Here is a 56,347-nt window from a genome sequence, read left to right as displayed (position 1 = left end):
GTGTATGGCGCTGACCTTTGATGATCCTTATGAACAGCAGCGCTGGTATTCCGTTGATGATGGCGTCATGGGCGGCGTGTCTCAGGGTGGCTTTAGCGTCACAGGAGGCGAAGGGCGTTTCCATGGTGAGGTGTCGCTGGAAAACGGTGGTGGTTTTGCGTCGGTTCGTCGTGAGCCTGACACTTTTGAAGCAACGCTTGCGGATGCACAAGGCATAACGTTAACCGGACGGGGTGATGGCCGCACCTATCAACCTGCGCCTAAAAAGTACCTCCCTTAGCGATGCTTCAGCTTACCGAGTGAGATTTACCCCTGCGCAAAATAGCTGGGAGACATTGCATTTTCCCTGGAGCGCTTTTGAGGCCGTGCGCCGGGGAACGGTGCTGAGCGATGCCCCAGGGATAACGCCAAGTGAAATCTACCAGATCGGATTCTTAATCGCTGATCGGACCGCCGGCCCATTCTGCCTGCAGATCAAACGTATGGATCTCGCGAGTTAAAACTCCATGGGTTCCCCACCAAGGTCGTCTCGTATGTAGTTTCCAGTTGCACGAAGCTGTTGGAAATCATCTGGAGTTTGGCCTGTGAAACACTCCCCTGGGTACCGCTTAGCGACGACGATTCTGCATGGTTTTGATGAGTACCGCGCGCGTTTTAAAGAAATCACTGCCGATGCCAGTCGTCGCTTTCGTGATGCGGCCTGGCGTGACGCCCAGCAGGCATCTGCCGAGCGAATCAATCTCTACCAGCAAAAAATCGATGTCACCCTGGGGCGCTTAAAGCGCACCTTTGACCCCGGCGTGGTTGCACACTGCGAGAGCTGGCGCGAAGCGCGTAGCCACTACGCTGAGCTGATCAGCCATCGACTCGACTTTGAACTGGCGGAAACCTTCTTTAACTCACTGTTCTGCGCCATTTTCCACCACCGCCATATCCGCAACGACTGGATGTTTGTGTATAGCTCCCGGGAGGATGCTGCCCACCGCTCGGGGATTGAGCTGTGCCGTAGACATAGAGTCAACGGCGACTGGCAGGCAGCGCTCAAGTGGGCGCTGATGGATGCGCCATTGGAGAATCGCTTTGCGGATATCAGCCACGATACCCAGCTAGGCGCTACGTTTTTACAGCAGCACTTACCAGCGACTATTTTGAATGCCGATGACACTGAAATCGAGCTGCTCAATAGCGTCTTCTACCGCAATAAAGGTGCTTACCTAGTCGGGCGCATCCTGGGCGGCGGCGAGCAGGTGCCGCTAGTGCTACCGGTACTCCATGGCGAAGGGTTTGGCGACCAGCAAGGGGGCGACCCTTGTCTGCATCTGGATACCGTGCTGATCGAAACCGATGAAGTCTCGATTATCTTCTCCTTCACCCGCGCCTACTTTCAGGTCGAGGTGGCAGTACCTAGAGAGTTTGTTGACTACCTACAGCAGCTAATGCCGCATAAGCCGGAAGGCGAGCTCTACGCCTCAATCGGCTTTTTCAAGCATGGTAAAACCGCGTTTTTTCGGGCGCTTAATCATCAGGTAGCCAAGCGTGAAGATCACTTCATTATCGCCCCTGGCGTGCGTGGCATGGTGATGGCGGTGTTTGTGCTGCCCAGTTTCCGCACCGTCTTTAAAATCATTAAAGATAAGTTCGATCCAGCCAAAGAGGTGACCCACGCGGTGGTGCGCGAAAAATACCGCCTGGTAAAGCGCCATGACCGGGTTGGGCGTATGGCCGATACTCAGGAATTCTCTAATTTTATTGTTCGTCAGGATCATTTTGCGCCGGATTGCCTGGAGCACTTATTGGCAGTGGCGCCCTCAACCGTGGTGTTGAAAGACGACAAGGTGATTATTAAACACTGCTATACCGAGCGGATGATGATCCCGCTAAATATCTATCTGGAGCAGTGTAGCGACGCAGAGACGGTCATGGTGCTTAAGGATTACGGTAATGCCATTAAGCAGATGGCTGCAGCGAATATTTTTCCTGGCGACATGTTGTTAAAAAACTTTGGCGTGACGCGTCATGGCCGGGTGATTTTTTACGATTACGATGAAGTCTGCTATCTCACCGAATGTCGTTTTCGTCACATTCCCAAGTCCTACGGCAATGATTTCCAGGGGGGCGATACGTTATCCATTGGGCCAAACGATATCTTTCCCGAGGAGTTCGGGCCCTTTATGTTTGCCAATAAAACACTGCGCGATATATTCATGCATCAGCACCCAGAGCTCTTCGACCCGGATTACTGGCTTGAACTGCAGCAGGCGATCATCGATGGCCGCGTCATCGACGTTTACCCTTACCGCAATAAGCAGCGTTTTGCGGGTAGCATCGGCCAGTTGGTATATTAGGGGTCTATTTAGCGTGCAATGAAGCATCGATAACGAGGTAATCATGGCAGCAAGCCCGCATTTGGTGGTGTTTACCGGCTCGGGGATTAGCGCCGAGAGCGGGATTAAAACCTTTCGTGCCAGCGACGGTCTGTGGGAAAACCATCCGGTTGAGGACGTTGCGACCCCCCAGGCATGGCAGCGTAATCCACAGCAGGTGTTGGATTTCTATAATCAGCGCCGCGAGCAGATCCGTAAAGCCAAACCCAATGCCGCTCATAAAGCGCTGGCAGCGCTTGAGCAAGAAGGCTTTCACGTCAGTATCATTACCCAGAACATTGATGACCTGCATGAGCGTGCAGGGTCGCGGAGTGTATTGCATTTACACGGTGAAATCTTAAAAGCGCGTTCATCAGTCGATGAGCGCATGCGCTATCCGCTGCTTAAAGGCGGCATCGAATTGGGTAGTGTATGCGACAAGGGCAGCCAGCTGCGTCCTGATGTGGTGTGGTTTGGTGAGGCGGTACCGCTGTTTGAAGACGCCTGCGAGCTTGTCAGTCAGGCTGATTTTCTGCTGGTGGTGGGCACTTCCCTGGCGGTCATGCCCGCCGCATCGCTGTTGTCTTACATTGACTACGATACGCCCTGTGCGCTGGTCGACCCGGACGCGGATATGCTTAGCCCAGCGGGTGTGCTGGCGATCAACACCACTGCTGGTGAGGGCGTGCCAGCCCTGGTGAATCGCTGGAAGCAGCAGGGTAATCTGCTGCTGCCCTAAGCTTTTTACTGTTCCAGAAACCACGCCTTCATGACGTCGGTAACCTTGGTCATTTCCGCTTCCGTGGTGATGTAGGCAGGCATGGTATACAGCCAGCGACCAATGGGTCGCAGCCATACGCCACGCTGGCGGGCGAAGTTACCCACGCCTTTTAGCGCCTCAGCAGAGTGGGCTTCAATGACCGCCGTAGCACCGAGGACGCGGACATCGGCTACCTTGCTGTGCGTGCGTAGCTGCTCGTCGTCAACTAACTCCCGACGCAGCAAGTGATTTAACTGATCAATCTTGCCGAGATAGCTCTCTTCCTCAAAGACCCGCAGGCTTTCCAGCGCGACACGGCAGGCCAGCGGGTTCCCCATAAAAGTAGGTCCGTGCATAAAGGCGTGATGGGGGCTATCGCCGATAAAGGCGTCGTAAACACGATCCGTGGCAAGTGTCGCGGCGTGGCCCAGGTATCCGCCGGTCAAGCCTTTGGAGAGCACCATAATGTCGGGTGTGACGCCAGCGTGGTCGGCGGCAAACAGTTTGCCGGTGCGGCCAAAGCCGGTAGCCACCTCGTCAAAAATCAGCAGTACGCCAAACTCATCGCACAGTTCGCGTGCGCCGGTTAGATAGGCGGGCGAGGTCATATTGAGTCCACCGGCGGCCTGTAGCAGCGGCTCCATCAGCAGTGCGGCTATCTCGTGGTGGTGGCGTTCCAGTACCTCACGCAGGCCAGCCAAATCCTGGGCAACCTGCTCAGGCGTAGCGTCATAAGGGGCGGTGGGCGCCGGAGCGAAGTGATGTTTAGGCAGCAGGCTGGCGAACAGACTATGCATCCCCTCTTCCGGGTCGCAAACCGCCATACAGCCGGTAGTGTCACCGTGGTAGGCCTTCATCAATGAGAGCATGCGGCTTTTTTCAGGGTGGCCGGTAAGCACCTGGTACTGCAGCGCCATTTTCATAGCGACTTCCATGCCCACTGAGCCACTGTCGGAGTAGAACACGTGATTCAGTCCGGCGGGGGTGATGCGCACCAATTCGCGGGCTAATTGATCGGCGGGTTCGTGGGTTAAGCCACCCAGCATGACATGGCACAGTTCCCCTGCCTGTTCGCGAATGGCCGCCACCAAGCGCGGGTGCCCATAGCCATGAATCATGCACCACCAGGAACAGGTGGCATCCAGCAGCCGTTCGCCGCTCTCAAGCACAAAGTGAACACCGTCACCGCCGACGACCTTGGGTGCAGGCGTATGGGTTTTTAAGTGGGCATAAGGATGCCAAACGTGGCGTTGCCCAACCGATGTGCTCATAACGACTCCAGTGATAAGTAGCGGTGCGCCGTGGCGGCGTCAGGGTGGGCAAGGTGGGGAATAATGCCCAAGCAAGGGGCCGCAAGTTTGGCGTTTAAATGAGCAATATTGGCATCAAAGCGAGCTGGATCCGCCGCAAAAAGCGGATCAACCACGCTGCCCGCCCAGCCGGCAAGCAGTAAGCCATCGGCACGAATGGCCTCCGCCGTTAAGCGGGCGTGATTTAAGCAGCCCAGTTTTAAACCAACCACCAAAATAACCGGCAGCTCAAGGGCGATGGCCACGTCACAAAAATCGTCCTGGTCGTTTAAGGGGACTCGCCAGCCGCCTGCACCCTCTATCAAGGTAAAGTCGCGTGGGGATTGGCGAAGCGTTTCACTCAGGAAGTGAGCAATGGCGCTGGCTTTTAGCGGTTGGCCTACCTCTAACGCGGCTAAGTGGGGCGCAATAGCGGGTTCGAAGGTGAGGGGGTTAACCCGTTCGTAGGCGACCGGCGGAACGCTTTGCTGCTGAAGGGCGAGGGCATCGCGATTGCGCAGGTGGCCATTGATTCGCTCGCTGCCAGAGGCTACCGGCTTAAGGCCAAGCGTGCTCAACTGCTGTTGGCGGGCGGTATAGAGTAACCCGCTGGTGACTAGCGTTTTACCGACATCGGTGTCGGTGCCAGTAATGAAAAATGCACTCATTGGGGTTTTTCCAGCGTTAACGTTAGGCAGTGGTAACTCACTGGCAAGCCTTCCGGTTGGCGTAACTGCTCATAGCGCGCCTTGGCAGCGGCGATATCTCGCCGGGTAATATGAGCTTGCGGTCTGGCGAGCTGGGCACCGACGCCTTTGATAGATGCCATTACCGCGTTCAAGTCGGGGTAGTAGTAGCGCTCAACGTTGGCGGTTTGCCGGTTGATGGTTAAGCCGCTTTCAGCGATCGCCACTGCAACGCTTATTTGATTGGGCGTTTGCAGTAGCGCTTCGGGGCGCTGCCAGGCGAAGGCAATCTCTGCCAGAGTGCCCGACAGTAAGGTAGTAATATGCGCGTGGCCGCCTGGCTCAAGCACGCGGTAAATCGCCTTCATCACAGCGCCAATATCGCGACACCACTGCACTGCCAAGTTGGAAAATACAAGATCAACGCTGCATTCACTAAACGGCAGCGCTGCCGCATCGCCCTGTTGCCAGTGGATACCTTCGCCGTAGCGCTGGCGGGCCTGTTCCAGCATGCCAGGGGCGATATCCAGGCCGGCCAGTTGAGCCGCGGGGTAGCGTTCGGCCAGGCGCTGGGTCCAGTAGCCGGTGCCGCATCCCATATCAACAATGCGGGTGGCAGATGCTGGCAGTGTGTTCCATAGCCCTTCACCTATCTGGCGCTGTGCGGTGGCTAGCGCATCGTAGCGGGGGGCGGCTCTGGAAAAGGCGTGGGCCACACGTGCCTGCCAGTTATCTTCGCAAATCTCTTTGTTAAGCCCTTCGCCAGGCCCTTCGCCAACATCTTCGGCAAGGTGTTGGGTAAGCGCTGTTTGCTCGGTCACAACACCTCCGCGCTGGCGTTAGTCAGCTTAGTGGAATGGTGGGTAATCGCAGCGGTTAACGCTTGGGGCTGCGATAACATAGGGCAGTGTCCAACATCGCTTAACCGTTCCCCTGCCCTGCGTTGGCCAGGGCTTATCAGTGGATCCTGCTCACCAATCAGCGTAATGATCGGGCAGGCAGCCGTGACGAAGTGCTGACGATTATCGAGCTCTGCCAGCCACTCAAGGCCCCGGGTAAGCGTTGCAGGGTCAGCACTGGGTGAATCGCCCAGCAGTTCATTAAGGCGCTGATAGGCCTGCCGTGCATTGGGTTCCCCCTGGGCCTGCCAGCGCAAAAAGTGTCGCCAGGTAGCGTTCGGGTTACGGCGAAAGGCGCGCTGGAAGCTGCCAAGCTCGCGCTGGGAGACGCCGTCTTCAGCGCAGAATGTCGCGCCAGCCCCAAGCAGAATAAGCCCTTTAGGGGCGGGTAGATGGTTGAGCAAAGCAGTGGCCAGTAACCCCCCCAAGGACCAGCCTACCCAGATGGCATCGCTGGGGAGGGCGTCGGCCATGGATGCCGCCAACTGCGCTAGGGTGGCATTAGCGGGTAGCGCGGGAGTATCCCCATAGCCTGGCCAGTCGATAGGCTGAGCCTCAATGGCGCTTGGCCAGTAGCCCTCAAGTGACTGCCAAATACGCTGATCAATGCCCCAGCCTGAGAGCAGCACTAAGCGTTGGCGGGGCACGCTGCCTCCTCGCGTTGACAGGCGGCAAGCGCCCCCAATAAGCGCTCAATTTGGTGGCGAGAATGGCGTGCGCTCAGCGTAATGCGCAGCCTTGCTTCACCCTTGGGTACCGTGGGTGGGCGAATGGCTCCCACATGGACACCGTGCTGATGCAGCCGTGCAGCCCAGTGCAGGGTGCGTGCTTCATCGGCCAATATCAGCGGCTGAATGGGGGTGTGTGAGGCGCTTAGCGGTAGCCCTAAATGGGTCGCTTGGCGGCGAAAATAAGCGATATTGGCGTTTAGCTGAGCGCGGAGTTCTGGCTCACTCTGGACAATCTCCAGCGCTTTTAAAGTCGCGGCGGCGATGGCCGGAGGCTGGGCGGTGGTATAGATATAGCTGCGTGAAAACTGAATCAGGTGATCGATTAACTCGGTATCGCCAGCAACAAACGCCCCAGCAGTACCTAACGCTTTGCCTAACGTGCCGACAAGAATCGGTACATCCGCGCTATTCCAGGTGCTACCCACGCAGCCGCTGCCATTATCGCCTAGCACGCCTACGCCATGGGCATCATCGATCATTAGCCAGGCGCTGTGCTGCTGACTGACCTCGACAAGCGTGGCGATGTCGGCGATATCGCCATCCATACTGAAAACGCCATCGCTGACCACGAGCTTATGCGCGCAGTCACTGAGCGCTAGCAGGCTTGCCAGATCAATAGCATTCCGGTGATGAAAGCGCCGCGAGCGGGCTCCGCTTAACACAGCGCCATCAATTAGCGATGCATGGTTGAGTCGGTCTTGGAAAATAGCGGTATGGCGATCTGCCAACGCTTGCAGCACGCCTAGATTGGCCATATAACCGGTAGAAAACAGCAGCGCACGTTCGCGGCCCGTCCAGCGCGCTAGTGCTTCTTCCAGAGCGTCGTGAATTTCCAGATGACCGCTGACCAAATGCGAAGCGCCTGCACCTGCACCGTATCGGCGAGCGCCCGCTGCCTGGGCCTCGCTAACGCGCGGGTCTTGAGCGATGCCCAGATAGTCGTTACCTGCAAAGTTGAGGGTATTGCTTTTGGCTACCTGTCGAGTGCGCCAGCGATCCGTCTGTTGACGATGAGCGCGGGCGTCGGCCAGACGCTGTTGCCACGCTTCAGACACTGGCGTCTACCGCCAGCTCAGCAACGCGTTCGGCGTGCACCTGCTGCTGTGCCTGTTGGGCAAGGCGTGCCGCTTGGGCACCTTCGCTTTCGCAGGTCTCGCGCTTTTCCGGATGCAGGCCCAGCTTGGCAAAAAGGGCACGGTCACGATCTGCCTCGGGATTGCCGGTGGTCAGTAGCTTATCACCGTAGAAGATTGAATTGGCGCCAGCTAAAAACGCCAGTGCCTGGGTGGATTCACTCATTTGCCCACGGCCTGCGGAGAGCCGCACGTGGCTCTGGGGCATCATAATGCGAGCGACCGCGATGGCACGAATAAACTCGATGGGGTCTAGGTCTTCAACGTTTTCCAGCGGCGTGCCGGGCACTTTTACCAGCATATTGATCGGTACTGATTCTGGATGTGGTGACAGTTTGGCCAGCTGTTGCAGCAGGGCGCTACGATCTTGGGCATCTTCACCCATGCCGAGAATGCCGCCAGAGCAGACTTTCATGCCCGCATCGCGCACGTTGGAGAGCGTGTCCAGCCGGTCGCTGTAGGTGCGGGTGGTTATGATTTCGCCGTAGTACTCCGGCGAGGTATCCAGGTTATGGTTGTAATAATCCAGCCCTGCGATAGCGAGTCGGCCGGCTTGTTCGCCATCGATCATCCCCAGCGTCATGCAGGTTTCCAGACCCAGCGATTTCACCTGACGAACCATCTCTTCGACCAGCAGTAGATCCTTATCGCGAGGGCTGCGCCAGGCAGCACCCATGCAAAAACGGCTGGCGCCTGCTTCCTTGGCTGCCTTGGCTTGTGCGACGACCTTCTCAATTTCCAGCAGCTTCTCTTTTTCTAGCTGGGTATTGTAGTGGCCGGATTGAGGGCAATATTTGCAATCTTCCGGGCAGGTGCCGGTTTTGATCGAAAGCAGGGTAGAGACCTGAACCGCATTAGCATCAAAGTGGGCGCGGTGCACTTGCTGGGCATGAAACAGCAAATCATTAAACGGCAGGGCGAACAGTGCGCTGATCTCGTCCAGTGTCCAGTCGTGGCGCTGCGGATAGCCTTGGTGCTGGGAGGGCACGCGAGTCAGACTCATGGGTGTAAACCTTTTTTAAATTAATAGTTGACCAGACTTTAGCGGCGTTGTGCTTTGGGTGTCAACGTTGTTTTTTTTTTAGGTTTACGGTGGTGTTGGAAACATTCAGCAAAATATCGCGCGCTCATTTATACTCTGCGCCCTTCTAACTGTTAGTTCCCCTCTTCTGGAGCGCGGATGTCTGCTTTTGATGGCTCTTGTGATAAAGGCTCTGTTGACAAGAGCGCTGTGAATGTTCGCTCGATTGATGGTTCAGCCACTGAGCATCCTCGCCCGCCAAGACGTGAGTTCAAGGCTCGCGGCAGCTTTGTTACCCGCTGTGAAGGCTGCAATTTGCCGGCAATGAACTGTCTGTGTCCCTATAAAGTGAAGGCGGACAGTCACGCCCAAGTATGGTTGCTGACGCACCCGTTGGAGCATTTTAAACCGACGAATACCGGTCGCTTGATCAGCGATGTCATCACCACAACGCGGGTGTTTACCTGGTACCGTGTGGCGCCGGATGCAGAGTTAGTTGCACTGCTAAAAGACCCGCGCTATGCGCCCTTCTTGATTTTTCCTGATGACCAGCCCGACTACGCCGATCGTGTGGTGGACATAGATGCGGTTCACACGGCGAAGGCTGAGCAGCGGATTCCGGTCTTTATCATTCTGGATGGCACCTGGCGTCAGGCACGGCGAATATTTCGCAAAAGCGCCTACCTTGATCAGCTGCCCATATTGCCACTTCGCACTGAGCGGGAGACCCGGTACCGGCTACGCAAGCCGGCGTCCAAAGCGCATCTATGTACTGTCGAAGTGGCCATTGAGCTATTGCGTCAGGGCGAAGATATAAATGCTGCGGATGTATTGGATGACTACTTTGAGGTGTTTAACGATAGCTACTCGGCGAGCCGCTTCTATCACAAAATCGATCCACCAACAGCGGCCATGCAGAGGCTACTAGCACGCGTATAGTACGTATAGATCAGTACGTATAGATTAGTACGTATAGATTAGCTGGGCAGCCAGCGCTGCAGTACTTTGCGCACCCAATACCAGCGGTTGATAAGTAGCGCGGTAAATATCAGCCCGCAGCCGATAAGTTGCAGTAGGGTCATGGTTTCGCTAAACCACCAGCCCGCTAGCAGAGCGGTCCAGACAGCTTCAAGCATCAGGATAACCGCGGCATGGCTGGGAGTGGTCATGCTTTGTGCTTTAATCTGTATGTAAAAACGCAGTGAGCTCGCCAATAGTGCACTGGCCAAAAACCACCCTACAATTGAAGGGGATAGGCTAGGCGTTTCTCGCTCGGTCAGCAGCGAGATCAGCGTCAGAGCCGTACCGACCACAAGTAGTTGGAGCGTGGCGAACGGTAGTGGCGGTAAGTTACGCACCACCCGGGTATTAATGTTGATCAGTACCGCAAAGCAGAGCGCGGAGCAGACCATAAAGAGTTGGCTGGCTTCTATGGTAAAGCCTGCGTTCAGCGATAGAAGAACAAACCCTATTAGCGCGACCGGCAGGGCAATCCACGTAGTGCACGGCGGCCTATCTCCAAACAGCAGCCTCGCCACAATCGGTACTAACAGAATGCCCAGGCTATGAATAAAGGCGCTCTCGCCAAGGTGCGTAGAGTGTTCAAGCCCTAGCACCCAACAAGCAATCGCAGCACTAAACAGCAGCCCGACAAAAGCACCGCGGCGCACTCGGCGAGCAGGCATACGGCGCAGCGCGGGCCATGCGAACACCATCAGAATCAAACCAGCGAGTAAAAACCGTGTGCCGATAAACAGCATCGGCGGCATGCCCGCCAATGCTTCTTTTGATGAAATCCAACCCCCCGCGGCCAACAGTGTTACCAATAGTAGTAGCGCATCAGCTTGCCAGGGGGCGCGTTTAATGGTGTTCAACCAGCGCCACCGCCAAACAGTGCGCCCGCGATTCTAAACCCGGCGACCCAGGTGCCGATGGCAGAACCTACGGTGGCAAGAATAAACACCAATAACGTGCGCGATACGCGGTTTTTCCACCACCCCTTTAGCTGGGTGACATCATGGCGCAGCGATGAAAAATCGCGCACTTTAGGTTTACGCATGAAAAGCTCAACCCCAGCTGCGACAAAGCCCGCGCCGATGGTCGGGTTCAGTGAGGTCAACGGGGCGGCAAAGAAAGTCGCAATCACGGTCACAGGGTGCGCTAAGGCGATAATCGTTGCGCCACCGGAGAGAATACCGTTAATCAAAAACCACTCCAGCACCAGCTGCCAGCCAAGGTCAGTATTGCGCGAAAAGCCAATCGCAAAGCCGGTAAGCACCAATGCGGTAATCAGCCAAGGGAGCATTTTCCATAGCTTTGATGGCGGAGGGGAGGCTTCGAGCGATTCGCGTTCAACCTTCGGGTCAGCGGGGAGCGGCGTTTCAAGATGCTCGCTGGTGCCTTTCAAGTGGCCCGCCCCGATGACGACTAGCACATGCTGATAGCGCCCCGGCGGCGCGTCTTCTGCCAAACGAAGTGCCATATAACGGTCACGCTCACGAATCAGCGGGTTATAGAGCGCTTCCGATTCGGCGGCAAACTCACTGAAAGTGGCTTCCAGCATATCGCCTTCTTTGAGCTTTTCGATATCCTCTTTAGAGACATCCTGGCGGGAAAGCACGCTGCCGATCAGACCTGAAAACAGCGAGAAACGCTGCCACCAGGGCACGTTACGGTAGATACGTTTCAGCGTTATTCCTACATCGCGATCGACCAGCAGCAGCGGCAATTCGAGGCGACTCGCTTCTTCAACAGCGGCGCGCATTTCGGCGCCGGGCTGAATGCCTGATTGATCGGCAATGCGCTGCTGGAAGGCGCCAAGTGCTAGGCTCGCGGCAACCATGCCCGCTTTGCCTTCTTTAAAGACTTGAAACAGATCCTGTTCGCCCATGGCATCTGGGTTGGACATGCTGTGATGACGAGCGTCGCAGAGTTCTATCGCTACCGCATCAAAAGTGCCGGTATCCAGCAGCTTGCGCACGTCGTCAGCGCTTTCGGCTGATACATGGGCGGTGCCCAGCAGGGTGTAACGGGTATCACCGATAGCCATCGTTTTTAACGGCCCGCTGGTGGCCGGTAGTGGCGTCGATGTTGCCGTCAGCGGCCCTTTTTCTGGGGTGGACGCTGCTTGGTGAGACGTATCTTCGTGATTCATTAACAACTCTCAAGTCGGTCAATAAGTGGATCTGATGAGCATGTCTTCTGGAGCGAATGGTTTAGCGTCGCCAGAAAGCAGGGGTAAACAGCACCAGTACCGTAAAAATTTCCAGGCGGCCAAGTAGCATCGCCATTACCAGAATCCATTTCGCCATATCGGGGATCTCGCCATAGTTGGTACTGGCTTCTCCCAGGGCGGGGCCCAGGTTGTTGAGCGCAGACCCGACCGTCGACCAAGCGGTTACTTGATCAACGCCAGTGGCCATCACCCCAACTAACATTAAAAAGAACAGTAGTACGTAAACGGAAAAGAATCCCCATACTGCTTGGGCAATGCTATCAGGAACGCTGACTTTACCTATTTTGACCGCAATGACCGCGTTAGGGTGAATCAGGCGCATGATTTCACGCATGCCTTGCTTGAGGATCAAAATAATCCGGATCACTTTCATGCCGCCGCCAGTGGAGCCTGAACAGCCACCCACGAAGGCCGCTACAAAAAGCAGGAAGGGCAGGGCGCCAGGCCACATAGAAAAATCGGCAACACTGTAGCCAGCAGTCGTTGCTACGGACACCACTTGGAAAACCCCGTGCCGCAGGCCACGTAGTGTATCGTAGGTATTGGTTAGCCACAGAGAAAGCACGGTAATCACGGCTAGCGAGAGCAGAAATAGCATCAAAAATCGTGCTTCGGGGTCACGAAAATAGTGCAGTAGACTTTTTTCACGCCAAGCGATGAAGTGAAGGCTAAAGCTGACGGCTGAAATAAGCATGAACGCGATACAGATCAGCTCAATGGCTGCGCTATCAAAATAGCCGATGCTGGCATCGTAAGTAGAAAAACCGCCATTGGCGACGGTTGAAAAACTGTGGCTTAAAGCATCGAACCAACTCATCCCCGCCAGCATGTAGGCCATCATGCAGGCCACGGTGAGCGTGGCATAGATGTACCACAGTGCTTTAGCAGTTTCGGTGATGCGTGGGGTAAGCTTGGAGTCCTTCAGCGGCCCAGGGATTTCGGTGCGGTACAAGGCCATACCGCCAACGCCCAGGGTAGGCAAAATTGCAACGGCTAAAACGACGATACCCATACCGCCCAGCCACTGCAACTGCTGGCGATAGTAAAGAACCGATTCAGGTAAAAAGTCGATGCCGGTAATCACGGTGGCACCGGTGGTGGTTAACCCAGAGAACGACTCGAATACCGCATCGGTGACGCTCAGCGAACCTTCGCCGAACAGCATCAGGGGTAACGAGCCGAATAGTGCCAGTACTGTCCAGAACATTACGGCGATAATAAAACCGTCACGGATGCGCAGCTCTTTTTGCGAACGGCGATTGGGTAGATAAAGCAGCAGGCCAGTAGCAACAGAAATGGCAATGCCGCTAATGAACGCACTCCATACACCGTCACGAAACCACAATGAGATCAGCGTTGGGGGGAGCATGGTTAGGCTGAACAGCATCAGCAGCAGCCCCAAAATACGCAAAATAACCCGCAGACTCATGGTTGTCGCATGCTCCTGTCATTAGCTGCTGTTGGCAGTGGTTCGGGGGGCTATCAAAAGAACGATAAACCGACTTGGAACAGGCGTTCCACATCGCGGATGCGGCGCTTGTCGATCACAAATAGAATCACATGGTCGCCGCTTTCCACCTTCACATTGCTATGGGCAATCATTACCTCTTTGCCGCGTACAATCGCGCCAATGGTGGTGCCTTCGGGCAGGTCGATTTCACTAATCGTACGGCCTACCACTTTAGACGACTGCTTGTCGCCATGGGCGATAGCTTCGATCGCTTCAGCGGCCCCCCGGCGCAGCGAGTGGACGTTGACGATGTCACCGCGGCGCACGTGGGTGAGTAGGCTGCCGATGGTGGCCTGCTGGGGGGAAATAGCAATATCAATGTCGCCGCCCTGCACCAAATCGACATAAGCGGCGTTGTTAATTAGCGTGAGCACTTTTTTCGCCCCTAGGCGCTTGGCGAGCAGCGACGACATAATATTGACCTCGTCGTCGTTGGTCAGCGCGCAGAAGATATCGCACTCTTCGATGTTCTCTTCTTCCAGCAGCCGCTTGCTGGTGGCGCTACCGTGGAGCACCACGGTGCGATCCAAGCGCTCGGAGAGCGTCGTACAGCGCTCCAGGTTATGCTCAATGATTTTGACCTGGTGGCTATGCTCTAAATGCTCTGCCAGCCGCTCGCCAATATTGCCGCCCCCGGCAATCACCACCCGACGGAAGTCACGCTCGACTCGGCGTAGTTCGCTCATGACCGCACGAATATCCCGTCGTGCGGCGAGGAAAAACACCTCGTCGTCGGCTTCGATCACCGTGTCTCCACGGGGAATAATGGGTCGGCTACGGCGATAGATGGCGGCCACGCGGGTATCCACGTTGGGCATATGGTGGCGAAGAAAGGCTAAGTCCTGCCCCACCAGCGGGCCACCGTAAAACGCTTTGACAGCCACTAACTGCACCAACCCGCCAGCAAACTCCAGTACTTGCAGCGCACCAGGATGCTCAATTAGGCGGCGCACATGGTCGGTTACCACCTGCTCGGGGCTGATCAGTACATCGATGGGAATGGCTTCGTGGGCGAACAGCCCTTTGCGCGTTAAGTACGCTGTTGCCCTTACTCGGGCAATTTTAGTCGGTGTACGAAACAGCGTATGGGCTACTTGGCAAGCGATCATGTTGATCTCATCGCTATTGGTCACGGCGATCAGCATATCGGCGTCTTCGCAGCCAGCCTGGCGCAGCACAATAGGATAAGACCCCGCCCCGGTAACGGTGCGGATATCGAGTTTGGTATGCAGGTCGCGTAGTTTTTTGGCGTCAGTATCGACGACGGTGATGTCGTTTTCTTCGCGGGCAAGGTGTTCTGCCAACGTGCCGCCGACTTGGCCGGCGCCGAGAATGATGATTTTCATTGCTGAGCATCGGTTCCATTAAAAGCGCCAGCGCAATGTCGTTAAGACCTAAGGGGTCTTGAGATGCACCTGACATTTACGGGGCAATAGTTGCCGTCAAGGACCTCTATAATGCGCTGCAATAAAGACGGCGGCCAGTGTAAACTAGCCGCCGCCGAAAAGCAGGTGAGGCTTATTCTAGCGTAAAGCCGACTTTCACAGTCACTTGCCAGTGGGCCACTTGGCCATCTTCAATGTGGCCGCGTGTATCAACCACTTCCAACCAGCGCATATGCTTAATCGTTTCTGATGCTTTGGCTAGTGCGTTCTGAACCGCTTCCTCAATACCTTTCTCGGAAGATCCGGTTAGTTCTACATGCTTGTAGGTGTGATGACTCATGATATCTCCTTCCTTGGTCAAAAATTCACTGCCCGCTATCAGGTGCTGTTTAGGCAGTGCGCTTCTCTAGTCTGGCATAAAAAAAGCCGTCGTGACTGCTCTGTGCTGGAAACAATTGACGCCCTGCGCCGCTGACGATGCCCCAGGCCACATCGTTAGGCGTGGTGACATGCGCGTTCGGCGTGCGGGCAAGAAATGCTTCAATCTGCTCACTGTTCTCTTCAGGCAGTACGGAGCAGGTGGCGTAGAGCAGGGTGCCGCCTTCGCGTAGCATTGGCCAGAGATTATCTAGTAGCTGGCGCTGAAGCTTGGCAAGCGGACGGATATCATCTTTGCGGCGCAGCTTTTTGATATCCGGATGGCGACGTATCACCCCGGTGCCGGAGCAAGGCGCATCCAGCAGAATGGCATCAAATGGCGTGCCGCTCCACCAGTCGCGCACGGTCGCATCAGCGTGCTGGAGTGTCGCCTCAATGCCTAACCGGCTGAGGGTGTCCTCCACCCTAGCCAAGCGCTGATTGTCGCTATCGATAGCAGTAAGGTTGATATCAAACTGCTCCAATAAATGAGCGGTTTTACCGCCAGGCGCACAGCAAGCATCCAAGACGTGCGCGCCGGGGCGTGGTGCGAGCGCGGGGCCTAGTAGCGCAGCCGATAGCTGAGCGGCCTCGTCTTGAACGCTAACGTGACCCTCTTCAAAACCAGGCAGTGCGGTCACGTCGCAGGGCGTTTCCAGTGTAATCGCATCGGGTGCATGGGGGCATAATTGGCCGTTCAACCCCTGTTCGGTGAGCATGCCCAAATAAGCTTCACGGTCGTTGAAACGCTGATTCACCCTTAGTGTCATCGGACCGGCGTGGTTGTTGGCTTCAATAATATCGCGCCACTGTTCCGGCCACGCCTGACGCAGTGCGTTAAGTAGCCAGGGAGGATGCTCTAGCGCCACGCTCTCATCCCGATCAACCTGGACCTGGAGAGCTTCGGATTCGCGCTGCAGACGGCGTAAACAGCCGTTCAACACTCGCGTAGCCCACTCTTTGCCGAGTAGACGGGCAGCGCCGGCGGTTTCGCCCACCGCTGCGTGGGCGGGAATACGCATATACAGCAGTTGGTAGATACCGACTAACAACAGCGCCTGAACATCATTGTCGCGCTTCTTAAACGGCTGCTTCAGTAGTGCGCCCGCCAAGGCCTCAAGACGCGGTAAACGACGGCAGGTACCGAAGCAAAGCTCTTTGAGCAGTCCGCGGTCGCGGGCCACCACGCTGTGCTCATCTAACCCGGCTAGTGAGCCTTGGTCGCTAAGTACCGGCGCTAGCGCACGCGCAGCAGCGGCGCGTACTTCTTGACCACTGCCCGCGTTCTGTGAGGGGCGTTTTTGACTCATCATGTGTTTCCTTCGCTGGCCTGTGCCGCGGTTTGACCAAGGCGAGTACCGGTGGCAAGGCGCGCGTGGCGCGCATTAAGTAGATCACGCACAGCCATGGCTTTTCCGCCCGGCAGCTGCGCGCTGGTGACGCACAAAACATCGCGGCCCTCTTTCCCGCAGGCAATCCGTAGGTGATCATCGCCGTGGTCTAGTAGCGTGCCAGGGACGCAAGCAGGGTGTTGCCCCTCTTCTACGCTGGCCATTAGCAATCGAAGACGGTCATCGCCTAGCGCGCACCAGGCAACTGGCCAAGGGTTAAAAGCGCGAATCTTACTGGCTAGCTGATGAGCCGGTTGTTCAAAATCAAGCTCGGCTTCTGCTTTACTGAGCTTGGCGGCATAGGTCACGCCCTCTTCGGGCTGAGGGGTAGCGTCAACGGACCCTGCGGCGAGAGTATCCAGCACGTTGATTAGTGCATTAGCACCTTGAATCGCCAGCCGGTCGTGCAAGTCACCGCCGGTAGTGCGCTGCGTAATGGGCGTGCGCACCTCTGAAAGCATGGCGCCGGTATCCAGGCCTGCATCCATCTGCATAATGGTCACACCCGATACGCTATCGCCCGCCTCAATGGCGCGCTGAATCGGCGCCGCGCCACGCCAACGGGGCAGCAGAGAGGCGTGCACGTTAATGCAGCCCAGCCGTGGTGTATCGAGCACGGCTTGGGGAAGCAGCAGTCCATAAGCCACAACGACCATAATGTCCGCATTAAGCGCGGCCAGTTCGGCTTGAGCTGCCGACTCTTTTAGCGTCTGGGGCTGATAGACTGGTAAAGCGTGCTCAATGGCCAACTGTTTGACGGGGCTGGGCGTTAGCTTGCGGCCGCGACCAGCGGGACGGTCAGGCTGGGTATACACCGCCGCCACCTCGTGCTGGCTCTCCAGCAGGGCGGCCAAACTTGAAGCGGCGAATTCAGGCGTGCCGGCAAAAACAACGCGCAATCGTGACATATAGAGATGGCTACCTGGCGTATCTGTAAAGTAAGTAGAAAAAGCAACTAGAAAAAGGCTTAGGCGTCCTGGATCTGCTTATGGCGCTTCTGCATCTTCTTGAGAATGCGGTTGCGCTTAAGCGGCGACAAGTAGTCCACAAACAGCACGCCTTCCAGATGGTCATACTCATGCTGAATACAGTGCGCCAGCAAACCATCCGCCTCTAGTTCGTAGGCATCGCCATTACGATCCAGTGCGTTGAGCTGCACTTTAAGATAGCGCGGCACTTCGGCGTAATACTCAGGGATCGAAAGGCAGCCTTCCGAAAGCGGCTCTTTTTCATCACCAATCGGCGTGTAGCGTGGATTGATGAGCACCAGCGGCTGGGAGTTATCGTCGCTGACATCCATGACGACAACGCGGCGATGGACATCGATCTGGGTGGCGGCTAGACCGATACCACGGGCGTCGTACATGGTCTCCAGCATATCGTCGACGAGCTTGCGTACCTCATCGTCAACGGTTTCCACCGCAGCTGCCTTGGTGCGCAGGCGCTCATCGGGGAATTCAAGAATAGGAAGTTTGGCCATGGCGTTACAATCACCGTTATGCTGATTCTGAAAATTAAGTCAAGCTAGGTAGCGTTAAGGGGCGCTGCCTAGGTACTTTATGATGGGTCACTATATCATGCTGTCAACGTTTCTGGGCATGTGCGCAGGGTAGACTAGCCACATAATCATCAGCATAAAAATGGCACTTATGCTTCATATTAGGGAGAGCAAAATGGCAGCGAAGCTACGCGCCTATCGGGGGGCTCTAAGTGGTTTGCTGCTGAGTGCAGTAATGCTGGTAAGCACTGATACAACCGCGTGGGAGCGGCTGCGTAGCGATGCACCTGAACGTTATCAGGTGGTGTCAGGAGACACTCTGTGGGGAATTGCGGGTCGCTTTTTACATGCCCCTTGGCAGTGGCCGCAGCTATGGCGGGATAACCCCCAGATTAATAATCCGCATCTGATTTACCCTGGCGATGTGCTGGTGCTAAGCGACTGCCAAGGCACGCCCTGCTTAGCGCTAGAGCGCGGTCAAAACGTAGTAAAGCTTTCGCCGCAGATGCGCACCCTGCCGCATCGTGAGGCCATCGCGCCGATCCCCATGGAGGTAGCCCAGGCGTTTCTACGCGAGCATCGCGTTGTCGATGACGCAGAGGATTTACAGGAGTTGGCCTACGTGGTGGCTGGTGATGATCGGCGCTTAATCAGCGGTGCAGGGGACCGGCTATACGTGCGGGGCGATGTGCCCGAACGTGGCCAAGTGGGGATTTATCGCCAGTCTGAGGCTTATCAAGCGATGGATGGCACGCCGCTTGGCTTAGAGTTGATTAACGTGGGAGTTGCCCGGTATGTCAGCAGTGAAGGCGATATTGCCCAGCTTGAGGTGCTGAGCTCTCATCAGGAAGTGCGTATTAACGATATTATTCTGCCGTTGGAGGAGCGTGAGCTCAACAGTGAGTTCATGCCACGTGCTCCGTTAAATGCAGTTGAGGGGCATATTATTGCTGTACCTGGCGGTGTGCGCTTTATTGGCCGTTTCCAAATTGTCACCCTGGATCTTGGTACCCTGGATGGCTTACAAGCAGGTCATGTGCTGCGGGTCAATCAACAAGGGGAGCTCATCAATGACCCACGTACTCAGGAGCTGGTGCAGCTACCCAGCACTGAAGCGGGCATTGTCATGGTATTTAAGCCTTATGATCACATCAGTTACGCATTGGTAATGCAGGCATCGCGGGTGCTGGAAATGGGTGACCAAGTACATTCGCCAGCTCACTAACGATGCTGTTATTGAAACGTCTATTAAAACGGCTATTAAAACAGATAGAAAATACGCTAAACAGGAGGCGATATGGACGCCAAGGAGTGGCTGGTGGTCAATGCGTTGCCCGGTATGGGCGCGTTGCGAATAGCGCAGTTGATTGCTCGCCAGCCTCAGTGGCCAGAAGGTTGGTTGGCCGCACTACCTAGTCGTGCGGCCAACGAATTGCGCCTATGGCTAGAACACCCTACTCGGAGTCCGTTGCAGGAGTCTGTTAATGAGACGCTGACTTGGCAGCAGCAGGCGCCAGGACGCCATGTGCTGCATCGCGATCACCCCGCTTGGCCTGCGCTGTTAAATGAGCTACCCGACCCGCCCGTGGTGCTGTGGGCACAAGGTGATCTTGAGGCGCTTGAAGGGCCTAAACTTGCCATGGTGGGAACCCGAAAACCTACCGGGGAAGGCACCCACAATGCCCAAAGCTTTGCCCGTGAAATGGTGCGCCGGGGCTGGTGTATTGTCAGTGGCATGGCCTTGGGAGTTGATGGTGTCGCACAGCGGGCCGCGTTAAGCGCTGGCGGTAGCACGATCGCCGTGCTTGGCTGCGGCGTGGATGTGATTTATCCCGCTTCGCACCGTGACCTGCACGAACAGCTCAGCCGACAGCCTGGCGGGCTGCTGTTATCGGAACATCCGCCTGGAACCGTGGCCCGACCCGCGTTTTTTCCACGCCGCAATAGAATTGTGACTGGTCTATCTCTTGGCACACTGGTGGTCGAGGCGACTGAAAAAAGCGGCTCGCTGGTTAGCGCACGGCTCACCTTAGAGCAAAATCGTGAGCTGTTTGTGCTGCCCGGTTCACTGCATAACGTGCAGGCTCGCGGCTGCCTGGCACTGCTGCGCCAGGGGGCTGCGCATCTGGTGTGTAGCGCCGACGATATCATCGCCGACCTGGGGCACTGGGCAGGTGAGTTTATTGCACCCGATAGTGGTCTTAGCAGCACTGAACGCAATGTTGTGTCTCCAACGGTTCAAACTCCACCCGAGCCACTGCCCGATACGTTACTGAACACATTGTCAGCAACACCGACGCCGATTGATCTGCTGGTGCAGACCACCGGCGTATCAGTGAGTGACTGCCAGCAGCGCTTACTGATGCTTGAATTAGATGGTTGGGTTACCCAGCAGGCGGGAGGCTGGGTACGGCTGCCGCGGCCATGATAGGATGCGGACATATTCGCCCTGCCGGTGAGGAGAGACAATGAGTTTAGCTGCCGATCTAGCCCCTGCGATTGATGCGCTGCGTGGTGGGGGGGTGATTGCTTGCCCCACTGAAGCGGTATGGGGGCTTAGCTGCGACCCTGAAAATGACCAAGCATTAGCCCACCTAATGCGTATGAAAGAGCGCGACCCTGCCAAGGGCGTGATCTTGGTCGCTGCCAGTATTCAGCAGTTTCAACCCTGGTTAAGCCAACTGCCTTTAGCGATGCACGCCCCTTTGGCAGCAAGTTGGCCGGGGCCCAATACCTGGTTAGTGCCTGATAACGGCCGTAGCCATGGGTTGGTGCGGGGCGCCCATGAGCGAGTCGCGCTGAGGGTAACCGCCCACCCTGTAATGAAAGCTCTTTGCGAGGCGTTTGGCGGGCCGTTGGTATCCACCTCGGCCAACCGTGCGGGCGAACCACCCGCCATGAGCGCCACTGAAATCATGTCAATCTTCGCTGATGAGGTCGCTTACGTGGTGAAAGGCGAGTTAGGCGGTAATGCCAAGCCCAGCACCATTAGAGATTTAGCCACTGGCAAAGTCATGCGCTCTTAACACTGGGCTTTAATTGACGACTCGCCACTCCCTATTGACCCTTTTGATTCACGATTCATCCATCACTACTCACTCATGCCCCCTCAGGAGTTACCGTGGCCCACGAGCACCTTGATGACGTTAAACACTACCTTCTCGATCTGCAGGAACGCCTCTGCGCTGGATTGGCGCAAGCTGACGGAGCAGCTCAGTTCAAAGAAGATAGCTGGGAGCGTGAAGAGGGCGGCGGCGGTCGTTCGCGAGTAATGACCAATGGCAACGTATTTGAAAAGGGGGGCGTCAACTTCTCCCACGTTTATGGCACGCAACTGCCGCCTTCCGCCACCGCTGCACGTCCTGAATTGACCGGGCGTAGCTTTCATGCGGTGGGCGTTTCTTGGGTGCTGCACCCTGAAAATCCCCATGTCCCCACCAGCCACGGCAACGTGCGCTTCTTTATTGCTGAGAAAGTCGGTGAGCCGCCGGTATGGTGGTTTGGCGGCGGCTTTGACTTAACGCCGTTTTATCCCGTCATGGAAGATGTAGTGCACTGGCATAAAGTGGCAAAAGCCGCCTGCGACCCCTTTGGAGAGGAGGTTTACGCGCGCTATAAAAGCTGGTGCGATGAGTACTTCTACCTTAAGCACCGCGATGAAACCCGCGGCGTGGGTGGGCTGTTTTTCGATGACTTAAACGAGGGCGAATTTGCCGACTGCTTTGCCGTTCAGCGGGCGGTAGGTGATAGTTTTTTAGAAGCCTACCTGCCGATTGTTGAGCGCCGTAAGCATGATGCCTGGAGCGAGCGAGAGCGTGATTTTCAGCTTTACCGCCGTGGTCGCTACGTGGAGTTTAATCTGGTATGGGACCGCGGCACCCTGTTTGGCCTGCAGAGCGGCGGACGCACCGAATCGATTTTGATGTCGATGCCGCCATTAGCACGCTGGGAATATGCCTTTGAACCAGAGCCAGGCAGCGCTGAAGCGCGCTTAAATGATTTTCTACATGCTCGCGACTGGCTGGGTGAATTTTCTGAAGCGGCTGCTAAAAAGTCTGCTGAACCGTTTTCTAAAACTTCCTCTGAACCATTTTCTAAAACGGTTTCTGAAAATAAAGGAGAGCCATCATGACCGATCGCTACTGTGTGTTTGGCAATCCAATCAAACACTCCAAGTCACCGCTCATTCAAGCGGAATTTGCCCATCAAGTGCAGCAAACCATTGAGTATACTGCCCAGGAAGCACCACTAGATGGCTTTGCTGGCGCGTGGCATGCGTTTGTAGATGCCGGTGGGCGTGGGGCGAATGTGACCGTGCCGTTCAAAGGTGAGGCTTTCGCGCTGTGCGATACATTGAGCCATCGTGCCCGTAGGGCAGGGGCAGTAAATACGCTCATTGTCGGCGGCAATGGTCGCACCTATGGCGATAATACTGATGGTGTAGGCCTGGTGCGTGACTTGGCCTATCACCGCGTTGCGTTGACTGGAAAGCGAGTTTTAGTGGTAGGGGCCGGTGGCGCCGTAAGGGGAATCCTGGAACCGCTTCTTGCCGAACAGCCCAGTGAGGTCGTCGTGGTGAACCGCACCGCCGCCAAAGCCGAGCAGTTGGCCAGCGATTTTGCTGATCTGGGAAATATCCAGGGCGGTGGTTTTGAAACCGTCAGTGGCGTGTTTGATGTGGTCATTAATGGCACCAGTGCCAGTCTTTCGGGCGACTTGCCACCTCTGCCAGATGAACTCTTTGCCGCCAATGCTTGGGCTTACGACATGATGTATGGGTCAGAGCCAACGGTGTTTTTACAGTGGGCAGGCCCGCGCGGTGCGAAGCTTCTCGATGGCTTAGGCATGTTGGTAGAACAAGCGGCTGAGTCGTTTTTTCTATGGCGTAATGTGCGACCAGAGACGGCACCGGTACGTGAAATGCTGCGCCATTCGCTGGAATTTGATGGCATTTAGCGTTGAAGTAAGCGTTTGACAGCGTTGAAACGCTCCCTCTAAGTTGTCTGAGTTAAGTAGGTAAGTACTCATCCTGCGCTTATATAAAACTCAATACAGCAGAGAGGGAATGGCCATGATCTACCGAAGAAAAAACCGTACTGCTAAAGGTCTTGTTGCAAAGAAACTGTGGTTAGCGATGGCAAGCGTGGGGCTTGCCTCCATTCCCCTCTCTGCTGCGGCCCAAGAGCCGCTTCCCTCAATCACCTTAACCACCACTACTGAATCCTACGACCCAATCCGCTATGAAGCAGCCTTTATTGTGGCGGAACGTTGGCGGGAGCTTGGCTTTGATGTGAACGTCGCACCCACTGAATTCAGTACGGCACTAGAGCGCTTTTACGACCAGCAGGATTTTGACGTCACCATTCTTGGTTGGAGTGGGCGCACAGACCGGTTAGATCCCCAGTTCTTTTTAAGTACGCTCGATTCTCGAGAAGCCTACCTGGGGGGGAATAACCCTGGCGGTTATGCAAATAGCGATTTCGATGAACTGTTTGATGCGCAATCCCAGGAGTTTGATTTAGACGAGCGCCAGCAGATCGTGATGCAAATGCAGGAACTATATAAATCTGATATCCCGGTTGTTGTGCTCTTTCATCGTGACGAAGTCGTGGCCTTTAATCATGAGGCGTTTGGCGGTTTCAATCCCATGGCCGGTGAAGGGCTCTATAGTGAGTGGGGCCCCATGGAAGCCGTCGCCGAGGGTGAACGTAAAACACTGCGAATTGGTGGCCCTCAAGAACCGGATAACCTGAACCCACTCTCTTCAACCTCGGTGTGGGGTTGGAAGTGGATGCGTCTCTACTATGACAGGTTAGTGCGTCTTTCCGCGGATGTTGAGCCACTGCCCTGGGCCGCTGAGTCGGTTGATCAAGTCGACGATACCACCATTGCCATAACGCTCCGTGATGGCATGACCTTCCATGATGGCGAAGCCGTCACCGCTGAAGATGTCGCCTTTACCTATAATTACTATTTGGATCAGCAGTACGGTTATTTCAGTAGCTACCTGTCGGTGCTGGATAACGCTGAGCAGATCGATGAGCTTACCGTTCATTTTCACCTGAAAGAGCCTTCCGCTTCGTTTGCCAGTATTTCGCTGTCACAAATTCCCATTCTGCCCGAACACATTTGGTCTGAAATCGAAGATGCCTCGTCGCTATCGCCTTCGGATACTCCCACCATTGGTTCCGGACCATTTAAGTATGAGCGTTTTGATCGCGGTGAATTTATGGCGATCAGTAAGTTTGAAGATCACTTCCATGCAGATGAAATCGATATAGATGGCGTTGAGTTTATTATTTATGCCGATATGGAAGGGGTCTATACCGGTTTGCAAACAGGCCAAATTGATGTAACAGCTTGGCGTATGGAGCCGGGTCAGATCAGCTTAGCAGAGGGCGAAGAGCACTTAACCGTCGTCAACGTGCCTGACTTTGGTTACTTCCACATGACCTATAACACCCTGCGAGAGCCGTTTGATGACCGAGCTGTACGCCGGGCGCTCACCATGGCAACGGATCGCGAGCGCATGGTGAATGTACTACTTGATGGCCGTGGTGAAGTGGGTTCTAGCATTATTGCCCCCGTGAATACCTTCTGGCATGAGTCTTTTGTCGAGCGCTTTGATTTTGACATGGAGGCTGCACGCGCTGAACTTGAAGAAGCCGGCTACTCCTGGGATAGCGACGGCCGCATTGTGCGCTAAACACGTTCAATAACAGCAGTCGTTACTAGCTTAGCAACAGGCCGTCCGCCTACTTGTTCTGTACTTTTACTTGTTTTGGCGACGGCCTGATACCTTTCAAGAGAAGCTCTCATGTCATCACGCAGAAGCTACCTGATTCGCCGTGTGATCCACGGCGTCATGGCGCTGTTTATTATCGCCACCTTGCTGTTTTTTCTGTTTCGTTTAGGTCTTCCCGACCCCACAGCAGCGCTGATCACCGAAGGCTTAAACCCCGAGGAGCGTGAGCGTATTCGTGCCAGTTTTGGCCTGGATCGGCCCATCTGGATGCAATACTTTATTTATCTGGGCAATGTGCTGCAGGGCGATTTTGGCTATTCGTTCCACTACCGTGCGCCGGTGGCGGATATCATCTGGGAACGCCTTGGCAACACGATGATTTTAATGCTGCCTGCCATTGTGCTGGCCTATGCCGTTGGCGCCCCACTGGGAGCCTGGCTCTCTTGGCGGCGCGGTAGTCGTGCGGACACTAGCGGTATTTTTGTCGGTTTAATGTTTCGTTCAGCGCCGATGTTCTGGACCGGCATGATCGCCATATTGGTATTTAGCATTGGGCTGGGTTGGCTACCTACCAGTGGTATGCGCACGCTGCCTTATGATGCGAGTGGTTTCTTCGACAAGATATTTACCCTCGATTTTCTCCATCATTTAATCCTTCCTGCCCTTATTGTGGCCCTCTATTACCTTGGCTCGCCGCTGCTTATCATGCGTAACACCATGCTGGAAGTGTATGGTGAAGACTTCATCGAAATGGCCCGCGCCAAGGGCTTACCTGAACGACGGATTCTTTACGCCCACGCGGCGCGTAACGCCTTGCTGCCGGTGGTCACACAGCTTGCAGTCACTATTGGCTTGGCCGCAGGTGGGCAAGTCGTTGTGGAAGTTGTGTTTTCCTGGCCAGGGCTTGGGCGCGAGATTCTCAACTCGGTACGGACTTCTGATTTCCCCCTTGCTCAGGCCAGTTTTCTGGTGATGGCGGCGTTCGTGATTACGCTCAACCTGCTGGTTGACGTTCTTTACACCTTGTTAGATCCGCGGGTGAGCTTCAAATGATCATGTCAAAAATATTCAAAGGGCTACAGGAGCCCTTGCGCGCTATTCGGGGTGACCGTTTAGCCTTAATCGGCCTGGTGGTGCTGCTCTCGATCATTGCCATGGCGCTGTTTGCGCCTTTTCTCTCAACCCATGTGCCGCTGGCGGTCAATGAGCGCGAAGAGGGCTCATTGATGGTGCGCCATGTGGATGGCGGACAAGTGCGCTGGGAACTGGCACCCGCCTTAGGCGAGCTCACGCTAAATGACGCCCACTACTTTAACGGCGTGGGTATGGCGGTCGGTAACCAAGGGGTGGTCTGGCGGTTTGAACAGGGCGAATGGACACCCCAGGAAAATACCCTTACAGAAACACTTAATGCAGTGGCGATTAATGCTCAAGGCGATGCCCTGGCCGTTGGAGCAAATGGGGCAATAGCGCTTTGGCGCGACCAGCAGTGGAATACCATCGAGACACCAACAGCGGTTAACTTACTGGGCGTTGCCTGGAGCAATCCTGATGTGGCGATGGTCGTCGGCGAGTCAGAAACGCTCTGGCAACTCACTTGGCAGGACGATGTTCTCGATATTGAGGTGCTGGAAAGTCCGGTGGATCGAGGAGTAACGCTCAATGCTGCCGCCGTTGATGCGGATGAAAGTGTTTGGGTGGTAGGTGAACGTGGGCTCGTTTTGCGTCTCACTCCAGAGGGCGATGTACTACGTGAGCGTTTACCGACCAACCGCGGCCTTAACCACATTCATTTAGCCACTAATGGCGCGGGCTTAATCGTCGGTGAACGGGGTACCTTGCTCACCCGTGAAGCCATCGACAGTGACTGGGTCGCCGCCACTTCGCCAGACTCCCGCGCCATGCGCGCGGGCTGGATAACCGAAGAGGGCGAGGCCTTTGCGGTAGGGCGTAGCGGGATCATTTTAGAGCGCCAGGGCGATGATTGGGCGTTAGCTGCTACTGACGAAGAGCGCCATCTGCGTGCCATGATGGTGACCGATGATAGCTACTACGCCATCGGCTCTGACCGTTTTGTGAACCGCCTGGCACCGCCCTCACGGGAGCACTGGTTTGGCACCGACCACTTAGGTCGTGATCTATTTAGCCAGAATGTGCATGGTTCGCGCATAGCGCTGTTAGTGGGCTTTTTAGGCGCGGTGCTGGTGGTGCTGATTGGTGCCAATGTAGGGCTGATTGCCGGTTACTTCCGTGGTCGCACCGAGACGGTGTTGATGCGCACGGTGGATGTGATGTACGGCATCCCGTTTGAGCCGTTTGCCCTTATTCTGGTACTGCTCTTCGAGCCGAGCCTGTTTATCGTGATACTGGCCGTTTCCCTGCTCACATGGCGAACGGTGGCGCGATTGATTCGCTCCCAGGTGCTGAGTTTGCGCGAACGACCATTTGTAAAAGCCGCCCGCGTCGCAGGTGCTTCGGATCTGCGCATTATGTATCTGCACATCTTTCCCAATGTGATGCCACTGGTGTTTCTGGAGCTGGCCATCATTGTCGGCGTTTCTATTATCGCCGAAGCCACCTTGTCGTTTTTGGGCTTGGGGCCACCGCAGTCAATCTCCTGGGGCGGCATTCTGCACAATGCTCGCTTGTCAGGCGCATGGCGTGATGCCTGGTGGTGGAACCTGCCGCCAGGGCTGTTCATCATGATTACCGTGCTGTCGGTGTTCTTTATTTCGCGCTCACTTGAGCTAGTTGCCAATCCACGCTTGAGGGCCCGCCGATGAGTCATGAACATTTGTTAACCGTCGATGATTTAGCCATTCATTACCGGACAGGAGCCGGGCCGGTCAAAGCGGTGGATGGCATTAGCTTCAACCTTCGACCTGGTGAAGCGTTGGGGCTGGTGGGTGAGTCGGGCTGTGGCAAGACCACTGCGGCAAAAGCCATGCTGCGTTTACTGCCACCCAATGGCGAAGTGCCCCGAGGTCGTATTCAGTTTGATGGTCGCAATCTTATTGAGCTTGACGCGGAGTCGATGCGTAAAGTGCGCTGGAAAGAGATTGCCTGGATATCCCAAGCCGCCATGAATGCGTTAGACCCGGTCTATACCGTGGGCGACCAGATCCTGGAGGCGATGAATGCTCATATTAGTATCGATAAGAAAGCGGCGTGGGCTCATGCCGAAGAGCTGTTTCGCTCGGTGGGCATTGACCCTGGTCGGTTAACGGCTTACCCGCATGAGATGAGCGGCGGCATGAAACAGCGTGCGGTGATTGCCATGGCGCTGGCGTTAGACCCCAAGCTGATCGTTGCCGATGAGCCCACCACCGCACTGGATGTGGTCACCCAGGCGCAAATCTTGGCACGGCTTTCCAAGCTGCGCCGTGAGCGGGGCATGGGGTTGCTATTTATTACCCACGATATTTCCGTAGTGGTGCAAACCTGTGACCGGGTAGCGGTGATGTATGGCGGCCACATCATGGAAACGGGCCCGGTACGCGAGGTGTTTGGTACGCCGTTCCACCCTTACACCATGGGCTTAACCAATGCCTTTCCTACCTTGGAAGGCGCCCAGCGTGAGCTGATTTCGATTCCCGGTAGTCCGCCTGACCTGCTGAATCCTCCCCCGGGCTGCCGTTTCGCCGAGCGCTGTCCATTTGCCACCTCTCGCTGCCAACAAGAAGTCCCTACGCTGCAAGACGTAGGTGATGATCGCCAGGCGGCCTGCCACTATCCCGAGAAAGCCGACACCTTCCGCGTTCAGGCGGCGCTTAATGATACCTGGGCAGTGGTTGGGGAGCGTTTGAACGAGCCGGTGCAAGGGGCGGGTAATCTTCATCCGGTCGCCATTGACGCTGCCACGTTGTTGGAAGTCGCCGGGTTGAAAAAGCACTTCCCGGTTGAACAAGGTTTTATGGATGGGCTGCGAGGGCGCCATCAAGACCGTAAGGTACACGCCGTCGACGGCATCAATTTTGATCTTCGTGAAGGTGAGATCCTGGGCTTAGCGGGCGAGTCGGGGTCGGGTAAAACCACCACGGGCGAGATGTTGGTGCGCCTGCAAGATGTCACTGAAGGGGAAATACGCTTTGAAGGGAACAATATCGCGCAACTGAAAGGCGCTGAGCTAAAGGCCTTTCGACGCAGCGCGCAGATGATCTTTCAAGACCCTTACCAAACGCTAAACCCACGCTTTACCATCTTCGATATTGTCGGTGAGCCGCTGATTATTCATCGCCTGGCAGAGGGCGAGGCGCTGGAGCAGCAAGTAGTGCAAGCGCTCGAACGGGCGGGATTAAAACCCGCCGAGCTCTATCGTGATCGTTTTCCCCATGAGCTGTCGGGCGGGCAGCGTCAGCGTGTCGCGATTGCCCGGGCGATTGTGCTGGAACCGCGCATCATTATTGCCGATGAGCCGGTCTCCATGCTTGATGTGTCGATTCGTGCGGGGGTGCTAAATCTAATGCATCGATTCCGCAATGAGCTTGGCATTTCGTTTGTCTACGTGAGTCACGACTTGCCTACGATCCGCTACGTGGCTGACCGTACAGCGATTATGTACTTGGGCGAAATCGTTGAGGTAGGGCCCACGGAACAGGTGATACGCGAGCGTAAGCACCCTTATACCCAGTTGCTGCTGGACGCGAGCCCTGAACCCAACCCCACGGTGATTAAGCCACCGCTGGAAAGTGCCGGGGAAATCCCCAGCGCCGTTGAGCCGCCTAATGGCTGCCACTTTCACACCCGATGCCCCAAGGCGATGCCACACTGTGGCTGGGAAGGGCGTGATGTTGCCACGGCGATGAGTGAGTGGCGTATTGCTGGAAAAACTATTCAATGGCTGGGTGATCCGAAGGTGCAGGAGACCAACGTACAATTGTCTGTGGAAGGACGGGATGTAGACCAAGCGGAGCGTGAATTACTAGCGATATTAACTGCCAAACACCCTGCCTTTGCACAAGCGGCAAATGTAAGGCATGAGGATACTCAGCTCACGGTGAGTTTTCCTCAACAGCCCTCTCCTCAGCGGCGGCTGATTGCCAAGGAGCATACGGTTGCTTGTTATCTTTATGATGAGGCCATTACTTAGCTACTCATCCCTTTAATTTAAACGTCAGCCTTCATACTGCTTGCCTGTAAGTCAGGAGGCAGTGTGTATGGGCGAGATGTACTATGACGATATTGTAGACACCTCTTTTGCTAGCGAGGTTGTTGAATAAATTTATCAGCAGCTTAATGCTCGGGTGGGGTAGCAACCCTACCCGGCACTGTTATTGGAGCAAGTCCTGCATGCTGTCAGCGCTACTTTTTTTCTGCTTGGTGGGCAGCGTGGCTGGCGTCATCGCCGGTTTGTTTGGGATTGGTGGAGGAGTGGTCATCGTGCCCGCGCTGATGGTGGCTTTCAATCAGCAGGGCATCGATTCTGCGGTAGTCATTCATTTGGCCATTGGCACGTCGCTGGCGATTATTACGGTAACGGGTGCCTCCTCAGCGCTTGGGCACTGGAAGCAAGGGGCCGTGGTGGTTGAGCTATTAAAACGCATGTTGCCAGGGCTGATGCTCGGTGCGGTGCTCGGCGGGGTTATTGCAGGCCAGCTACGTGCCGATCTGCTGGAGCGCTACTTTGGCGTGTTTATGCTGTTGTTGGCGCTACGCATGTTGCTCGCTAAACCGCCTACCCCAGGCCAGAGCCCCGCTGGCCACCCAGCGATGTTCGCGGCAGGAACGTTTATCGGTACCTTTTCGGCGCTGTTTGGCGTTGGTGGTGGGGTGCTTAGTGTGCCCTGGCTAGCGCGCAGCGGAGCCCATTTGGCTCAGGCCATTGGCACGTCAGCGGCCTGTGGACTGCCGATTGCCCTAGTGGGTGCCGTTACTTTTATGATGACCGGTTACGGTCAGGCGGCTCTGCCTTCCTACAGTACGGGGTATCTTTATTGGCCCGCCTTTGCAGGTATCGCACTATTCAGCGTGCCATGCGCTAGATACGGCGTCAGGCTCGCTCATCACTTGTCACCGCGGCTGCTCAGACGTCTGTTTGCGCTATTGATGCTGCTGGTTGGCCTGAAATTGATTGTCTGAGCGGTTCATTTGGCCGCTGCGCTTAAGTGGAGACGTAATGTGAACCATGATTCAACGATGACCATTGATGCCTATCAAATCGCCCTAGCGGATGGGCAGGCCGAGCCTCTTGACTGGTGGCACGCCTGCGCGGCGCGTATCGATCAGCGTGAGCCTGAAGTACAGGCCTGGGAAGCTCTGGCGTCAGAGCCTGCCATACCGGATGCTCGCCTTGCCAAACGTCCTCTCTACGGAGTGCCGGTCGGCATTAAAGACATTATCGATACCGTTGACCTGCCAACCCGCTGGGGTACCCGTGGTTACCTTCACTCCGCAGGGTCGGTGGTCGATGCTGCCCTAGTGACACTGCTAAAAGAGCAGGGCGCATTGATTATGGGGAAGACGGTTTCTACCGAGTTTGCCTACTTCACGCCCGGTAAAACCCGTAACCCTCATGACACATCACGTACACCTGGCGGCTCTTCCAGCGGTTCCGCAGCGGCGGTGGCGGCTGGCATGGTGCCGCTTGCCTTCGGAACACAAACGGCGGGTAGCATAATACGCCCGGCGAGTTATTGCGGGGTTTTTGGCTTTAAGCCGACCTTTAATACAGTGAGTGCTGATGGCGTGAAGTCTTTCGCGTCTTCATTGGATACCCTGGGCTGGTTCGCGCGGCATATTGAGGATATTTGCACCACCTTCTCTGCGCTGACGCGGGCGCCGATTATCACACCTCTGGAGAGCCTTGCTGGCGTGCGGGTGGGGGTTCACAGCCTACCCGGAAATATACCACTTGATGCCGATGTTGAGCAGGCCCTTGCCCATGCTCAAGCGCGCTTTGAACAGGCTGGCGCCAAGCTGGTACCGCTGGCCCTGGATGAGCAATATGAGGCGCTGGTTGAGCATCAGAAAGTGATATTGGCCTATGAGGCTGCTCAGAGTCTGGCCAGCGAGTACGCACGCTTCGCCGATAAGATGGGCCCCAAACTGGTCGAGCTTATCGAAGAGGGTAAAGCGATCAGCTACATGGGTTATCTACAGTCAAAACGTGCTGCTGATACTCAGCAGCAGGCATTGAGTCGAGTGTTTGAGAGTGAGGTTGATGTGATTCTTGCAGCCAGTGCCCCCGGTGTGGCCCCTGTGGGCGAGCCCACCGGCGACCCGCTTTATAATCGTGCCTGGACCCTGCTCGGCGTACCGTGTCTCAATCTTCCGCTCAGCGACGGTACCGCAGGTATGCCCGTGGGCGTGCAGCTAGTAGCAAACCGTTGGCAGGACCAGCAGTTGCTTCAGGTAGCACGTACTCTGATGATGCAGGAAGTGACCGCATAAGGCTGGCTACCAGACCATTTTATGGCTTAACACACCGCCTGTTTGCGCCTAAGCCCGCAGGCGGTGTTGTTGAAAGGCTGCCGTAATGCTTACCTACGTTTTACGTACAGCCCCACCATGCACATCACCATTCCCACTACCGAGAGCAGCATCCCACCATTCACCAGTAAGGGGTAGCGCTCCAGCCAGGAGACAAATGGCTGGGGGGTATCCGAGCAGGTACTCTCAATATAGTCCCAATGCCCGCCGTCTAGCTGGCATTCACGTATGTCGCTTAGCTCCCAGAAATAGATGCCCATTAATATGCATACGGGAAGTACCAACATCAGTAAGCCTAGCTTAATCATTTAAACCTCAAAAGAGCCATTAAGGGCGTGGGCAGTTAGGTGTACGACCACCGCTTCGGGCTTGCTCATAACGAGCGAGGGCTTGATCCATATTGGCTTGCAAACCTTGGATACGCTGCCCTTGGCCTGGGTGAGTCGACATCCACTCTGGGGGGGCGCCGCCGCCGGATACCGCCTGCATATTTTCCCAAAGCGTGACGCTCTCACGTGGATCAAAACCCGCTTGTGCCATTAGATCCAGACCAATGACGTCGGCTTCGCTTTCATGCGCACGAGAGAAAGGCAACACAATACCGTATTGAGCCCCCATACCCAGTACGCCCATCAGTTGCTGACCACCCGCACCCTGCATGCCGGAGGCGCTGGAAACAACCGATAAGCCGAGCGATGTAGCGCTTTGGGTAGAGGCGCGTTCATTGGCGTGGTTGGCCAATACGTGACCAATTTCGTGACCAATAACGGAAGCTAGTTGGTCTTGGCTGGTAGCAATATCAAGCATGCCGGTATTTACGCCCATGTAGCCGCCGGGTAGCGCAAAGGCGTTGGGCTGTTCCGATTGAAATACGCGGATTTGCCAGTCTAGCTGTTGCTGCTGTGCAGGAAGCTCCGCAACGATAGCGTCAGCAATACACTGTACATAGCGTTGGCTGGCTTGCCCGGCAGAAGGCAGGTCTTGCTGGTATTGAGAAAATGCTTGCCGCCCCATCTCGTTGAGTTCGCCATCCGAGAGTAGCAATAGCTGCGAACGTCCTGTGGGAGAGGTGGTACAAGCGGCGATAGACGCACACAAAGCGGTAATAGCAAAAGGGCGAAGCCAGCGCATGGGACGGTTTCCTTATCGACGAATGGGTTACTTGCTTACAAGATAACCACTGATAACAGTAATTCAATCCTTTCTATCATAACCCACCTAGAGGATGAGTATGGATGCTGAACTGAGCAACCGTTTAATGCACTTATTAGACGAGTGGTTTATTAAATCATGTAGTTTATTTGTTTAAGCGTTTGCGGCCCAATGGTTAGGCCGCAAACGCTTGGGGAAAAACGCTTAGGAAGAGGGGTAATTAACCCTGTGGTACTAACTGTCCGTCGGCACCCACGTTTAGACGGATAGTCGGTGTCAACAGCCCAGCAGGAAGGCGCATACCCAAGCCACGTAGGTCGCCTGGGGTGATCGCCAACTGGCTACCGGCAGGTAGCTCGCCCTGAGAGGCTAGCTGACGGGCAAGCTCTACCATAGGCGCCATACGTTGAGAGTCGGTCGCCATGACATCAAAGGCGACCGGTAGGCGTAAATTAGCATCGTCGCCAGAGGTCAGCGTGACGTCCTGCTCATACTCGCCCTGAACAGGGTCAACGCCCGGCATGTCGAGCATCCAGCGAAAGCCTGACATTTCCACTGGGGGCATACCAGCAGGCAGGCCAAGCCCCATCGCAATGGTAGCCTGCACTGGCAAACTGCCCGCGCCCAGGCTGGAGGCAATCAGGCTGGTTAAGTCACTGGTGTCCAGCCCGGCATTAATGCTGTAAGGGCCAATGCGGACATCCTCAACGCCCAGTGAAGTAACTGCTAAGCGAAACGCAAACAGACCAGTTTGTGGCAGGGCGAGACAGCCGGTAAGCAAGCTAGCAAAGCCAAATAGGGTGAGCCACCGCCAACGACGAGCAATTAAACGCATACAATCCCCCTAAGAAGGGCAAAAGGAGCAAGACAACAATTAACGACGGCTTTTACGCGCTTCTTTGGTACGGTTAAGCTCGCGTTTTTTAGCCTTCTCTTTATCACTGGCCCCGGCCATGGTATCGAACGGATTGCTACCTGATCGGAACTCAAAGCGAATCGGCGTGCCACGGACCTTTAATACCTTGCGGAAGGTATTGGTCAAATAACGACGGTACGCTTCTGGCAGTGACTCGGTTTGGTTTCCGTGAACAACAATAATTGGCGGGTTACTGCCGCCCTGGTGAGCCATGCGCAGCTTAATCCGACGACCATGTACCATCGGCGGCGGGTTTTGGCTGACCGCATCCTGAAGTAGGGTAGTTAGACGGTTAGTCGACCAGTGAGCGTTGGCGGCGTCAAAGGCACGGTCAATAGAGGGGTAAAGGTCACCCACCGCCGTACCATGTAGTGCGGAGATAAAATGCAGCTCGGCGTAATCAGCAAAGCCCAGGCGGCGCTTGATCTCGGTGCGCATTTTGTCCTTAGCTTCACTCTCCAGGCCGTCCCATTTATTCACCGCCAGTACCAGGGCGCGGCCTGAGGTTAATATATAATCAAGAAGGTGCATATCCTGCTCGACCAAACCGCTGGAACCATCAAGGACCATGATCACCACATGGGACTCTTTGATCGCATCAAGGGTCTTGATAATAGAGAATTTTTCGGTAATTTCGCGGACATTTTTGCGCCGCCGAATACCGGCGGTGTCAATCAGTACGTAGGGCTTGCCGCGGCGCTCAAAGGGGATCTCAATGGAGTCACGGGTAGTGCCCGCTTCATCAAATACCACCACACGCTCTTCACCCAGCAGGCGATTGACCAGCGTTGATTTGCCCACGTTAGGACGCCCAACCACACCAATACGAACGCCTTTGCTGCCGGTGTCCGCAGGAATGCTGGCATCGCGCTCGGGAAAGGGAGCTAGCACGACGTCCATTAGGGTCGAAACATTGCGCCCGTGAGCGGCTGCGATGGGCCAAGGATCACCTAGGCCCAGCGACCAGAAGTCGCCCATCGCTGAGTGTTCTTCCAGCCCGTCGGTTTTATTCACCACCAGCCAGGTTTTTTTCTGATTCACCCGCAGGTGGTTGGCAATCGCCTGATCTGCGGCGATAAGGCCGGCGCGAGCGTCGACCATAAACAGCACAATATCGGCTTCATCAATGGCAGCGAGGGATTGCTCCGCCATAGCGGCGTCAATACCCTCTTCGTCACCGCTGATGCCGCCGGTGTCGATCACCGTATACACCTTGTCGCCCAGCATGCCATTGCCGTACTTGCGGTCGCGGGTGAGGCCAGGGAAATCGGCCACTAGTGCATCACGCGAGCGCGTTAGGCGGTTAAACAGCGTCGATTTACCCACATTAGGGCGACCGACTAAAGCAATGACGGGTGTCATGGAGTTACTTCCAGGGTTTCCAGGCGACCATTGTTGGCCTGAACATGAATGGTGCCGCCTTCAGTGACCGGGCGTACGCTGATGCCCGAACCGTGCACGCGTGTGCGTCCGACAATATCGCCTTCGCGAGCGTCAATCAGGTGAAGATAGCCTTCAAAGTCACCGAATACTAAGCGACCATCGGCAAAGGCAGGTGACGTTAACCAGCGATCTTCAAGATCATTATTACGCCAAATCTCACGGCCACTGTCAGCGTCTAATGCAACTATGTGGCTGTTGTCGGTGACCACAAACAGTAAATTACCGACCAGAATAGGCGTATGGCGGCTAGAGATGTTCGCTTCCCAAAGGAGATCACCTTGGGTGGCTTCCAGCGCGACAACACGGCCGTTATAACTGGTCACAAACAGGCGGCCATCGGGACTGATGATTGGCTGGCCAGAAAGATCAACCAAGCGGGCAACTTCGCTACGCCCGCGTGGCGTGGCAACTTGCATATCCCATAGCGGTTGCCCGCTGCGGTTATCCAGCGTCGCTAACCGACCATTGGCCAGTCCAACAAAGCTAACCTGATCAATGACCATGGGGGTGCCCGTGCCGCGTAGTGTCAGCGCCGGTTGCGAGCTGGTATACACCCAGCGCTCGGCACCGCTAGCACGATCCAGGGCGGTGATTTGACCATCAATACTCTGTACCACTAACAGTTGCTGATTCGCCTGTGGGGCGGCCAGCACTTCACTGGATACCCGCGCGCGCCAGCTTTCGCTGCCATCACGCTGATCAAGTGCAATCACTTCGCCGTTACGGGTGCCCAGGTAGACCTGGCCAGCGATGGCATTCAATGCGCTGGAAATGGGGGTGTCGAGATTGATTTGCCACTCAACCGCGCCACTATCAGCATTCATTGCCATCACCACGCCTTCAGCGTCGGCAGCAAATACGCTATCACCTTCGCGAGCGGGAGCAATAGGGTAGCGGGCGCGGCCTAAGCCAGCGCCGACATTGCGCCGCCACTGTGTGTCCAACGAGGAGGTCTCGCTGAAGCTGCGCAACTCTTTAGGGGTAAAAGCCGGCTCGCCTTTACTGGCACAACCGACCAGCAGCGCAAGGGTCAGCGCGCCTAAGCTTGCCCGCATTAGCTGTTTTGAAATACCCGTCATTGTGTCGCCTCCTCAGCGCCGAGATCGTCAAGCTTGAACTGCACGCCGTAAAGCGGCTGATTATGGGTTTGTGCCAGTTGCAGGGCATTTTGCCATGCATCGCGGGCCGCCTCGGTGTCGCCTTGGGCGGCGAAAGCATCGCCACGCACATCTTCACGCTGGGCGGCTAGTGCATCTGTAATCGGTTCATCTAACAGCGCGAGTGCTTGGTCGGCATTGCCTTCAGCAAGCTCAATTCGCGCTAACCTGAGCCAGGCAAGGCTCTGTACGTAACGACGTGAAGAGTTGTCAGCAGCACTTTCAAGCGATGCTTTTGCACCCTCTAAATCACCTTGCTGAACGGCGAGACGCGCATCAAGCAGCAGGGCGAGCTCGGCATACAGCGTATTACCATGTTCATCGTTAAGTTCGCTGACCATGTTGCGTGCGCTGACTAGCTCATCCTCGGCAAGGTCGCTGCCCGTGGTCATATTGACCAGCTGTTGGTAGCGCATAGACGCGGCTTCTGATTGGCCTTGCTGGTAGTTCTGCCAGGCATGCCAGCCGAACACACCCGCAGCAGCAATGACTGCGCCTGCCACCAATGAAATTCCATTTTCTTTCCACCAGCGCTTGACTGCGTCTAGCTGCTCTTCGTCGCTTCTCAGCTCCGCCACGGGCGGTCTCCTATTCAAATGGGTCTATGTTTCAAATGGGTCTATGTTTCAAATGGATCTATGTTTCAAATGGATCTATGTCGAGTCGGTATACACCAGCAGGCCTGTTGCCTGCTGGGCATTAAGTGTCAGCAGCCAGTAGCTCGCCTAGCGTTTGGCCCAGGATTGCAAAGGGCACACGCTGCTGCTCGCGATCGTCGCGTAGAAACTTGAGCGTAGCTGCCTGCTCAGACATTTCATCTTCACCGAGCAGAATAGCCATCAATGCGCCGCTTTTGTCGGCTTTTTTGATCCGGCTTTTGAAGCTGCCTCCACCGCAATGAAGCTGCAGGCGCAGGGTCGGCAATTCGCTACGCAGCTGCTCAGCTAGCGTGATCGCCGCAATAGTAGCGTTATCATCCATGGCCAGCAGATAGACATCACAGCCGCCAAGGGCGTCGTCAGGGATTAAATTCAACGTGTCAAGCAGCAGAATCAGCCGTTCGATACCCATGGCAAAACCAACCGCTGGCGTAGGTTTGCCGCCCAGCTGTTCCACAAGACCGTCGTAGCGTCCGCCCGCACAAACGGTTCCCTGGCTGCCGAGTGCAGTGGTGGTCCACTCGAACACTGTGCGGCAGTAGTAATCGAGCCCGCGCACCAAGCGTGGGTTAATCACGTAGGGAATGCCCGCCGCTTCAAGCATCTTGGTGAGCTGCTCAAAGTGTTCGCGTGATTCTGTATCCAAGTGATCCATTAACTGCGGCGCGGCGTCGAGCATCTCGGCCATGGCCGGGTTTTTAGAATCCAGAATGCGCAGCGGATTGCTGGTCAAACGGCGCTTCGAGTCTTCATCCAGCACATCTCGGTGCTGCTCAAAATAGGCCACCAGCGTGTCTCGATAAGCGGCACGCGCCTCAGATGAACCCAAGGAGTTAAGCTCCAGGGTGACATGCTCCATCAGCCCTAGCTCTTGCCATAAGCGGGCCGACAGCAAAATCACTTCGGCGTCGATATCCGGGCCATCAAAACCAAACGTCTCAACGCCAATTTGATGGAACTGGCGGTAGCGGCCTTTTTGTGGACGCTCGTAGCGAAACATCGGGCCCTGATACCACAACCGCTGGGTTTGGTTATACAGCAGCCCGTGCTCCATGGCTGCACGCACACAGCTGGCGGTGCCTTCTGGGCGCAGGGTTAAACTTTCGCTGTTGCGATCATCGAAGGTGTACATCTCTTTTTCGACGATATCAGTGACTTCACCGATAGAGCGCGCAAACAGTGCGGTTTGCTCAACGATAGGCGTACGAATTTCGTTGAAGCCATAACGCAACATAAGGTGACGTACTTTGGTTTCAAAGAACTGCCAGCGCGGGCTGTCACTGGGTAATAGGTCGTTCATACCACGAATGGCTTGAATCTTTTTAACGGCGGACTTGCTCAATGAAAACTCCTTATCTGCCTGCGTAGGTTAGATACGCACGCTGGCAGTTAGCCCCAGCGCTTAAACGCTTCGGGCAATCATGTCGTCTTGCTGCTGCTGTTTTTCGCGTACTTTGTCACGAATCAACTTTTCTAGATCGTCCACCAAATGGTCATTGCGTAGCTTGCTAGCCGGCTTGCCATCGATATACACCAAGTTGGCAGGACTACCCCCTGTCAGGCCTATGTCGGTCTCTTTGGCTTCGCCTGGGCCGTTCACAACGCAACCGATTACCGAGACGTTCAAGGGCGTCATGACATCTTCAAGACGCTCTTCGAGCTGGTTCATGGTGCTAATGACGTCAAAGTTCTGGCGCGAACAACTGGGGCAAGCAATAAAGTTAATGCCTTTGGAGCGCAGCTTAAGGCTTCTGAGCATGTCGAAGCCAACTTTAATCTCTTCCACCGGGTCTGCCGCGAGTGAAACGCGAATGGTGTCACCAATGCCATCCATCAGCAGCATGCCAAGGCCAATCGATGATTTCACGGTGCCCGAACGTAGCCCGCCTGCTTCGGTAATGCCCAGGTGAAGCGGCTGCTCAATGCGTGTTGCAAGGTCGCGATAAGCCGCGACAGCCATAAACACATCAGAGGCTTTCACACTGACTTTGAATTCGGCGAAGTCGAGACGTTCTAGGTAATCAATATGGCGCATGGCAGACTCCACCAGCGCCGCTGGCGTTGGCTCGCCATATTTCTTCTGCAGGTCTTTTTCTAATGAACCTGCGTTGACACCAATACGAATGGGAATGCCGTGATCACGGGCCGCGCTAACAACGGCGCGTACACGGTCTTCACGACCGATGTTGCCTGGATTAATACGCAGGCAGTCGACACCTAGCTCCGCAACACGCAGGGCGATTTTGTAATCAAAATGGATATCGGCGACGAGCGGTACATCCACTAGCTTTTTGATTTGACCAAAGGTTTCAGCGGCGTCCATATCGGGCACTGAAACGCGCACAATATCCGCACCGGCTTTTTCCAACTGCTGGATTTGAGCAACGGTCGCTGCCACATCCAAGGTATTGGTATTGGTCATGCTTTGAACGGAGATAGGCGCATCACCGCCAACCGCCACTTTGCCAACGTGAATTTGGCGAGAAAGGCGGCGTTTAATCGGAGAAGGTGCGTGCATAAGGCGGGTCACTCTCCCAGGGTGAATCGGGCAACGTTATTGGCACCAGCACGGGCGGGAAGATCAACTTCCTCGCCCTGGTAGCGCAACTCAACGCCAGTGGCATTACCTACCGTTAGGCGAAACGGAGGTTCGCCTTCAACAGTAGTGGTAGTGCCGGGGGTTTGCAGACCAACAAAGACGCGCTGATTGGTGGCATCAAAAATTTCAGTCCACGACTGCTCGTTGAAGGTGAGCTCAAGCGTATTGACGTTAACGGATTGCTCAGCGTCGTCGCTAGTGGTGGTTTCATCTTCCACTGCGGCTGTTTGCGGCTCGTCCGCGGTATCGGTCGGCGCAGGTGAGTCTGGCGCTGACGCTAAGTCAGTACCATCTTCGCCTGTCATCGGCTCTTCAGAAGTCGTCGGCGTAGGTGAGATGTTAACGGCATCGCTAATCAGCGCTGTATTTTCGCCGCCACTGGTAAAGCCTGGGCTCGGGGAATCGTCAGCGCCTGCTGCAGGCTCATCATTGGCAGGCAGTGCAGGTGGGGGCGTGGTCTCTTCCGTGGGGGAAGAGCTAAAACCAGGCGGCTCGTTACCGCCACGGCTTTGCCACCACATAACGGTAACCGCAATCAGCCCGACAATAACCAGTAACGTGACTAGCTTAAACAGCCAGGCGCCAATTTTTGACGGAGGTCTGCTAGCTGTCGAAACGGGCGTAACTTTGCGCTCGGTGTCGATCGTGCCATTGCGGGCTTGATAAGCCTCGAGTACAAGATGGTCATCCATGCCGAGATATTTTGCGTAAGCGCGCAGGTAGCCGCGACGATAAGCTGCAACCGGAATTTCTTGGTAATCATCCCGCTCAAGCCCACCAATGACCGCGGGTCGCAGGTTAAGTGCCCGGGCAGCATCGGCAAGCGGAACGCCAAGCTGTTCACGTTGGCGCAACAAAAGCTCGCCGGGGGAGGTGCTAGCGTGGACAGTGTCGCTAGTGCTGTTAATAACGTTTTCTTGTGACTGTGTATCGCTCATGGCTGAGCATCCTTCATTAAATAAGCGGTGATCAGGGCGGCAATCAGTCAGTTAGTGCCGAGCTGGCGTTGGTATTCAGCGGCCATGCTATGGTCGCCGCGAGCATGGGCGATATCAACCGCCATCTCCAACGCTGCTCGGTCGGGCTCTGCGAGCTGTAAATAGTTTTGCAGTGGTGCCCAGGCCTGAGGGTAGTTGCCCTGCGAATATTCGAGTTCAGCTAACATTAAATAGCCGCGTGCATTACGCGGATCAATACTCTGCGCACGCTGCAATCGAGCGCGCGCTTTATCAAATTCTTCCAATGCCACATAGCACTGCCCTAAATTAGCAAATAGCTGGGCACGATTGGCATATTGGGCATCCTGAGATGCGATTTCTAACTGTTCACAGGCGGCGTCATACTGCCCCCGCCCATATAAAAACGCGGCGTAATTATTACGTGCGCGAGTAAAATCAGGCTCAGCGGTAACCGCCTGCTGAAAATAATCATTAGCAAGCGCATATTCGCCCTGCTGTTGGTAAACCAGCGCCAGTGCTTGAAGCGCCTCTGCATGTCGTGGCGCAATTTCAATTGCCCGATCCAATGCGTTTAACGCACGGGGTAAGTTGTCGCGCTCCAAGTAGGCAACGCCAAGCTGGGTATAGGCGTCGGCTGCCGCTGGATTCGCTTGCGGTGTGAACGTGTTGGAAGAGGCACAGCCGGCTAGCCACAGGCTACCGATAAGTACGGTAAGCATGGGCACCCGAGTTGGGTGTTGACGCCTGCGGTGAGCGATCATGTAAATCCTCTTGTGGTGAACGTCCAACTGCTAACCAGATGCTAAATGAAAACCGTGTCCATCAAAGCGCCGTGCTAGGCGTAAGTCAAGATAAGCCCTGTTTTCTATCTCCCACCTTAGTCGGCATCAAGCTGTACAGACTGGATGTAACGTGCGCTGCGTTTGGTGCGGTCTTTAACACGACCCACCAATTGACCACAGGCAGCATCAATATCCTCGCCGCGTGTGGTTCTAACGGTCGCTGTGTAGCCTAAATCGTAGAGCCACTGCTGGAAACGCATGACTTGGTTACGAGACGGCTTTTCATACCCGGAATTAGGGAACGGGTTAAACGGTATCAAATTTATCTTGCACGGCAGCTCTTTCAGTAATGCGGCTAACTGCTCGGCGTGCTCCTGTTGATCATTAATGTCTTTGATCAACGTGTACTCAATGGTGATTTGACGATTAACCGGGCATTTAGATAAGTAGCGGTGGCAGGCATCCAGCAAAGCGCGAATATTATATTTGCGGTTAATGGGTACCAGCGTATTGCGCAACTCATCAGTAGACGCGTGCAGCGAAATCGCCAAACTGACGTCCATCTCATCGCCCAGCTTGTCGATCATCGGCACGACGCCAGAAGTCGATAGGGTTACACGACGTTTGGACAGGCCGTAGCCGTTATCATCAAGCATCAGCTTCATGGCCGGTACAACGTTGTCGAAGTTGAGCAGAGGTTCGCCCATACCCATCATGACGACGTTAGTCACAGGACGGTTGGCCGTGTCGCGGCGCGGGCCAACGCTTCGCTGAGCAACCCATACTTGACCAATAATTTCAGCAGCGGTTAAGTTGCGCTGAAAACCCTGCTTGCCGGTGGAGCAGAAACTGCAGTCCAGCGAGCAGCCGACCTGAGAAGAGACGCATAGCGTGCGGCGCTTGCCATTCTCTGCTGGGATCAATACTGTTTCTACGTAACTGCCATCTTCCACTTCCAGCACCCATTTGCGCGTGCCGTCGCTGGAAGTACCTTCGTAGATGACCGCCGGGCCACGAATTTCAGCCACCCGTGCCAGTTTTTCACGTAAAGGTTTGGAGAGATTCGTCATCGCAGCAAAATCATCGCTGCCTTCCTGGTGAATCCACTTCATCAGTTGGGCGGCACGAAACTTCTTTTCACCGATTGATAAAAAGAAGGCTTCCATCTGCTCGCGTGACATACCAAGCAGGTTTTGGCGTTCAGGCGTCGCTTTTACGACAGGCGTACTGGCGGCGTCTGAAAGGGGGGCGGGCGTATGTTGGGCTACAGTGGTGGTCATGGCGGTCAGCGTTCAAGAAAGGGGCGGGGGCTTAACCCCCGCAAAATGGCCGGCAACGAAAGTTGAGACGGCGCGGCGCTAACGTATAGGCTTAGCGCGGGCAGATTTCGTCGTTGCCAAAGAAGTAATTAATTTCGCGCTCAGCGCTTTCCGGAGAATCAGAACCATGGACAGCGTTCGCGTCGATTGTTTCCGCAAAATCTGCGCGAATAGTGCCAGGAGCCGCTTCTTTCGGGTTAGTAGCGCCCATTAGATCGCGGTTTTTGGCGATGGCGCCTTCACCTTCCAGCACTTGAACTACCACCGGGCCAGAGGTCATGAAGCCAACCAGGTCTTTAAAGAACGGACGCTCTTTGTGTTCTGCGTAGAAGCCGCCCGCTTTCTCTTCAGAAAGATGAACCATTTTGGCGGCAACAACGTTGAGGCCAGCTTTTTCAAAACGAGCAATGATCTCACCAATAGCATTCTTGGCAACAGCATCAGGCTTGATAATAGAAAGAGTGCGTTCAGTAGCCATGTGAAATGGTCTCCTTAAAAAGGGGTTAAGCAAAAACTGCCGCCACAGAAAGCCGTGGCGGCTCAGAAAATAATTCAGTTAGAGCGCTTCTGGCAGCGAATACCCCGGCTGCCTAGTCGCGACTCTTCAAGGGCGCGATTATAGCGCTTAAGCCGGGGTATGAATACCGGTGATGAAACCTGAAAGCATCAAGCTTAAACGGTAAAGCTCTCGCCGCAGCCGCATTCATCTTTCACATTGGGGTTGTTGAAGCGGAAAAAGCGATTGAGTCCTTCGCTGACGTAATCCACTTCACTGCCGTTGAGCATCTCGACCGCATCGGGAGCCACATAAACGCTGGCACCATGGGCTTCAAAATGTACTTCGTCGTCGCTGACGGTGTCTGCAAAATCAAGCACGTAGCTGAAGCCTGAGCAGCCGCTTGGCTTAACCGAGACCCGCAGGCCAAGCCCTTGGCCTCGCTCATCAAGTACGTGACGGATCTGTTGTGCGGCAGCCGGGGTAATATTGAGTGTTGCCATAAGGCATCCTCCCTTAAGAATTGCGTGGCGGTGAACGTAAGCCGTTCACCGCGTGGCGTATGAGCGTTAACGCATGATCAATATCGGCTTCGGTGGTAAAACGGCCAAAGCTAAAGCGCAGCGATGAGAGCGCAAGCGAGCGCGGCGTGCCAATGCCGAGCAATACGTAGGAGGGGTCGACGCTTGCTGAATTGCACGCCGAACCGGTCGAGACCGCCACGTCGCGCAGCGCCATCAGCAGCGACTCGCCGTCTACACCCTCAAACGCGAGGTTAAGAATATTAGGGACAACGCGCTTAAAATCGCGATCCAACGGGGTATTGGCAAAAATACCTTCGACGCCTTCAAGCCCTTGCAAAAAGCGTTGCTGTAACTGCTTGATATGGGCGTTGTCGGTTTCATGTTCCTGCTGCATGACGGCAAAAGCTTCACCCATGCCAGCAATTTGATGCGTCGGCAGGGTGCCGGAGCGCATGCCGCGTTCATGGCCGCCGCCGTGAATCAGCGCCTCGACGCGAATATCCGGGTGGCGCTTCACGTACAGTGCTCCTACGCCTTTGGGGCCATAGGTTTTGTGTGCTGAAAGCGACATCAGGTCAATTTGCTGGGCCACCACGTCTAAAGGAATACGTCCAACCGCCTGAGCAGCATCGGTGTGGAACGCTGCACCAAACGCATGGGCGACCTCTGCCAAGGCCGCAATATCATTGATACTGCCTAGCTCGTTGTGAACCGCCATTAGCGAGACCAGCACCGTGTCGTCGCGCATCGCCGTGCGTAGTTGCTCAGGCTGAATGCAGCCGTCGCGTCCGGGCGTGAGCCAAGTGACGTCAAAGCCCTCTTTTTCCAGCGCATGGGCGGTATCCACGATAGCTTTATGCTCAATCGTAGAGGTCACCATATGCATGCCCCGCTCACGGTTAGCGCGCATAAAGCCCATGAGCGCTAAATTGTCCGCCTCGGTAGCCCCGCTGGTCCACACGATCTCTCTAGGATCTGCGCCAATGACATCGGCCACTTGGCGGCGTGCCTGTTCAATCACCTGTTCCGCCTGCCAGCCCAACATATGGCTGCGCGAGGCGGGGTTAGCAAACAGCTGGTCAACCGTTAAGTAGCGCTGCATCACCTCCGCCGCGCGTACATCAACCGGTGTGGTAGCGGCGTAATCCAGGTAGATCGGCAGCGAGGGAGTGGTCATCGTTAACGTCCGGCGGTTTATCGGTACATTCGTGTGTGAGAGGGCTTATGTAAATCAGCTCAAGGCGAAGAAGCGAGAATGCCCGCTTCAGCACGCTGTTTTTGCCGTGATGCAATTCTTATGACATCAGGGCGGAGCATCAGTTGTGCAAGCGTCATATCGTCCAGGAAGTGGCGAATCTGCAAAGAGAGCTCGCACCATAAATGATGCGTCAGGCAGGTGTCGCCCTGTTGGCAGTCGGAAAGGCCTTGGCAGCGTGTAGCATCAACGCTTTCATTCACTGCGTCGATCACCTTTGACACGCTTATTGCGTCTGCAGGCTGAGAAAGCAAATAGCCGCCGCCTGGGCCGCGCACGCTATTGACCAAGCCTGCACGGCGCAGGCGAGCAAACAGCTGCTCTAAATAGGAGAGCGATATCTCTTGGCGCTGGGAGATATCGCTTAGGCTAGTCGGGCCGTTATGGGTATGCAACGCCAAATCGAGCATGGCGGTAACGGCGTAACGGCCTTTGGTGGTCAAGCGCATAGCAAGCCCCTCGACGCTGAACCTTCAGCGTACTAACGGCAAATGTGTCGCCATTATGGGAAAACCTGAGTGCTTTGGTCAACCATTACGCGGTGGTAGCGTTTCTTGCTCGCTAGTCGCTTCGGCTGTTGGCGCTACTGGTGAGCGCTTGCCGACACCGGGGCAGCCGGTATCATGCTCATCCAGTATGTCGGCAAAGTCTTCATCCCGCAGCGCTGGCAATTGTCCGTCACGGTAGTTGGCATCAAGCTTGCGCAGGGTAGAGCACATGCGCTCAATACGCTCATCCACGGCATGCATATGATCAAGCATGGCCTGCATGGAGCGGGCGACAGGATCGGGCATATCCTGGCTGACGCCGTAGGCATCAAAGCCAAATTTCTGGCAAATGGCTTCACGCCGGGCAGGGTCAACATCCAATGCCTCTTCCACATCAGGGTCGGCACGTTTGACAATTTTACCTGGGATACCGACCACCGTTGCGCCTGGCGGCACTTCTTTAGTGACCACCGCGTTGGAGCCAATTTTTGCCCCGGCGCCGACGGTGAAAGGGCCCAGTATTTTGGCGCCTGCACCGACAATCACGCCATCTTCGAGTGTGGGGTGACGTTTGCCTTTATTCCAACTGGTGCCGCCCAGGGTGACACCCTGATACAGCGTGACGTTGTTGCCCACCTGGGCAGTTTCACCAATCACCACGCCCATGCCGTGATCGATAAAGAACCGCCGACCTATTGTGGCACCCGGATGAATTTCAATGCCGGTAAGCCAGCGTGAGAACGTCGACAGCGTCCGCGCCAGCCACTTTAGGTTTTTCTTCCACAGCCAGTGGCCGCAGCGATGCAGCAGCAGGGCGTGCAGGCCAGGGTAGTTGGTCAGCACCTCAAGAAAGTTACGTGCGGCGGGGTCGCGGTCAAATACGCTGTTGATGTCTTCACGTAGACGTTGAAACATGAGGTGTTCCTTGGCGTTAAGGGGCGGCGACTAACTGCTGAAGTAGTAGAACGCGCTATTGATATTTCAGCAGTGGAATAACGTTAGCAGAATAGCGAAGTTGGGGCGCGCAGCGTCAACTTCAAGTTTAGGCTATTCAACCTCATCCAGCGGGTATCGCTAAGGCTGCTTGCGATGGGCCGCTTTTTCCGTTGCCGATAAGATTCCGCGTAAAATATTCATTTCCATGCGCTCTGGCCGGGCGCGCAAATACAAACGGCGCAGTCTCGCCATTAATTGCCGCGGCTGTGCAGGGTCGTGAAAATCAATAGCAATCAACGTGCGCTCTAAATGCTCAAAATAGTGCTCTAGTTCTGCATGTGTCGACAGCGCTTCGTCGCCACTTGGCAATGCTGATGGGGCGTCGGCTTGGTCTAGGTTGGCTTGGTCCAGCCACGCCATCCGGCACTCATAGGCCAGCACCTGAACTGCTGCTGCCAAATTAAGCGAGCTGAAATCGGCATTGGTAGGAATATGCACGTGTGCGTGGCAGCGTTGTAGTTCTGCATTGGTGAGGCCGCTATCCTCGCGACCAAACACCAGCGCTACGCGTGCGCCTTCAGGCTTACACTCTGCAGGCAAGCGATCAGCTAGCTCCCTGGGTGACAGCATGGGCCAGGGCAGAGTACGCGAGCGCGCACTAGCGCCCACCGCCAGCGTGGAGTCGGCCACCGCTTCTTCTAGGGTGGTGTACACATGGGCTTGATGTAGCAGGTGATCAGCGCCGGAGGCACGGGAAATGCTGTCCTGAGTAATCACCTCACAGCGGGGGGCGACAAGGGCTAAATCTGCCAAGCCCATATTGTGCATGGCGCGTGCCACGCCGCCGATGTTGCCGGGGTGGCTGGTGCCGATTAATACAATGCGAATGCGCTCAAGCATGATAGGGCTCGGTGAATAAGGCTCTGCAAAAAGAGCAAGTGATCATTAAGGTGTAAAACGCGCAGTCTATCATGAGTCGATGGCATGCCCGAGAGCGGTCTGCTAGAATTGCGCGCCAAAGGCTGCCAAGTGCAGCTAGATGCAGGTTCTTAAGCATCACGTTCTTTAACATCACTGTGACAAGGCCCAACCATGAATCCGATGGTCCAATTTACGCTGCGTGCTGCACGTGGCGCTGTTGAACACTTTCTACGTGTTCGCGAACGTATTGAAAACGCCCACGAAGAATTTAACCTTGACCGCCTGCTCGATGAGACAGCGCGCAAGGCCGAAGCGACGATTGTTCAACAGTTGGAACGCGGTTATCCCCTGCACGGTGTTACCGGTCGCTTTACGCCGCACAAAGCGGGTGAAGGCGAAGGTAAGGATATCGTCTGGAAAATTGAACCGATGCACGGCTACTCCAATTTAGCCGTTGCCGGTAAGGGCTTTGCACTCTCAGTGGTGTGTCTTATTAAAGGTCGTCCCGAGCACGCAGTGATTATCTGCCCGTTCGCCGACGATGAATACATCGCCAGCCGTGGTCGCGGCGCCCAGCACAATGACAAGCGTATGCGCGTAAGCAAGCCTACCGCCATCAGCGGTACGCGCCTGTCGATGAGCCTGCCTGAAGTGTGGCTACGCCCCCGTCATCTTCCTGCCTACTTAACTATTGCACAGCAACTGGCCCCACAAGTTGAAACGCTGCTGGCGTCAGGCTGTGGCCTGTTAGACATGTGCGAATTGGCTAGCGGTCGCGTTGACAGCGCTTTTGTCCTGGGTCTGGAAGAGCAGGATATGCAGGTAGGCACGCTGTTCTTGAAAGAAGCGGGCGCTTTAATGGGCACCCCCGACGGCCAGCCAAGCGTGCAGGTTGAAGGTCAACTAATGGCCGCAGGGCCACGTCTTTATAAAGCGCTGATCAAGCAGTTGGCGCCGCACTTTTAAATACACCATTTAGTCTTTCACGGCTAAAACAAAGTGCCCCTGCTGGGAAAACCAGCAGGGGCATTTTGGCATGCCAGAAGAATTACCTGTACGGCTAGCGTTAAGGCAGCTCTTCCTCTTCTTCGTCGGTTTCTTTCTTTGTGGGTATCAAGTCTTCCCGCGACAACTTAAGCGGGATCAACAGCGCGGCCGCCGTGTAAATGGAAGAGAACGTACCCACCACGATGCCGATAAGCAGTGCAATGGCGAAGTTCTCAATCATATCCCCGCCGAGCAGCAGTAGCGCAAGCAGTACCAATACGGTGGTGCCCGACGTTGCTAGGGTGCGCGAAAGCGTAGCGTTAATCGCTTCGTTAAATATCTGTGGCATGTCGTCAATCCGCGACGTGCGGATCATTTCACGAATGCGGTCATACACTACGATGGTGTCATTTAACGAATAACCGATAACGGCCAGAATCGCGGCCAGGACGGTGAGGTTGAAATCGAGCTGAAATAGAGCGAAAACGCCGATCACGATAATCACATCGTGCAGCAGGGCAAGCAGAGCGCCAATCGCAAACTTGTACTGGAAGCGCAGCGCCACGTAGAGCATTACCACGCCTAGCGCTACCAACAGGCCTAAGCCGCTTTGGTCGCGTAACTGGTCGCCTACCTGGGCGCCAACAAACTCAGCACGAACCAAGTCGACGCTGGCACCATCGGCACGCAGCAGGTTAACCACTTCCGCGCCCACATCCGCATCAAATGCCTGCTGTAGGCGAATTAAGACTTCTGTCGATGCCCCAAAGGTTTGCACAGAGACATCCTGGAAGCCGTTCTCTTCAAGCAGGACACGAATGGCATCTAATGAAGGAGCTGCGCCGTAGCGCACTTCGATCAGCGTGCCGCCAGTAAAGTCCAATCCCAGGTTTAGCTGTAGGAGCAGGATGGCACCAATCGACACGATAAGCATGACGGCAGAGACGGCGAACGCAAGCTTGCGCCGTCCCATAAAGTCGATTCGCAGGTGTGTTAGGGGTTTCATTACCACCTCTTAAGTTCTGGGCTAAGCGCGTGGTTTAAATCCACAGCTTTTTGACGGGTTTGCTGCCATAAACCAAGTTGACCATGGCACGAGTCACCACAAGGGCGGTGAACATCGACGTCAAAATGCCGATGGAAAGCGTTACGGCGAAGCCTTTCACCGGGCCGGTACCAATCGAGAACAGAATGACCGCTACCAGTAGCGTCGTGATATTGGCATCGACGATAGAGGTGAAGGCGCGCTCATAGCCCGCATGAATCGCCTGTTGAATCGACATGCCATTACGCAGCTCTTCGCGTATGCGCTCGAAGATGAGTACATTGGCATCTACTGCCATCCCCAGCGTTAGCACGATACCGGCAATACCTGGTAGGGTCAGGGTAGCCCCCAGTACAGACATCACGGCAATCAGCAGCGTTAAATTCAACGCCAGCGCCAGATTGGCAAACACGCCAAAGACTTTGTAGCGCACCAGCATAAACAGCACGACAAGCAGCAAGCCAATCTGGACCGAGAGCAGGCCGCGCTCAATATTTTCCGCGCCTAGGCTGGGTCCTATGGTGCGCTCTTGTGCAAAGTAGATAGGCGCTGCGAGTGAGCCAGAACGTAGCAAGAGCGAAAGCTCAGCGGCCTCTGTTGGCGAGTCTAGCCCGGTAATGCGGAAGCTGTTACCCAGCGCACTTTGAATTGTAGCAAGACTGATCAGGCCGCGCTCAACGTAGGGCTCGCGTACGATGGTCTCTTCGCCCGTTTCCGGGTCGACCACCACGCTATCTTCGCTCTTGTGCTCAATGAACAGCACCGCCATGTTGCGACCAATATTGGTGCGCGTGGCGCGGTTCATTAGCGTGCCGCCCGTGCCGTCCAGATTGATATTGACCTGGGGACGACCATTTTCATCAAAGCTGTTGCTGGCGCTGGAAACACTGTCACCGGTAATGATGACATCACGCATTAGCTCTGCTGAGCGCGATGGGTCATTACGGAAGGTATGCGTTTCGGTTTCAAGGTCCGGCGTGTCGTTGCGGGCTTCCAGGCGGAATTCCAAGTTAGCGGTGGCCCCTACTATCCGCTTGGCGGCGACGGTGTCTTGGACCCCTGGCAGTTCCACCACAATCTGGTTGGGACCCTGGCGCTGAACCATTGGCTCGGCTACGCCCAGCTCATCGACCCTGTTGCGCAGGGTTGTCAGGTTTTGGTTAACCGCATAATCCTGGATTTCGTTAACGGATTGATCGCTTAGCGACATCACTAGCCTGGAGGTGCGGCCATCCCCTTCGCTTGAGTAGTCAAAGTCAGGAAAGTCGCGGCTAATTAAGCGCCGAGCGGTGTCGCGGTCTTCTGCGCTGGCGAAGTCGATGGATAGCGAGCGCGCCTCCACATCGGTATTGCGATAACGGATTCGTTCGCTGCGCAGCAGTTCGCGCATGGCGCTGGCATTGACTTCCAGACGTTGGGTAAGCGCTGCGTCCATGTCCACTTCTAGCAAGAAGTGCACGCCGCCGCGTAGGTCGAGACCAAGTGTCATCGGTGAGGCGGAAAATGCCTGTAGCCAGTCGGGCGTCGCTTCAGCAAGGTTCAGTGCCACGCTCGCTTCATTGCCGAGTACGTCGGTGGCAATGTCACGGGCATTGAGTTGATCGTCGTCGCGTTCAAGACGAATCAACCACTGACCGTTTTGCTCTTCGAGCGCTTTGATCTCGATGCCATTTTCAGTAAGCGCGGTTTCGACACGGTCTATCTGACGCGAATCCAGTGAGTCGCCTTGAGCGCTGCTAAGTTGGATGGCGGGATCTGCGGGAAATAAGTTGGGAAGCGAGTAGATAAGGCCAACCACCAGGACGACCAGTATCAGCAGATACTTCCACATGGGGTAACGGTTGAGCATGCAAGCCCTGCCTTCAATTACAAACGGAATGCTGTGCACGGGCTAGCCGTGCACAGCAAAGTTCACCATCATTTATACCATGTCACCCCTGCCGGGGTGGCTGGCACTGTATCGGCAGGGGTGAAGCAGGGTTTAGATGGACTTGATGGTGCCTTTAGGCAATACGGCAGCAACGGCGTTCTTCTGCACGTTAACTTCGGTGCCTTCAGAAATTTCGATGGTCAAAAACTCATCGTTCACCTTAGTGATACGACCGACCAAGCCACCGCCAATCACAATTTCATCGCCTTTATCCAAGCTTGTTACCAACTGCTTGTGCTGTTTGGCGCGCTTAGCTTGCGGACGCCACAGTAGGAAATAGAAAATCAGCACGAAGCCGACCAGCATGACGATTTGCGCGATGCCACCGCCAGCAGCGGCTTCTTGGGCATGGGCTGGTGAGATGAAGAAATCCAGCATTGCAGAGAACTCCTGAGTTAGAAATAGTAAGGGATGAGATGATTAAACCATCTGCCAGAGGCAGCTGGCGATTAATTCGCTAGGGGAGGCACCGGCATGCCGCGCTGGGCATAAAAGCCATCCACAAAGGTCGTCAATGTACCCGCTTCGATTGCCGCGCGCAAATCAGCCATCACGCGCTGATAGTAGCGCAGGTTGTGGATAGTATTGAGCATTGCGCCAAGCATCTCGTTACAGCGATCCAAGTGGTGTAAATAGCTCCGCGAGAAATTCTTGCAGGTATAGCAATCGCACTCCTCATCGAGAGGGCGTGTATCATGGCGATGCTTAGCATTACGAATCTTAACGGTGCCCAATGAGGTGAATAAGTGACCGTTGCGCGCATTGCGCGTCGGCATCACACAGTCGAACATATCCACCCCCCGACGCACGCCTTCAACCAAATCTTCTGGTTTACCAACGCCCATTAAATAGCGCGGTTTTTCATCGGGCATCCAGGTGGGCAGGTAGTCCAGGACTTTAATCATCTCCTCTTTAGGCTCGCCGACTGAAAGGCCGCCAATCGCCAGTCCATCAAAACCGATGTCTAGCAGCCCTTTGAGCGAGCGTTCGCGTAGCGCTGGGTGCATGCCGCCCTGAATAATGCCAAAAAGTGCAGAAGGTGAATCACCGTGGGCATCACTTGAGCGCTTGGCCCAGCGCAGCGACAGCTCCATGGATTTTTCAGCTTCTTCAAAGGTGGCTGGGTAGGGGGTGCACTCATCAAAAATCATGACCACATCGGAGCCTAGCGAGCGCTGCACCGCCATGGACTCTTCCGGGCCCATAAAAACTTTGCTGCCATCCACTGGCGAGCGGAAGTGCACACCTTGCTCGGTGATCTTGCGCATCTTGCCCAGTGAAAAGACCTGAAAGCCACCGGAATCAGTGAGAATTGGCTTATCCCACTGAGCAAAGTCGTGCAGGTCACCGTGGGCTTCAATCACCTCAGTACCAGGGCGAAGCCAAAGGTGAAAGGTATTACCAAGAATAATTTCAGCGCCCGTCTCTTTGATTGATTCGGGCGTCATGCCTTTCACGGTGCCGTAGGTGCCCACCGGCATAAACGCGGGAGTTTCCACCGTGCCACGGGGAAAATGGAGGCGACCACGGCGTGCACGGCCATCTTCGGCCAAGCGCTCAAAGCGCATAAAACATTCGTTTCGCATATTAAGGTAACTCGTTAAACTCGTTCGTCTGGCGCAGCTATTTACTAAGCGGGCTTGCGGGTCAGCAGCATGGCGTCGCCATAGCTAAAAAACGCATAGCGCTCGGCCACTGCCTGTTGATAGGCGTGCATGATGGTGTCATAGCCCACAAAGGAGGACACCAGCATCAATAGCGTCGATTCAGGTAAATGAAAGTTGGTAATTAAAGCATCCACGCAGCGCCATTGGTAACCGGGATAGATGAAAATATCGGTATCCCCACTATAAGGAGCGATCTGCCCGTCGCTACTCTTCATGCAGGCACTCTCCAGGCAGCGCACGCTGGTGGTGCCAACCGCCACTACCCGTTTGCCTGCCGCCAGCGTCTCGCGGACTTGCTGGCAGGTCTCCTCGGTCACTTCAATCCACTCGCTGTGCATATGGTGTTCAAGGATATTGTCGACGCGCACCGGCTGAAAGGTACCGGCTCCGACATGCAGCGTCACAAAGGCGCGATTAATCCCTTTATCCGCCAGCGCATCCAGTAGCGGTTGATCAAAGTGCAGCCCCGCGGTAGGCGCCGCTACTGCGCCGTCACGCCGTGCATACACGGTTTGGTAGCGCTCACGGTCGCTCAGCTCATCTTCGCGGGTAATATAGGGCGGCAACGGCATATGACCGTGCTTTTCAAGCAGCGCAATCATCGGCGTATCGCCTAAAAAACGCAGCTCAAACAGTGCATCACGGCGGCCTTCTACTATGGCGTGAATATCGCCCTCGAAAATTAGCTCGGTACCCGGCTTCGGCGATTTGCTCGAACGGATATGCGCCAGACCGCGGTGGGCATCCAGCGGGCGCTCAAGCAGCATCTCTACCTTGCCACCGCTAGCTTTATGGCCGTGCAGGCGTGCGGGAATAACGCGGGTGTCGTTAAACACCAGCAGATCGCCCGGCTCCAAAAACTCAAGCAAATCAGGAAAGCGGCGATGCTCAAGCGCGCCGCTCTGGCCATCCACGCACAGCAAACGGCAGTCGCTACGCTGTTCAGAAGGGTAGCGAGCAATTAAATCGTCTGGTAGCTCAAAGTGAAAATCCGCGCGCTGCATGGGTAATGGCTCTTAACGTTGATCAAACAGGCGGCATAGGATAGCGCTTTGGCTGCATAAAGTCAGTCAATGTGATTGACCTGCCTCATTAATTACGTATAATGCGCATCCATTGCCGGTATGGCGGAATTGGTAGACGCAGCGGATTCAAAATCCGCCGCCTTTACGGGTGTGCCAGTTCGAGTCTGGCTACCGGCACCATATATATCAAGGGCTTAGCTTACATCGCTAGGCCCTTTTTATTGGGCGCTATTCCAAAAGTGTCAACAAAGTGTCAACAGAGCTTAGGCGCGTACTTGATGGCATCGGCTAAATGGTCGGCTGAAAGGTGTGCATAACGCATTGTCATAGCAATGGTTCTGTGACCGAGAATGTTCTGCAGCGTTAGCACATCGCCACCGTTCATCATGAAGTGGCTGGCGAACGTGTGACGGAGAACGTGGGTTCTCTGCCCCCTGGGGAGCTGTATTCCTGCCTCAATCACCGCAGCGGAGAACGCCTTGTATGCGTCGGTGCGGAAAACCCTTCCGATACGTGGCCCATGCTGGGAGATGGCTTTAAAAAGCTCTTCGCTAAGCGGTATGGTGCGATTGCGGCCGTTTTTAGTGCCGGTGAAGGTGACACGGCCATTTCTAAGCATTTCTGCTCTTAGGGTCTGTGCTTCGCTCCAACGCGCACCCGTGGCTAGGCATAGGCGGGTAATTAGCCCGACGTCAGGATTGTTGGATTTTTCGAGTACGTTAAAAAGTTGACGTAACTCTTCATCGGTTAGGTAGGCGAGCTCTTTTTCATCCAGTCGCAAAGGCTGCATTTTTGCGAAGGGGTTAGGTTTGTTCCATTCCCCTAGCCGTATGAGCTGGTTAAACACAGCGCGTAAGTGGGCGTGATCATGATTGGCCGTGTTGGGTGTTATGCCCGATTCAAGACGTTTCTGACGTAACTCTGAGGCGTCAACGGGGGTGATCGTGGCCGCCGTTGGGTTGCCCATGATATCGGCCAGATTATTGAGCTGTGAATAGCGGCGTTTACCGTCTTTTAGCGATTGACCATGGTAGTCAAACCACAGTTTGATAAGGTCTTTTAAGGTACGGCGATCCCTTTTAGGGGTGGCATAGCTTTCACCGCTGGCAGCTTTAGCCAGTATTTTGCCTTCAAAGCGCTTTGCTTCTGCCTGGGTACGGAATGTTTTACGAACACGCTTGCCGTATCGTCCTTCGGGCATGATGTCCACTTTCCAGCCAGTTTTGACTTTCTTAATGGTCATTACGCTGCTTTTCCTACCAATCTTCGTTCTATCAATTTCTGCTCTACGATCTGCCTGAATTGCCCGGAGTCGACCCCTCGACGGCGGTAGTATTCTGCGAGGTCTTCCCACATGCCGGAGCGTTGGAGGTAGCGCACTGCTTCATGGGTGCGGAAACCTTGGCGGGCGTAGATGCTGATCAGGTTGCCAAACGCCAGGGTGACGTTCTTTTCATTGCCTAAGCCTGGTGTTTTGCGAGCGCGTTTGTAGAGAAAGCCAGGTTCATGACAGTAGAAGCGGGCGTCTTCCTGCATGACTTGCCATGCGGGATCAATCAGGTTGCGACGGGTATCCAGGCGATAGGATTGCATCGC

General features: G+C 55.3%; 55 protein-coding genes and 1 tRNA gene (1 of these 56 running past the window's edge). 18 read left to right on the top strand and 38 right to left on the bottom strand.

All coding sequences use genetic code 11. From position 1 onward, the window contains the following. Positions 1–4 precede the first annotated feature (4 nt). From ACQKE4_RS10050 to ACQKE4_RS10035, 4 genes are all read left to right on the top strand, one after another. Positions 5–280, top strand: coding sequence for a CIA30 family protein (locus tag ACQKE4_RS10050; protein ID WP_427388179.1), 276 nt, complete (start codon positions 5–7; stop codon positions 278–280). After that, the gene (locus ACQKE4_RS10045; protein WP_427388178.1) at positions 237–500 is read left to right on the top strand and encodes a CIA30 family protein; all 264 of its coding nucleotides are present in this window, start codon (positions 237–239) and stop codon (positions 498–500) included. The genes ACQKE4_RS10050 and ACQKE4_RS10045 overlap by 44 nt, the downstream gene beginning before the upstream one ends. Before the next feature lie 84 nt (positions 501–584). After that, complete coding sequence (aceK, locus tag ACQKE4_RS10040) at positions 585–2,345, top strand: bifunctional isocitrate dehydrogenase kinase/phosphatase (RefSeq protein WP_427388177.1); 1,761 nt, start codon at positions 585–587, stop codon at positions 2,343–2,345. A gap of 43 nt (positions 2,346–2,388) precedes the next feature. Further along, the gene (locus ACQKE4_RS10035) at positions 2,389–3,102 is read left to right on the top strand and encodes an SIR2 family NAD-dependent protein deacylase (protein ID WP_427388176.1); all 714 of its coding nucleotides are present in this window, start codon (positions 2,389–2,391) and stop codon (positions 3,100–3,102) included. A gap of 5 nt (positions 3,103–3,107) precedes the next feature. Here the strand turns inward: ACQKE4_RS10035 and bioA are convergent, their stop codons facing one another. From bioA to bioB, 6 genes are all read right to left on the bottom strand, one after another. Further along, positions 3,108–4,394 carry an adenosylmethionine--8-amino-7-oxononanoate transaminase gene (gene bioA, locus ACQKE4_RS10030; RefSeq protein ID WP_427388175.1) on the bottom strand — a complete coding sequence of 429 codons (1,287 nt, stop codon included), beginning with the start codon at positions 4,392–4,394 and terminating at the stop codon, positions 3,108–3,110. After that, entirely contained in the window at positions 4,391–5,080 is a 690-nt protein-coding gene (gene bioD, locus ACQKE4_RS10025) for a dethiobiotin synthase (protein ID WP_427388174.1), read from the bottom strand. The genes bioA and bioD overlap by 4 nt, the downstream gene beginning before the upstream one ends. Continuing rightward, on the bottom strand, positions 5,077–5,841 hold the full coding sequence (locus tag ACQKE4_RS10020) for a methyltransferase domain-containing protein (protein WP_427388190.1): 765 nt from the start codon (positions 5,839–5,841) through the stop codon (positions 5,077–5,079). The genes bioD and ACQKE4_RS10020 overlap by 4 nt, the downstream gene beginning before the upstream one ends. Positions 5,842–5,915: 74 nt before the next feature. Further along, positions 5,916–6,644 carry an alpha/beta fold hydrolase gene (locus tag ACQKE4_RS10015; RefSeq protein WP_427388172.1) on the bottom strand — a complete coding sequence of 243 codons (729 nt, stop codon included), beginning with the start codon at positions 6,642–6,644 and terminating at the stop codon, positions 5,916–5,918. Next, entirely contained in the window at positions 6,626–7,783 is a 1,158-nt protein-coding gene (gene bioF, locus ACQKE4_RS10010) for an 8-amino-7-oxononanoate synthase (RefSeq protein ID WP_427388171.1), read from the bottom strand. Before bioF ends, ACQKE4_RS10015 begins: the two co-directional genes overlap by 19 nt. Beyond that, positions 7,776–8,864: a biotin synthase BioB gene (bioB, locus tag ACQKE4_RS10005; RefSeq protein ID WP_427388170.1), complete on the bottom strand. Its 1,089-nt coding sequence runs from the start codon at positions 8,862–8,864 to the stop codon at positions 7,776–7,778. The genes bioF and bioB overlap by 8 nt, the downstream gene beginning before the upstream one ends. A gap of 177 nt (positions 8,865–9,041) precedes the next feature. Between bioB and ACQKE4_RS10000 the strand changes: the two genes are divergently transcribed. Beyond that, positions 9,042–9,821 carry a tRNA-uridine aminocarboxypropyltransferase gene (locus ACQKE4_RS10000; RefSeq protein WP_427388169.1) on the top strand — a complete coding sequence of 260 codons (780 nt, stop codon included), beginning with the start codon at positions 9,042–9,044 and terminating at the stop codon, positions 9,819–9,821. Between the two features lie 38 nt (positions 9,822–9,859). Here the strand turns inward: ACQKE4_RS10000 and ACQKE4_RS09995 are convergent, their stop codons facing one another. The 8 genes from ACQKE4_RS09995 to def all read right to left on the bottom strand — a co-directional run bounded on the left by ACQKE4_RS09995 (position 9,860) and on the right by def (position 18,300). Further along, positions 9,860–10,756 carry a DMT family transporter gene (locus ACQKE4_RS09995; protein WP_427388168.1) on the bottom strand — a complete coding sequence of 299 codons (897 nt, stop codon included), beginning with the start codon at positions 10,754–10,756 and terminating at the stop codon, positions 9,860–9,862. After that, entirely contained in the window at positions 10,753–12,036 is a 1,284-nt protein-coding gene (locus tag ACQKE4_RS09990; RefSeq protein WP_427388167.1) for a TraB/GumN family protein, read from the bottom strand. The genes ACQKE4_RS09995 and ACQKE4_RS09990 overlap by 4 nt, the downstream gene beginning before the upstream one ends. Before the next feature lie 61 nt (positions 12,037–12,097). Then, the gene (locus ACQKE4_RS09985) at positions 12,098–13,546 is read right to left on the bottom strand and encodes a TrkH family potassium uptake protein (RefSeq protein ID WP_427388165.1); all 1,449 of its coding nucleotides are present in this window, start codon (positions 13,544–13,546) and stop codon (positions 12,098–12,100) included. A gap of 53 nt (positions 13,547–13,599) precedes the next feature. After that, the gene (trkA, locus tag ACQKE4_RS09980) at positions 13,600–14,973 is read right to left on the bottom strand and encodes a Trk system potassium transporter TrkA (RefSeq protein WP_427388163.1); all 1,374 of its coding nucleotides are present in this window, start codon (positions 14,971–14,973) and stop codon (positions 13,600–13,602) included. 172 nt (positions 14,974–15,145) lie between these two features. Next, on the bottom strand, positions 15,146–15,352 hold the full coding sequence (locus ACQKE4_RS09975; RefSeq protein WP_008959783.1) for a dodecin: 207 nt from the start codon (positions 15,350–15,352) through the stop codon (positions 15,146–15,148). Between the two features lie 49 nt (positions 15,353–15,401). Continuing rightward, complete coding sequence (rsmB, locus tag ACQKE4_RS09970; protein ID WP_427388189.1) at positions 15,402–16,739, bottom strand: 16S rRNA (cytosine(967)-C(5))-methyltransferase RsmB; 1,338 nt, start codon at positions 16,737–16,739, stop codon at positions 15,402–15,404. Continuing rightward, complete coding sequence (fmt, locus tag ACQKE4_RS09965; protein WP_427388161.1) at positions 16,739–17,728, bottom strand: methionyl-tRNA formyltransferase; 990 nt, start codon at positions 17,726–17,728, stop codon at positions 16,739–16,741. The genes rsmB and fmt overlap by 1 nt, the downstream gene beginning before the upstream one ends. 59 nt (positions 17,729–17,787) lie before the next feature. Continuing rightward, positions 17,788–18,300 (bottom strand): peptide deformylase, encoded by a 513-nt coding sequence (def, locus tag ACQKE4_RS09960; RefSeq protein WP_290834635.1) that lies wholly within the window; start codon positions 18,298–18,300, stop codon positions 17,788–17,790. A 193-nt stretch (positions 18,301–18,493) separates the two neighbouring features. Between def and ACQKE4_RS09955 the strand changes: the two genes are divergently transcribed. From ACQKE4_RS09955 to ACQKE4_RS09905, 11 genes are all read left to right on the top strand, one after another. Continuing rightward, entirely contained in the window at positions 18,494–19,543 is a 1,050-nt protein-coding gene (locus ACQKE4_RS09955; protein WP_427388160.1) for a LysM peptidoglycan-binding domain-containing protein, read from the top strand. Between the two features lie 72 nt (positions 19,544–19,615). Continuing rightward, positions 19,616–20,746 (top strand): DNA-processing protein DprA, encoded by a 1,131-nt coding sequence (dprA, locus tag ACQKE4_RS09950; protein ID WP_427388159.1) that lies wholly within the window; start codon positions 19,616–19,618, stop codon positions 20,744–20,746. Positions 20,747–20,786: 40 nt separating this feature from the next. Beyond that, on the top strand, positions 20,787–21,344 hold the full coding sequence (locus ACQKE4_RS09945; RefSeq protein ID WP_427388158.1) for an L-threonylcarbamoyladenylate synthase: 558 nt from the start codon (positions 20,787–20,789) through the stop codon (positions 21,342–21,344). Between the two features lie 95 nt (positions 21,345–21,439). Next, entirely contained in the window at positions 21,440–22,450 is a 1,011-nt protein-coding gene (gene hemF / locus ACQKE4_RS09940) for an oxygen-dependent coproporphyrinogen oxidase (RefSeq protein WP_218313825.1), read from the top strand. Beyond that, a complete protein-coding gene (gene aroE, locus ACQKE4_RS09935; protein WP_427388156.1) occupies positions 22,447–23,274 on the top strand; it encodes a shikimate dehydrogenase in 828 nt (275 codons plus the stop codon). The genes hemF and aroE overlap by 4 nt, the downstream gene beginning before the upstream one ends. Before the next feature lie 115 nt (positions 23,275–23,389). After that, positions 23,390–25,024 carry an ABC transporter substrate-binding protein gene (locus ACQKE4_RS09930; RefSeq protein ID WP_427388155.1) on the top strand — a complete coding sequence of 545 codons (1,635 nt, stop codon included), beginning with the start codon at positions 23,390–23,392 and terminating at the stop codon, positions 25,022–25,024. A gap of 111 nt (positions 25,025–25,135) precedes the next feature. Continuing rightward, positions 25,136–26,116, top strand: a complete 981-nt coding sequence (locus ACQKE4_RS09925; protein ID WP_427388154.1) for an ABC transporter permease — start codon at positions 25,136–25,138, stop codon at positions 26,114–26,116. Further along, positions 26,113–27,846 carry an ABC transporter permease subunit gene (locus tag ACQKE4_RS09920; protein ID WP_427388153.1) on the top strand — a complete coding sequence of 578 codons (1,734 nt, stop codon included), beginning with the start codon at positions 26,113–26,115 and terminating at the stop codon, positions 27,844–27,846. Before ACQKE4_RS09925 ends, ACQKE4_RS09920 begins: the two co-directional genes overlap by 4 nt. After that, positions 27,843–30,152 carry a dipeptide ABC transporter ATP-binding protein gene (locus tag ACQKE4_RS09915; protein ID WP_427388152.1) on the top strand — a complete coding sequence of 770 codons (2,310 nt, stop codon included), beginning with the start codon at positions 27,843–27,845 and terminating at the stop codon, positions 30,150–30,152. Before ACQKE4_RS09920 ends, ACQKE4_RS09915 begins: the two co-directional genes overlap by 4 nt. A 200-nt stretch (positions 30,153–30,352) precedes the next feature. Continuing rightward, positions 30,353–31,141, top strand: a complete 789-nt coding sequence (locus tag ACQKE4_RS09910) for a sulfite exporter TauE/SafE family protein (protein ID WP_427388151.1) — start codon at positions 30,353–30,355, stop codon at positions 31,139–31,141. A 39-nt stretch (positions 31,142–31,180) separates the two neighbouring features. Next, a complete protein-coding gene (locus tag ACQKE4_RS09905; RefSeq protein WP_256357507.1) occupies positions 31,181–32,452 on the top strand; it encodes an amidase in 1,272 nt (423 codons plus the stop codon). An 89-nt stretch (positions 32,453–32,541) separates the two neighbouring features. On the opposite strand, the gene ACQKE4_RS09900 is transcribed toward ACQKE4_RS09905, so the two are convergent. The 17 genes from ACQKE4_RS09900 to ACQKE4_RS09820 all read right to left on the bottom strand — a co-directional run bounded on the left by ACQKE4_RS09900 (position 32,542) and on the right by ACQKE4_RS09820 (position 48,076). Next, a complete protein-coding gene (locus ACQKE4_RS09900) occupies positions 32,542–32,799 on the bottom strand; it encodes a hypothetical protein (RefSeq protein ID WP_256357506.1) in 258 nt (85 codons plus the stop codon). Between the two features lie 19 nt (positions 32,800–32,818). Beyond that, positions 32,819–33,622, bottom strand: coding sequence for a M48 family metallopeptidase (locus tag ACQKE4_RS09895; RefSeq protein ID WP_218313817.1), 804 nt, complete (start codon positions 33,620–33,622; stop codon positions 32,819–32,821). Positions 33,623–33,863: 241 nt separating this feature from the next. Further along, positions 33,864–34,478, bottom strand: coding sequence for a hypothetical protein (locus tag ACQKE4_RS09890; RefSeq protein ID WP_218313816.1), 615 nt, complete (start codon positions 34,476–34,478; stop codon positions 33,864–33,866). Positions 34,479–34,517: 39 nt separating this feature from the next. Then, a complete protein-coding gene (gene der, locus ACQKE4_RS09885; RefSeq protein ID WP_427388150.1) occupies positions 34,518–35,921 on the bottom strand; it encodes a ribosome biogenesis GTPase Der in 1,404 nt (467 codons plus the stop codon). Beyond that, on the bottom strand, positions 35,918–37,081 hold the full coding sequence (bamB, locus tag ACQKE4_RS09880) for an outer membrane protein assembly factor BamB (RefSeq protein WP_427388148.1): 1,164 nt from the start codon (positions 37,079–37,081) through the stop codon (positions 35,918–35,920). Before bamB ends, der begins: the two co-directional genes overlap by 4 nt. Then, on the bottom strand, positions 37,078–37,737 hold the full coding sequence (locus tag ACQKE4_RS09875; protein ID WP_427388147.1) for a YfgM family protein: 660 nt from the start codon (positions 37,735–37,737) through the stop codon (positions 37,078–37,080). Before ACQKE4_RS09875 ends, bamB begins: the two co-directional genes overlap by 4 nt. Positions 37,738–37,858: 121 nt before the next feature. Next, a complete protein-coding gene (gene hisS, locus ACQKE4_RS09870) occupies positions 37,859–39,160 on the bottom strand; it encodes a histidine--tRNA ligase (protein ID WP_427388146.1) in 1,302 nt (433 codons plus the stop codon). Positions 39,161–39,220: 60 nt separating this feature from the next. Further along, entirely contained in the window at positions 39,221–40,336 is a 1,116-nt protein-coding gene (gene ispG, locus ACQKE4_RS09865; RefSeq protein WP_427388145.1) for a flavodoxin-dependent (E)-4-hydroxy-3-methylbut-2-enyl-diphosphate synthase, read from the bottom strand. An 8-nt stretch (positions 40,337–40,344) separates the two neighbouring features. After that, positions 40,345–41,355, bottom strand: coding sequence for a RodZ domain-containing protein (locus ACQKE4_RS09860; RefSeq protein ID WP_427388144.1), 1,011 nt, complete (start codon positions 41,353–41,355; stop codon positions 40,345–40,347). Positions 41,356–41,402: 47 nt separating this feature from the next. Next, positions 41,403–42,137 (bottom strand): type IV pilus biogenesis/stability protein PilW, encoded by a 735-nt coding sequence (gene pilW / locus ACQKE4_RS09855; protein WP_427388143.1) that lies wholly within the window; start codon positions 42,135–42,137, stop codon positions 41,403–41,405. 116 nt (positions 42,138–42,253) lie between these two features. Then, on the bottom strand, positions 42,254–43,438 hold the full coding sequence (rlmN, locus tag ACQKE4_RS09850; protein ID WP_427388142.1) for a 23S rRNA (adenine(2503)-C(2))-methyltransferase RlmN: 1,185 nt from the start codon (positions 43,436–43,438) through the stop codon (positions 42,254–42,256). A gap of 91 nt (positions 43,439–43,529) precedes the next feature. Further along, a complete protein-coding gene (ndk, locus tag ACQKE4_RS09845; protein WP_427388140.1) occupies positions 43,530–43,955 on the bottom strand; it encodes a nucleoside-diphosphate kinase in 426 nt (141 codons plus the stop codon). Positions 43,956–44,149: 194 nt separating this feature from the next. Then, positions 44,150–44,476, bottom strand: a complete 327-nt coding sequence (locus ACQKE4_RS09840) for a HesB/IscA family protein (protein WP_427388138.1) — start codon at positions 44,474–44,476, stop codon at positions 44,150–44,152. 13 nt (positions 44,477–44,489) lie between these two features. Next, entirely contained in the window at positions 44,490–45,674 is a 1,185-nt protein-coding gene (locus ACQKE4_RS09835) for an aminotransferase class V-fold PLP-dependent enzyme (RefSeq protein ID WP_427388137.1), read from the bottom strand. A 59-nt stretch (positions 45,675–45,733) separates the two neighbouring features. Beyond that, positions 45,734–46,201 (bottom strand): Fe-S cluster assembly transcriptional regulator IscR, encoded by a 468-nt coding sequence (gene iscR, locus ACQKE4_RS09830; protein WP_427388136.1) that lies wholly within the window; start codon positions 46,199–46,201, stop codon positions 45,734–45,736. 78 nt (positions 46,202–46,279) lie between these two features. Continuing rightward, complete coding sequence (gene cysE / locus ACQKE4_RS09825) at positions 46,280–47,155, bottom strand: serine O-acetyltransferase (RefSeq protein ID WP_427388135.1); 876 nt, start codon at positions 47,153–47,155, stop codon at positions 46,280–46,282. Positions 47,156–47,314: 159 nt separating this feature from the next. After that, the gene (locus ACQKE4_RS09820) at positions 47,315–48,076 is read right to left on the bottom strand and encodes an RNA methyltransferase (protein WP_427388134.1); all 762 of its coding nucleotides are present in this window, start codon (positions 48,074–48,076) and stop codon (positions 47,315–47,317) included. Positions 48,077–48,268: 192 nt separating this feature from the next. On the opposite strand from ACQKE4_RS09820, the gene ACQKE4_RS09815 reads away from it, so the two are divergent. Further along, positions 48,269–49,063 carry an inositol monophosphatase family protein gene (locus tag ACQKE4_RS09815; RefSeq protein ID WP_427388133.1) on the top strand — a complete coding sequence of 265 codons (795 nt, stop codon included), beginning with the start codon at positions 48,269–48,271 and terminating at the stop codon, positions 49,061–49,063. Between the two features lie 100 nt (positions 49,064–49,163). Here ACQKE4_RS09815 and secF read toward each other — a convergent pair whose 3' ends face one another. The 5 genes from secF to queA all read right to left on the bottom strand — a co-directional run bounded on the left by secF (position 49,164) and on the right by queA (position 54,730). Then, positions 49,164–50,090: a protein translocase subunit SecF gene (gene secF / locus ACQKE4_RS09810; RefSeq protein ID WP_427388132.1), complete on the bottom strand. Its 927-nt coding sequence runs from the start codon at positions 50,088–50,090 to the stop codon at positions 49,164–49,166. 34 nt (positions 50,091–50,124) lie between these two features. After that, positions 50,125–51,978, bottom strand: a complete 1,854-nt coding sequence (secD, locus tag ACQKE4_RS09805; RefSeq protein ID WP_427388131.1) for a protein translocase subunit SecD — start codon at positions 51,976–51,978, stop codon at positions 50,125–50,127. Positions 51,979–52,110: 132 nt separating this feature from the next. Beyond that, entirely contained in the window at positions 52,111–52,437 is a 327-nt protein-coding gene (gene yajC, locus ACQKE4_RS09800; protein WP_290836520.1) for a preprotein translocase subunit YajC, read from the bottom strand. Between the two features lie 71 nt (positions 52,438–52,508). Next, positions 52,509–53,627, bottom strand: a complete 1,119-nt coding sequence (gene tgt / locus ACQKE4_RS09795) for a tRNA guanosine(34) transglycosylase Tgt (protein WP_427388188.1) — start codon at positions 53,625–53,627, stop codon at positions 52,509–52,511. 62 nt (positions 53,628–53,689) lie between these two features. After that, positions 53,690–54,730, bottom strand: coding sequence for a tRNA preQ1(34) S-adenosylmethionine ribosyltransferase-isomerase QueA (gene queA / locus ACQKE4_RS09790; protein WP_427388130.1), 1,041 nt, complete (start codon positions 54,728–54,730; stop codon positions 53,690–53,692). Between the two features lie 114 nt (positions 54,731–54,844). On the opposite strand from queA, the gene ACQKE4_RS09785 reads away from it, so the two are divergent. Then, a tRNA-Leu gene (locus tag ACQKE4_RS09785) sits at positions 54,845–54,931 on the top strand. A gap of 73 nt (positions 54,932–55,004) precedes the next feature. Here ACQKE4_RS09785 and ACQKE4_RS09780 read toward each other — a convergent pair. Continuing rightward, a complete protein-coding gene (locus tag ACQKE4_RS09780) occupies positions 55,005–55,994 on the bottom strand; it encodes a phage integrase (RefSeq protein ID WP_427388129.1) in 990 nt (329 codons plus the stop codon). Next, positions 55,994–56,347, bottom strand: the 3' end of a protein-coding gene (locus tag ACQKE4_RS09775) for a hypothetical protein (protein ID WP_427388127.1). It continues 939 nt past the right edge of the window; only the last 354 of its 1,293 coding nucleotides appear in the window; its start codon lies beyond the right edge, outside the window; the stop codon is at positions 55,994–55,996. Before ACQKE4_RS09775 ends, ACQKE4_RS09780 begins: the two co-directional genes overlap by 1 nt.

The sequence above is a fragment of the Halomonas sp. NPDC076908 genome (genome assembly GCF_050269715.1).
Classification (GTDB): Bacteria; Pseudomonadota; Gammaproteobacteria; order Pseudomonadales; family Halomonadaceae; genus Vreelandella.
Note: the sequence above shows the minus strand (reverse complement) of the source record. Positions and strands in the feature narration are given on the sequence as shown.

What these genes read in the sequence shown, in the direction of transcription:
- fmt (WP_427388161.1), bottom strand. Translation starts at nt 17,728, where the DNA reads ATGTCACGATTGCGCGTTGTTTTTGCCGGCACGCCTGAATTCGCCGCT.
- ACQKE4_RS10000 (WP_427388169.1), top strand. Translation starts at nt 9,042, where the DNA reads ATGTCTGCTTTTGATGGCTCTTGTGATAAAGGCTCTGTTGACAAGAGC.
- rsmB (WP_427388189.1), bottom strand. Translation starts at nt 16,739, where the DNA reads ATGAGTCAAAAACGCCCCTCACAGAACGCGGGCAGTGGTCAAGAAGTA.
- ACQKE4_RS10045 (WP_427388178.1), top strand. Translation starts at nt 237, where the DNA reads ATGGCCGCACCTATCAACCTGCGCCTAAAAAGTACCTCCCTTAGCGAT.
- tgt (WP_427388188.1), bottom strand. Translation starts at nt 53,627, where the DNA reads ATGCGCTTTGAGCGCTTGGCCGAAGATGGCCGTGCACGCCGTGGTCGC.
- ACQKE4_RS09930 (WP_427388155.1), top strand. Translation starts at nt 23,390, where the DNA reads ATGATCTACCGAAGAAAAAACCGTACTGCTAAAGGTCTTGTTGCAAAG.
- der (WP_427388150.1), bottom strand. Translation starts at nt 35,921, where the DNA reads ATGACACCCGTCATTGCTTTAGTCGGTCGCCCTAATGTGGGTAAATCG.
- ACQKE4_RS09925 (WP_427388154.1), top strand. Translation starts at nt 25,136, where the DNA reads ATGTCATCACGCAGAAGCTACCTGATTCGCCGTGTGATCCACGGCGTC.
- bioD (WP_427388174.1), bottom strand. Translation starts at nt 5,080, where the DNA reads ATGAGTGCATTTTTCATTACTGGCACCGACACCGATGTCGGTAAAACG.
- ndk (WP_427388140.1), bottom strand. Translation starts at nt 43,955, where the DNA reads ATGGCTACTGAACGCACTCTTTCTATTATCAAGCCTGATGCTGTTGCC.
- ACQKE4_RS09920 (WP_427388153.1), top strand. Translation starts at nt 26,113, where the DNA reads ATGATCATGTCAAAAATATTCAAAGGGCTACAGGAGCCCTTGCGCGCT.
- bamB (WP_427388148.1), bottom strand. Translation starts at nt 37,081, where the DNA reads ATGACGGGTATTTCAAAACAGCTAATGCGGGCAAGCTTAGGCGCGCTG.
- def (WP_290834635.1), bottom strand. Translation starts at nt 18,300, where the DNA reads ATGGCCAAACTTCCTATTCTTGAATTCCCCGATGAGCGCCTGCGCACC.
- ACQKE4_RS09780 (WP_427388129.1), bottom strand. Translation starts at nt 55,994, where the DNA reads ATGACCATTAAGAAAGTCAAAACTGGCTGGAAAGTGGACATCATGCCC.
- ACQKE4_RS09900 (WP_256357506.1), bottom strand. Translation starts at nt 32,799, where the DNA reads ATGATTAAGCTAGGCTTACTGATGTTGGTACTTCCCGTATGCATATTA.
- ACQKE4_RS09915 (WP_427388152.1), top strand. Translation starts at nt 27,843, where the DNA reads ATGAGTCATGAACATTTGTTAACCGTCGATGATTTAGCCATTCATTAC.
- aroE (WP_427388156.1), top strand. Translation starts at nt 22,447, where the DNA reads ATGACCGATCGCTACTGTGTGTTTGGCAATCCAATCAAACACTCCAAG.
- bioB (WP_427388170.1), bottom strand. Translation starts at nt 8,864, where the DNA reads ATGAGTCTGACTCGCGTGCCCTCCCAGCACCAAGGCTATCCGCAGCGC.
- ACQKE4_RS10035 (WP_427388176.1), top strand. Translation starts at nt 2,389, where the DNA reads ATGGCAGCAAGCCCGCATTTGGTGGTGTTTACCGGCTCGGGGATTAGC.
- ACQKE4_RS09910 (WP_427388151.1), top strand. Translation starts at nt 30,353, where the DNA reads ATGCTGTCAGCGCTACTTTTTTTCTGCTTGGTGGGCAGCGTGGCTGGC.
- dprA (WP_427388159.1), top strand. Translation starts at nt 19,616, where the DNA reads ATGGACGCCAAGGAGTGGCTGGTGGTCAATGCGTTGCCCGGTATGGGC.
- secD (WP_427388131.1), bottom strand. Translation starts at nt 51,978, where the DNA reads ATGCTCAACCGTTACCCCATGTGGAAGTATCTGCTGATACTGGTCGTC.
- trkA (WP_427388163.1), bottom strand. Translation starts at nt 14,973, where the DNA reads ATGAAAATCATCATTCTCGGCGCCGGCCAAGTCGGCGGCACGTTGGCA.
- iscR (WP_427388136.1), bottom strand. Translation starts at nt 46,201, where the DNA reads ATGCGCTTGACCACCAAAGGCCGTTACGCCGTTACCGCCATGCTCGAT.
- ispG (WP_427388145.1), bottom strand. Translation starts at nt 40,336, where the DNA reads ATGCACGCACCTTCTCCGATTAAACGCCGCCTTTCTCGCCAAATTCAC.
- ACQKE4_RS09945 (WP_427388158.1), top strand. Translation starts at nt 20,787, where the DNA reads ATGAGTTTAGCTGCCGATCTAGCCCCTGCGATTGATGCGCTGCGTGGT.
- queA (WP_427388130.1), bottom strand. Translation starts at nt 54,730, where the DNA reads ATGCAGCGCGCGGATTTTCACTTTGAGCTACCAGACGATTTAATTGCT.
- ACQKE4_RS09835 (WP_427388137.1), bottom strand. Translation starts at nt 45,674, where the DNA reads ATGACCACTCCCTCGCTGCCGATCTACCTGGATTACGCCGCTACCACA.
- ACQKE4_RS09895 (WP_218313817.1), bottom strand. Translation starts at nt 33,622, where the DNA reads ATGCGCTGGCTTCGCCCTTTTGCTATTACCGCTTTGTGTGCGTCTATC.
- ACQKE4_RS09990 (WP_427388167.1), bottom strand. Translation starts at nt 12,036, where the DNA reads ATGAATCACGAAGATACGTCTCACCAAGCAGCGTCCACCCCAGAAAAA.
- ACQKE4_RS09840 (WP_427388138.1), bottom strand. Translation starts at nt 44,476, where the DNA reads ATGGCAACACTCAATATTACCCCGGCTGCCGCACAACAGATCCGTCAC.
- yajC (WP_290836520.1), bottom strand. Translation starts at nt 52,437, where the DNA reads ATGCTGGATTTCTTCATCTCACCAGCCCATGCCCAAGAAGCCGCTGCT.
- ACQKE4_RS09975 (WP_008959783.1), bottom strand. Translation starts at nt 15,352, where the DNA reads ATGAGTCATCACACCTACAAGCATGTAGAACTAACCGGATCTTCCGAG.
- secF (WP_427388132.1), bottom strand. Translation starts at nt 50,090, where the DNA reads ATGAAACCCCTAACACACCTGCGAATCGACTTTATGGGACGGCGCAAG.
- cysE (WP_427388135.1), bottom strand. Translation starts at nt 47,155, where the DNA reads ATGTTTCAACGTCTACGTGAAGACATCAACAGCGTATTTGACCGCGAC.
- ACQKE4_RS10050 (WP_427388179.1), top strand. Translation starts at nt 5, where the DNA reads ATGGCGCTGACCTTTGATGATCCTTATGAACAGCAGCGCTGGTATTCC.
- ACQKE4_RS09985 (WP_427388165.1), bottom strand. Translation starts at nt 13,546, where the DNA reads ATGAGTCTGCGGGTTATTTTGCGTATTTTGGGGCTGCTGCTGATGCTG.
- ACQKE4_RS09860 (WP_427388144.1), bottom strand. Translation starts at nt 41,355, where the DNA reads ATGAGCGATACACAGTCACAAGAAAACGTTATTAACAGCACTAGCGAC.
- ACQKE4_RS09890 (WP_218313816.1), bottom strand. Translation starts at nt 34,478, where the DNA reads ATGCGTTTAATTGCTCGTCGTTGGCGGTGGCTCACCCTATTTGGCTTT.
- rlmN (WP_427388142.1), bottom strand. Translation starts at nt 43,438, where the DNA reads ATGACCACCACTGTAGCCCAACATACGCCCGCCCCCCTTTCAGACGCC.
- pilW (WP_427388143.1), bottom strand. Translation starts at nt 42,137, where the DNA reads ATGATCGCTCACCGCAGGCGTCAACACCCAACTCGGGTGCCCATGCTT.
- ACQKE4_RS09955 (WP_427388160.1), top strand. Translation starts at nt 18,494, where the DNA reads ATGGCAGCGAAGCTACGCGCCTATCGGGGGGCTCTAAGTGGTTTGCTG.
- ACQKE4_RS09820 (WP_427388134.1), bottom strand. Translation starts at nt 48,076, where the DNA reads ATGCTTGAGCGCATTCGCATTGTATTAATCGGCACCAGCCACCCCGGC.
- bioA (WP_427388175.1), bottom strand. Translation starts at nt 4,394, where the DNA reads ATGAGCACATCGGTTGGGCAACGCCACGTTTGGCATCCTTATGCCCAC.
- ACQKE4_RS09815 (WP_427388133.1), top strand. Translation starts at nt 48,269, where the DNA reads ATGAATCCGATGGTCCAATTTACGCTGCGTGCTGCACGTGGCGCTGTT.